This window comes from Pseudoalteromonas sp. S3785, from assembly GCF_005887365.1.
Classification (GTDB): Bacteria; Pseudomonadota; Gammaproteobacteria; order Enterobacterales; family Alteromonadaceae; genus Pseudoalteromonas.
Genome location: NZ_PNCT01000054.1, coordinates 1 through 46651 on the forward strand (window position 1 = coordinate 1; position 46651 = coordinate 46651).

Genomic DNA, 46651 nt, shown 5'->3' on the forward strand with positions numbered 1-46651 from the left:
AACTGAGCTATCGAGGCACTTATACAGTGCTGATTAAAAATAACAAAGTATTTTTAATGCAATTCCCACTCAACGTTATCGGCTGAGCCATTTGGGCGTGCGGCGTATTAAACGAGTTTTGCCCTTACAAGTCAACTTTTTTTTTACTCTTTATAACTGTTTGAACGGTTTTCACACAACAATGCAAGTTTTTATATACTAATGTTTATTTATCCAGCAAAAAATTACGAAAAACCTTAATTTAATCAATTAAACCAGACTAAAAACGTAGTGAATTATTTTACGTAAATGATACGATTACTTTGGAAATACGGTAAGGGCTTATCGTAATAACAAATACCAATGGGAACAATCAATGCAGAGTAAATTCTCTTCGCCTGTGAAAGGCTTACTGCCGCTTTTTTTAATAATTAATATTGCAGTAACAGCGCTTGCTATTGTTGCCTTCGCGTTTTATTCGCAAAACACACAACCTGCACCAGCAGCCAAACAAAAAGTAAGTATTACGAAACTTGCACAGCAACTTGATTTACCAATGGTAGATGCACTTACTATGTATGGGCAAGGTAAGGTTCGTCAGCTACTTGAACTTACCTCAATATTAGATGATGAGTTTGAATATACGCTTTATCGCTTTAATGCCACCTCAGAAACCCAACTTGTATATAGCAGCACTAAACCCGCTATCGAGTCTAAAAAAGTAAATGAGCATTTAACTGAGCAAGGCGTATTACACCATATATTACTATTAAACGACCAACCCATTGGTGAACTAATAATAAAACAGCAGTTACCAGCAGTGCCTTTAACGCAGCAAGACTCGCAAGTAATAGCCTATATTATTGCAATTGTGAGCGTGTTTGCCTTATTTGCATTAGCCTTACTATTTAATACCTATATAAATACCCGCTTGCGTAAAAGCAGCCATTTATTAAATGAAGAACTGCAAGCAATTACTGAAAATGGCAATTACGAAAGTAAAGTAAGTGAAAAACTAGACTTAGGCTTATCTGGCGTTGCTAAAAACATTAATTTACTGCTTGGTAAAGTTAACTCAGTAATGTCTGAAAAAGAGGCTGCGCAAAAGGAGCTACAAAAATTACAAACTGGCCTTGAGAGTGAAGTACAGCAAAGAACGATTGCATTAGAGCAAGCTACATTAAAGGCACAGCGCGCTAGCGAAACCAAAACCACCTTTTTAGCCACTATGAGCCATGAAATCCGCACGCCTATGAACGGCGTAATTGGCACTATTGATTTATTAAGACAAACAGAGCTTGATGGTGCGCAGCATCGCTTAAGTACCATTATCCGTGAGTCAGCGTTTTCATTACTGAGTATTTTGGATGACATTTTAGACTTTTCAAAAATTGAAGCGGGTAAACTAAATATCGACCCTACGCCTTTTTCTGTTACCGATACAATTGAAGAGGTAGCTCGGGTACTTTCATCTGTTGCTAAAAAACGTCAATTAGATTTAGAGCTTTCTATTGCACCAGATATTCCTACCAATCTAACTGGCGATACAATCCGAGTTCGCCAAGTGCTGTATAACCTATGCAGTAATGCAATTAAGTTCACCAGCACCGATGACAAACGCCAAGGTCATGTAAAAATATCGGTAGAGGTCGCTCATAATACAGCGGATCATTTTACGCTGCGTTTTTGTGTAACCGATAACGGCAAGGGCATGACCCAGGCGCAGCTGCGAGAAATATTTAATCCGTTTGTACAAGCAGAAAACTCAATTACCCGCGAATACGGTGGGACAGGTTTAGGGCTTTCGATTTGTAAAAGTTTAACAGAGCTTATGCTCGGTACTATTAATGTAACGAGCCATGCTGGTATTGGTAGCGAGTTTACCGTTGAACTGCCATTTGGTACCTCTGGAAAAATTAAATACGCACATAAAAATGCACTCAATGGTAAACACGTTGTGGTTGTAAGTAACCATTTAGAACGTGAAAAAGCGATGTACCGCTATTTATCGTTTATGGGCGCTAAAATTACTTACGTGCACGATCAACAAGAAATAGAAGCACAACAAGAGCACCGCGATATTATATGGGTTGTTGATGGCATAGACGATATGGAAAGGGTTAACTCTTTATTACGTCGTCTTATATACTCGCTTGAAGATAACAACCAGCAAGTTGTGGTGTTAAGTAAGCTTGATGAAGCTGCTATAAACCATAAAAATGTATTTTATATAAATGCTTCCCCGCTTTGTAAGTCTAACTTTATGATGTCGATTTTGGTGGCAGCTGGTTTGCATCAGCCTAAGCAAGTCAAAAAAACAAAAACACTCAACAATTATTTAAATGTTGAACAAGCACGCGATGCAAATAAACTCATTTTACTAGTAGAAGACAACCTACTAAACCAGCAAGTGTTAACTGATCAACTGCACATTTTAGGCTATGGCGTGGAAGTAGCTAACAATGGTGAAGAAGGCTTAGATATGTGGCGTCAAAACAATTACTCGCTCATATTAACCGACTTACACATGCCAAAAATGTCGGGATACGACATGGTTGAAAAAATTCGTGATGAAGCAGAGTTATTAGAGTCTATAGACTCACAGCCTTATATTATTGCCGTTACCGCCAATGCGCTTAAAGGTGAAAAAGAACGTTGCCTTGCTGTTGGTATTAATGATTTTATTACTAAGCCTATAGAGCTTAATGCCCTAGAAGATACCTTAAAGCGTTGGTATGACAAACATAACAAAGACCAAACTGTTGTCATTCATCAAAAACCTGCTATGCCCATTAATATGGATGCGGTATCCACTTATGTAAATGGCGACGAAGCCAAGCAAATACGCTTTTTCAAAATGTTTTTGGAGCAAAGCCAAAGCTTAATTAAAAGCATTAATTCGGGTGTTATGGTTAATGACAGAGATGAGATCAGTGATGCCTGTCATCAACTTAAGTCTATTTCTAAAACAATTGGTGCTGAGGCTGTAGCACAATGTGCACAAGAGTTTGAAGAAAAGTGTAAAAATGCAGAGCTTGATACTGATGAGCTAATCGCACAAAGAGACACCCTTGAGATTGAATACTCTAAAGCTGCACAGTTTTTAAAAGAACAAGTACGCTCAGCAAGCACTGATGAGGAAACGCTCTAGAATATAGCTATAAAAAAAGGGCTAATTAGCCCTTTTTTTGTATCTGTACTTTTATTTTTCTGGCGGTCGATAACCTTCAATTTCTACGTCTTTGTCTTCAAACAAAAAACCAACCATTTGCTCTTCTAAAAACGTACGGTGCTCTGGGTCCATCATATTTAAATGCTTTTCGTTAATTAGCATCGTTTGCTTGTGCTGCCACTGGCCCCATGCTTCTTTAGAGATATTATTAAAAATTTTCTCGCCTAGTTCACCAGGGTATAACTGAAATCCAAGCCCTTCGGCTTCTTTTTGTAACTTTTGACAAAATACTGTACGTGCCATAATTGACTCTCTTAAGCGCTAAATGTAAATAGTTTAACCTATTGAGCTCATTTGTTTAACCAACTTTTTAGTTGGTGCGGCTAAACCCACCTCTATTGATTGATCGAGTGGGTACCACACGAGCTGTTTATCATTTACTACATCCGGTACGCTATCAATATTAAGAACATACGGGTTTATTGTTAGCTCAAAATGCGAAAACACATGAGTAAAAGGCACCCACTCTTCCAGCTCGGTTTTTAAACCTTGCTGATTTAAAAATAACACCATTTCGCTGTATTCATTAAACTCAAAAAAGCCAAATAAACCGCCCCAAATACCGCTACTTGGGCGTTTTTCCATTAAAACTTTCTCGTCATGTTGAATAATTAATTGATGACAACTTTTTTTAGGAACCACTTTTTTAGGTTTAGAATGAGGGAACTCTTTAACTTTTCCTGCGTTAAACGCACCGCAATCGCTATTTAGTGGGCATGCTTGGCAGTCAAAGCGACTGCGCGAGCAAAGACTGGCGCCCAAGTCCATCATGGCTTGGTTAAACTCAGTCACATTGTTTTTAGGGGTTAACTGGGTAGATAAATGCCAAAGTTGGTTTTCTACTTTTTTTACCCCATACCACCCTTCAATCATAAAGTATCGGGCAAGCACTCGCTTAACATTGCCATCTAAAATAGGGTGGTGCTGTCCAAGCGACAGCGATAATACGGCACCTGCCGTAGAGCGCCCTATTCCGGGTAAATCCATGACTTCGTCTAGTGTAGTTGGAAATTTACCTTGGTATTTATCTCGCACTATTTTGGCCGTTTTATGTAAGTTACGTGCCCGTGCGTAGTAACCTAAGCCAGTCCAATGATGCAGCACTAAGTCTTCGTCTGCATTTGCTAAAGCAACGATATCTGGGAAGCTTGCCATAAACTTTTCAAAATATGGAATAACCGTAACAACTTGCGTTTGCTGTAACATTACTTCCGACACCCACACTTTATAAGGCGTTTTAGCTAACTGCCAAGGCAGTGTTTTACGCCCATGAAGGTGATACCAATCAACCACTCGGTTAGCAAACTTGTCTGACTGCTGTTTATTTAAATCCAACATATACTACTTTTACTCATGCTCAATAGCGGCTCAGTCTATTGCAGTTAATAAAAAGATCAAGCGATGAAGGCGCTATAACACGCTAATACTTGTGATTAGCTGCGTGGTCAGGGATAATACGCAACCATTTTTAAACACATTGTTTTTGTCAGGCCAATAATATGAGTGAATCAAGTAACAACAACCTTGAGCAAGCTAAGCAAGAAGGTAAGTATATCCGCACAATTCGCAGTTTTGTAAAACGCGAAGGCCGCTTAACTAAAGGCCAAGCTGCCGCAATTGAAAAGTGCTGGCCAACTATGGGGCTTGAGCATAAAAACGGCCTACTCGACTTAGCCCAAGTATTTGGCAATAACAATGATGTAGTATTAGAAATTGGTTTTGGTATGGGCAAGTCATTAGTTGAAATGGCAAAAAATGCACCACACCTAAACTTTATTGGTATTGAAGTACATCGCCCAGGCGTTGGCGCATGTTTAATGGACGCTGATGAAGCCGGAGTTACTAATTTACGTGTATTTGAACACGATGCAGTAGAAGTACTCGCGGACTGCCTTGCAGATGAAAGCTTAACAACGCTGCAATTATTCTTCCCAGATCCATGGCATAAAAAGCGTCATCATAAACGCCGTATAGTGCAAACAGAATTTGCTGAAAAACTGCGTAGCAAATTAAAAATTGGTGGTGTTTTTCATATGGCTACTGACTGGGAAAACTACGCTGAGCACATGCTAGAAGTTATGCAAGCAGCGCCTGGCTATAAAAATCAGTCATCTACCAACGACTACGTACCGCGCCCAGATTCGCGCCCACTAACTAAGTTTGAACAGCGCGGCCACCGTTTAGGCCATGGCGTGTGGGACTTAATGTTTGAGCGCACAAAGTAATCCACACCTTTTACTAATCAATAATTTGTAAGGCAAAGCCATTTATGAGCGTATTAACCAACCCAAGTTTACTGTTACTTCGTAATAGCGAGGAACTAGTGGGAAAATCTATCTTGGTGGTCAACTTTGTTCAAGATGGCTTTTTAGCAGAGCTAAAACAACTAAATCCTCAAAGTACCATCACCGCATTTAGTTATAACCATGCTAATGGGGAATTTGCTAAAAGAGTAGATGGCGTAAACGTGTGTGTTCATCATGAAATAGATGCCAACGATTATGATTTAGTCATTCTTTATTACCCAAAATCAAAGCCTGAAGTATTAATGGCCCTTGATAATATTCGCGCCGTTATTAACGAAGAAGCACAGCTACTTGTTGTAGGCGAAAATAAAAGTGGCGTTAAATCGATAGAAAAACAGCTCGCGGGCAAAGCAGGTTATAGTAATAAAATCGACTCTGCCAAGCATTGCATTTTATTCTCATTTGAGCAACTAGAGACAACCACTGCGTTTGACATCAGCCGCTACCATAAAACGTTTACCGTAAATGTAGCTGGTGTAGAGTTTGATGCGATCAGTGTTCCAGGGGTTTTTAACCACGGCGCTTTAGATGCTGGTACAAAAATGTTATTAGAAAATGCCCCTACCACTAAACAAGGTAATGTACTGGATTTTGGTTGTGGTGCAGGCTTGATTGCTACTTTTTTAGGTATTAAAAATCCAGCACTTACTTTTACCTGCAGCGATGTAAGCGCACTTGCAACTTATGCAACTGAACAAACATTAAAGCTTAATAATATTAAAGGCAGCACCATTTTAAGTGATGGCTTAAAAAATATTAGCGGCAAGTTTGATTTAATAGTAAGTAACCCACCGTTTCACACTGGTATCGCGACTGACTACACAATTGCTGAAGCATTTTTATCAAATGCTAAACAGCATTTAACCAAAGCTGGTAAGCTATCCATAGTGGCTAATAGCTTTTTAAAATACCCACCTATCTTAGAAGCGCAATTTGGTAGCTTCCATACTGTGTACAAAAATAATAAATTTGCCGTTTACAGTAGCTAACTAATTACACTTATTAGGCTAAGTGTAATTAACACTTAGCCTAACTTTCGAATAAATATCAGAATTAATTTCACGATTTCCCTTCACTTTCTTCGGTTTTTGCTAAACTAAAGTTCTAAATGTAAATATCCTTGCTTAGGCGATGCAGCAATAATGCCAAAAAAAGTACACCAAAAAAGTATTAGAAAAGCGCTGATCAACACCATCATGCTTATCACTGCTATTTGTTTAACATTATCGGTTTCGATTTCTACTTACATGGGTGTAAAAGAACAAAAGGAACTGATCATAAACAAGCTTGTGATCCTCTCTGATATTGTTGCGTTTGATGCATCGGGTTCACTAGTAAATGACGATAGAAAAACAGAAGAAAAACGCTTAAAGTCATTTGAAAAAATCCCCCTTGTAAAAAACATCCACATTTACGCCATAGAAAAAACATCGAGCAAGCCTATGTTTTTTATTAGTTTTAATGCTAAAAAAACTCCGCCGGTGCCCTTGCGCGTAGACAGCATTGAAGAGTTAAAAGAGCCTAGAGTAACCAATAATTATATTGAGCTGATAACACCTGTACTTAACAATGAGCAAGTAGTTGGCTACGTTTATATGCGTGGCAGCCTAGAAAGCCTAGATGAATTTATAAAACAAAAAATAATCATAGATGTTTTCCTCACCCTATTCATATTATTTTTTGTGTACTTTATTGCCATAAACACCCAAAAAAGTATTGCAAACCCTATTGAGCATTTGAGTGGATTACTACAAGACGTTTCAAAAAACCACAACTACGATGTACGCGCCCCTGCGACTAAAGTAAAAGAGGTTACAGCCTTATCAAATAGCTTAAATATCATGCTTACACGTACGCGTAAGCAAATAGAGCGCCATGAAAAAGACAAACTAGAAATAAAGCAACTCAACCAAAGCTTAGAAGAAAAGGTAAATCAAAGAACAATAGCCCTGCGTGAGGCAAACCAAGAATTACTTTCAACCCTTGAGCGAATGCATCAATACCAAGAGCAAATAGTAGAAAACGAAAAAATGGCTTCGTTAGGACAAATGGTAGCTGGGGTGGCGCATGAGGTTAACACCCCTATAGGTTTAGGTATCACGGGTTCAACCTTATTGCGCGACAAACTTGCCGATGTTCAGCTTAGCTTTGATAATAAATCCCTTACTTCTAACCAATTAAAACGCTTTATAGACGAAGGTATTGAAAATCTTGATTTAATTTATCGAAACTTAAATCGAGCAGCCGACCTTATTTCTAACTTTAAAAAGGTAGCTGTAATTCAAGATGACGGGGTTAAAACCCATGTAAATATCCATAAATTAATATCTGACGTGTTGATGTCGATTCAATCAGAGTTGATAAAGTCCAAACCTAACGTTGTGATCAATTGCCCAAGTGACCTAACCATTGAAAGTAAATCAGAACCTCTACAACAAATATTTCAACAGCTTATTTTAAACTCAGCTATTCATGGGTTTGTGGGTAGTGAAAATAACGAAATCCAGTTTGATATAGAAATTACAGGTCCTCAAATAAAAATAATCTACACAGATAACGGTAAAGGCGTTGATAAAAATGTCAAAAATAGGATATTTGACCCATTTGTAACCTCTAAGCGCGGCCAAGGAGCCAGTGGATTAGGTATGCATTTGGTCTACAACCTTGTAACCCAAGCGCTAGGCGGGCATATACAGTATGACCTAGATGCAAAACCCGGCGTACGCTTTGTTATTACAATTCCATAAAAAGTGTTTAAAAAAAGAGTATTTATTTACGCTTTTTACTTGAATTACTATTTAATGACCTTATAGAGAGAGCATGTGATATTTCATGTTTAATTATTTAACTTGATCTAATAATTGGACGATACAATTTATGAACTTTATTGCTTTTGCAGTATCACATACATTGATGAAAGGTTATAAAATGATATAATTCCGTTTTGAATTTGCGCGATTATTTTTAGTACCTTTAAGTGATTGGTGGATGTATCAATTATTAAAGGAAATGGCTTCGTTTTCATAATTCAAAAAGCTGCATCCGTTATATATCATTAAACAGTAGTTTTTGCACAATGCCTTTTGGTTAGTTTGGAACACCCCTACTGTTTTATTTTTATCCAACTTGTTTTTTCTTGTTAACATTTGGGTATAATCCTATAATCTCTAGTAATCGAATTATTTAGTTAAAATTCGATTTTTTGTAAATAAAATATTCCAAAAAGGTTAATTAATAATGCAAACGCCAGTCATTCTAATCGTAGAGGATGAAGACGTAACTCGACTAAACCTCGTGAGTTTATTTGAAGCTGAAGGTTACAAAGTTATTGAAGCCATTGATGGCGATGATATGCATGACAAGCTTACAAATAATGATGACGTCAATCTTGTAGTTATGGACATCAACCTACCGGGTAAAAACGGGCTAATTTTAGCACGTGAATTACGCCAAAAACGCAAAGTCGGTTTAATCTTCTTAACCGGCCGTGATAACGACGTAGACCGTATTTTAGGTTTAGAAATTGGTGCTGATGATTACATCACTAAACCTTTTAACCCTCGTGAATTGACTATACGCGCTCGCAACTTAATTACTCGTACTGCGCTAGGCGGCGAAGAGTCAGTGCTTGAAACTAACGGTGTAATTACATTTAACGGTTGGGAGCTTGACGAAAATAGCCGTTGTTTAACATCACCAAATGGTGATGCTAAGCGTTTACCTAAAGGTGAATACCGCGCTCTTCGTTTAATGCTTGACTCTCCTGGGCGTATTTTTAGCCGTGAGCAACTTATTAAACATATGACTGGCCGCGAGCTTCGCGCTAATGACCGTACGGTAGATGTAACAATTCGTCGTATTCGTAAGCACTTCGAAAGTGATAATTCTACTTCTGAGCTAATCAGCACCATCCATGGTGAAGGTTACCGCTTTATTGGTAAAATCGACGCTTAATTAGAGTAAACCGCTTACTCTAATAATTGTAAAAAAGAATGAAGGGCACTTTGTCCTTCATTTATTTTATCTGCAAGTATATCTAACCACTCTTTTAATACTTCATTTGATTCATCAAGCGCACCGTGTTCCATCTTTTTAGCATGTAACTGTACATCGTTTAATCCTACCGAGCCCGCAGCACCTTTAAGCTTATGCGCCACCGATTTATACTCTTCCCTATCACTTTGGTTTAACGCGCTTTGTAGCTCTTGCTGATATTGCGGGTTTAGTTTTTCAAACAAACCACTGCTGCGCTTAAATACTTCAAGCCCCATAGAGTTTACAAAGTCTTCAATGGTTTCAACATCAAGCACACCTGCATTAATGCCCTCAAGCGCTTCTTTACTCACGGTTAGCAGTGGCTTGCCTGATTCACTTTGTTGAATATCGAACAAATCAGCGAGCATCTTATCAAGCTTTATTGTATTAATTGGTTTAGCAAGCGCCCCTTGCACCGATATACCTTCTAGGTCTTCTTCGGCACTACGTACATTCGCGGTCAGCGCAACAATAGGTAATTTATCAAAGTGGCTATCGGCACGTATTTGTCTTGCCACTTCATCACCATTTATATCGGGCAGTTGCATATCAAGTAGTACTAAATCAAGCTCGTCTTCGGTTTCTACAAACGAAAGTGCATCTTCACCCGTTTCGGCCCAAATCACCTCATGGCCGCGCTGCTCTAACAAGTTAGTCGCAATTTCGGCATTTAATGGCACATCCTCTACAAGTAATATGTATAAACTTCTACCTTCATAGCTTTGCTCGGTAGGCGCTACACATAAGCTAAGCGGTATATTTACGGTAAAGCAGCTACCCTCACCTTCTTTACTCGTTACCGAAATAGTCCCCTTCATTGCACTCACTAACGCTTTGGTTACAGCTAAACCTATACCTGAACCAATCGCATTTTTACCGCTGAGGTCAGGCGCTTTGTAGTACATATCAAATATGCGCGAGAGTTGATCGTCTGGGATCCCTTGTCCTGTGTCTGATATTTTAAGTTCAAGCCATGGGCCATCACTTCGCTCTTCTCGGCTACATGTGAGCTTTACCTCGCCATGCTGGGTAAATTTAACGGCATTATTAATTAAGTTCCACACTACTTGGCGAAGACGCGTTGGGTCTAGGAGTGCATAAACATCTAATGTGCCATTTCGCTCAATTGAAAATTCAAGCTCCTTTTGCTCCGCAATTAACCCGGCAAAGTTCACTACATCGTTTATAAAGTCTGAAACGTTGATTGAGTCGGTTGCTATATCTAACTGCTCTCGGTCTATTTTATCTAAATCTATAATATCGTTAAAAATATTACCTAACGTTTCAGCGCTCGAAAACACTGTATTACACCAACTACGTTGCTGTTTATTAAGCTCTGTATCAAGTAGCATTCGGGTTAAGCCTACAATGCCATTTAATGGTGTGCGCAGCTCATGGCTAAGCGTTGCTATAAACTTACCTTTATCCTTATAGGCTGTTTCAAGCGCTTGTGCGGCTTCTTTACGGCTAGTTATATCACGCCCGAACGCCAATAAACCTATGTAGTCCCCTTGATCGTTTATAAAGGGTAACTTACGCAGCTCAAACCAGCGGTTTTCGCCATTAACCATGTATTCAACGTCAATTGTAAGGGCTTGATGCGTTTGCTCTACTTGTTTATCGGTTCTGAGTACTTCTGCTAAAAAGTAGCTTGGAAAAATTTGCTCTACGGTTTTACCAATTAATTCGGCGCTGGTTTTGCCCATAACCTCTTCAAACATTTTATTACAGCCGGCAAACACACCATTGTTATCTCGGTAATAAAATAAATCGGGGGAAGAGTCGACAATAGAGCGAAGAAGCATGCCTTGTTGAGCAAGTTCTTGTTGAGTTTTTTTACGTTCCGCGATTTCACGGCGTAGCTCTTCAATAGCGCGATGCTTGGCATGAAACGCCATTTTTCGCTCATCTATCTCAATATTAAGGCGGTTAATATTATCTTTTAATGTTTGGTTTAATAGTTTTTCTTGTTTTGTGGCGCTGTCTAAATAAGCGTATGAGGCTTCTAACTGCCTAATCGAATTGAGTAAAATACTGATCATAAAAGGAGATACAACCGCGGTAAAAAATACCACAGCTAAAATATCTACTAAATTAACCTCACCCAGTGCCACATAATAAAACATACTCGACAATATAAGCGACACGCCTAATAAAAGCGCATAGCACATTGCCGCGGTTTTTAACTCACCAAAGCGGGTTATTAAACTAGAAAGTACTCGAGCCCAAGGGCTCAAAGAAGAATCGGTCATAGGTCAGTGTATCTCGTTACTAGGCATAAATAAAAAGTGCCTCTTAATAGTCAAACGCATAGTGCAGCAAATATTAGCATTTTTCTATTAGCTATATTCATGTTGTGCGACAAAAACAGAAAATTTTCATGTTTACTTTTGCCTACTTGTTAAACTCATCATTTCAGCAATAAATTATTTAGTGTAAAATGCTGCGCTTTATTATGATCAATAACGAGTAGCGCACATGCAAACCAACATGCCCGATATAGCAGATACGGCTCCCGCCTTACAAACAGGTAAGTTAGACTGGGTTGGTATGGGCGAAATAGAACTGCCATTTATTTTTGAGTCGAAAGATTTAGCACCCGTTACCGTTAATGCAAAAGCGCGTGCCTTTGTTAATTTGCATAAAGAAGACGCTAAAGGCATTCATATGTCGCGTTTATTTTTAGCGCTTGATTTACTCTCAACAGAGCAACAGGTTAACCCACAAACCTTAGCACAAGCACTCGATACCTTTATTACCAGCCATAAAGGGTTAAGTGACAAAGCCCAAATAGAGTTTAAATTTGAGCTACCGCTGCGACGTAAATCGTTACTAAGTGGAAAAGCGGGTTGGAAAAGCTACCCAATTACCCTAACCAGTACCATTGAAAATAGCGTAATTAATTTTGAGCTAAGCGTTGATGTTACTTACTCATCGACTTGCCCGTGCTCTGCAGCACTTGCTCGCCAGCTAATTCAAAATGCATTTAGCGAAAAATTCAGCCAAGAAACATTGAATCAAAAAGATGTATTAGACTGGTTAGGCACTACGCAAGGCATTGTAGCCACACCGCATTCACAACGCTCAATAGCAAACGTAAAAGTAAAGCTAGATAGCACCACTAGTGAGTTTGACGTAGTCAATTTAATTGATACTTTAGAATCAGAGCTAAAAACGCCTGTACAAGCGGCAGTAAAACGCGAAGATGAGCAAGAGTTTGCCCGCCTTAACGGTCAAAATTTAATGTTTTGTGAAGACGCTGCTCGCAAAATTAAAGCGGTACTTGAGCATAATAATTATAGTGATTACTGGCTGCAAATTAATCACTATGAATCACTTCATGCACATGATGCGGTTGCTATTGCCGTCAAAGGTATTGAGGGCGGCTACAAAGCCTAATATCAGCGCTGCATTAATACTAAATACATACGGTAATTAACGCATAACACCAAATTTTTAGGCACGTAAATTGCTTTGTTTGAGCAGTGTCAATTTGTTGTTATGGAGTTACCGTATGGAATTCGCTTTATTATCAATTTTAGTATTAGTGGTTGGGGCCTCTGTGGTTGCGTCAAAATTTAATGATGATGGCGGAAACCCGTATCCTTTTACCCGCAAACAAACCGTGTTTACACAGGTTGAGGGTGCATTTTTAAATCTTTTAGAGCGTGCGGTAGGCGATCAATATAAAATTGTAAGCCGCGTCAAACTTATCGATGTCATCGACTGTAAGCAAGGGCTATCTGCTAAATCAAAACGTGCAGCTTTAGCTAAAGCTAAAAATAAACAACTCGATTTTGTGCTAGTCGATAAAGAAAAAATGACGATAGTGGCTGCAGTCGATTTAGTTAATAATGCCAACAAAGATGGCCACAAAGCTCAGCGCGACTGGTTTGTAAACGGTGCTCTAGAGTCAGCAGGCATTCCACATATTCGTATGAAAGTAAAATCAGGCTACCGTCCTTCTGAGGTGCGCGATGCAATTATGTTTAAAATAGGCAAACCTGCCGTGCAATCGGCTCGCCCAACTCGTAATCGCGTCAGCAAACCTGCGGTATTGTCACCTTCTCAGGCTAAAGCGCAAACAACTGCCTTAGCCGAAATTTAAAATAGAATTAAATACTCTCCTAAAAGTATTTAAAGCGAGCCGTAAAACAGCTCGCTTTTTTGTTTTTTATTGCTAACTTCACGTATAATCTACGTATTCAAACTCAGGAATCAAACACTATGAATGTTGGTATTATTGGCGCAATGGAGCCAGAAGTTAAAATTTTACGTGAAGCAATGCAAAACCCACAAGTGCTAACTAAAGCAGGGTTTACTTTTTACACAGGCGAATTGGCTGGTAACACAGTAACGCTTGTGCAATCGGGTATTGGTAAAGTGGCATCAACTATTGCAACCACGTTATTAATTGATAACTTTAATCCTAATTGTGTTATTAACACAGGCTCTGCCGGTGGCTTTGATCCCTCATTAAGTGTTGGCGATGTTGTTATTTCTTCAGAAGTACGTCATCACGATGTAGATGTAACTGCTTTTGGCTACGAAATTGGCCAAGTTCCACAAATGCCTGCAGGCTTTGCCGCACACCCAAAACTTGTTGAAGCTGCCGAGCAGACCATTGCCCAAATCAGCGAAGTAAAAACCTTAGTAGGCTTAATTTGTACCGGTGATTCATTTATGTGTGACCCTGTGCGTATTGATAAAGCTCGTAGCGACTTTCCAACAATGCTAGCTGTAGAAATGGAAGGTGCATCTATTGCACAAACATGTTTTGCGCTTAATACTCCATTTGTTGTTATTCGTTCTATGTCTGACATTGCTGGAAAAGAGTCGCCGCAATCGTTTGAAGAATACCTAGAGACTGCATCAATCAATTCATCAAAAATGGTTGTTGCACTATTGGAAAAACTAACAAAAGTTACGCTGTAAATGCTAAGCAATATTGTTCAAAACCATTTGGACTTTATTGCCTTTTTTGTAGCGCTCCTTGCTGAGCGCTTTTTCCCGTTAAAAAGCTGGTATCACCCTAATACAGTATTAACCGCTGTATTTAGTGCTATAGGAAAACGGGTTTATAAACCACATGAGCCTAAAAACTACCTTTATTTAGCCTCCACTCTTGCCTGTACGCTAGTTTTAAGCGTTATTCTTATTATTATTGTGTTACTGCTTGAATTTGCCTTTTATCCTGAGCTGCTAGCGGGCCTCATTTTATATTTGTGCCTTGAAAGCAAAGCGATTGAAAAAAAAGCCCTGCGTGTTGCCAAGCTCGTAAAACAAAACCAAAAATCTACCGCGCGAGAACTTGTAAAGCCACTGCTTGCCCGAGAGGTTAATAAGCTCTCAGCGCCAGGTATCATGAAAGCCTTAATTGAAAGCTTAATTTTACGCACAGCTCGCAATTACTTTACCGTTATATTTATATTTTTATTGCTTGGGCCAATTAACGCTTTAGCGTATCGGCTCCTCACTTTAATACAACACACGTGGCGCGCCGATATATCACCTAACAGCCATTTTTTAAAACCGCTTAAAATACTTTTGTTTGTAATCGAATTTATCCCCGTACGCATACTTGCATTAACCATTGCCGCAAGCAAAGCCAGTAAACAAAGTATGCATTACATAAAGCACTATGGCAGACATTTTTATCAAACAAATACAGGGTGGATTTTAAGTGTGTGCTCCGCCTCTATGGGCGTACAGCTAGGCGGCCCTGCAGTTTATTTTGGTAAGCGCTTTAATAAAATGCGAATTGGTACTGATAGACTGCCATCACCCGATGATGTGCCCGTAATAATTAATAGGTTAAATCAAGCACGTGTATTTTGGCTGTTAGTCATTATCAGCATTGAAATTGTAAAGCTTATTTAGTTTTTTAACGCGCACAAAAAAACCAGCCTAAGCTGGTTTTTTAGTTTTAACTGCGCTTACGCAACAGTAATATTCGCAAACTTACGTTTACCTACTTGGTAAATAGCGGTTGTGCCTTTTGCTACCTCAAGCTTAGTATCAGTGATTCTATCTACACCGTTAAGTTTTACTGCGCCCTGCTTAATCATGCGCATTGCTTCAGATGTACTGGCTACTAAATTAGCTTCTTTAAGTAAGTTAGCAATTAAAATACCCTCATCTGCAATGGTGATAGTCAGCTCAGGGATTTCATCTGGTAGCGCTTTTTTCTGAAAACGTTTGATAAAGTCATCGTGTGCAGCTTGTGCTGCTTCTTCACTGTGGAAACGGGCAATTAATTCTTTCGCCAATTCAATCTTAATATCACGCGGGTTAGTGCCCTGCTCTACGCGTTGTTTTTGCGCTGCAATTTCTTCGATTGATAAGCTGCTTAGTAAATCGTAATAACGCCACATAAGTACGTCACTAATCGACATTACTTTACCAAACATATCGTTTGGCGCATCCGTAATACCAATGTAATTACCTAGCGACTTAGACATTTTTTGAACGCCGTCTGTGCCTTCAAGCAACGGCATCATTAATACTGTTTGCGGCTTTTGACCTTCTACTTTTTGAAGCTCGCGCCCCATTAAAAGGTTAAAACGCTGATCGGTACCACCAAGCTCTACGTCTGACTCAAGTGCAACCGAATCCCAACCTTGTACAAGTGGGTATAAAAATTCATGAATAGCAATGGGTTGACCGCTGCCATAACGCTTTTTAAAATCATCACGCTCTAGCATGCGCGCTACAGTTTGATTGGCAGCAAGTTTAATCATACCCGCAGCGCCTAGGTTTTCCATCCACTGAGAGTTAAAGGCAACCGTTGTTTTTGCAGGATCTAAAATCTTAAACACTTGCTCTTTATAAGTCTCTGCATTGGCAAGTACATCTTCACGAGTCAGTGGTTTACGTGTTACATTTTTGCCTGTCGGATCGCCAATCATGCCTGTAAAGTCACCAATTAAGAAAATAACCTCATGACCTAAATCTTGAAAGGTTTTCATTTTATTAATTAGTACAGTGTGACCTAAATGTAAATCTGGCGCGGTAGGATCGAAACCCGCTTTAATTTTTAACTTTTTGCCCGACTTTAGTTTTTCAACTAATTCGTCTTCAATTAATATCTCTTCTGCACCGCGTTTTATCTCTGCTAGAGCGGTTTGTAAATCCACTGTGTATTACTCCAAAATTCTGCCAACGAAGGGGCAACTAGATGACTTGCTACATAAGGGTTTAAAACAGATTTAAACCAAAAGCACTTATGTTGCTAACATAACAAATTTCTACCTAATTAAAACAATTTTTTATGCGAATAATGCAACTAAACTTAATAAACTTAGTCTTACTGTGCTAGGCAATTAGAAATGGTGTTTAAGTACTAATTTTAACGCACTTTAGAATCAGTTTAAATCGATAAACTTAAACAATCATAAATTGCTAATTTACTAACAATTGCGGGGCTTTTAGCTATATTTACTAGTATTCGTACCTTATTACGTATATCCTGCATTAATATCCATTTTATTTTCACGACAGCAGAAAAGGCACGTTATGGTTCACGTGGTTAACACGCTTCCCAAAAAACACAAATTGCTTATTCTAGGTTTGGTTTCTGCTATTGTTGGCTTAGCCTTTCTTCCTTCAGAAAAAGCGACTGCATCCAAAGACAATAGTGCAAATGCACTAGAAATTGGTAAGCGTTACGAGTTACAAGTTAAAGTTGAAGACAACGAAAAATTAACTGAATTAAATTCGCCAGAAGCAGCAGAAAAGCTGCCAGAATACGACTTAGTCGATCACCAAGTTAAAAACGGCGATAATTTAGCAATTATCTTCAAGCGTGCTGGTTTTTCAGCGCAAACCCTTCATAAACTAATTAACACCAATGCTGAAACACGCAAACTGACTAAAATCCATCCAGGTGAAATACTGAGTTTTGCAACAGCAGAAAACGGCGATTTAGCGCAGCTTCGTTATGTTATTTCAAAAACAGATACTTTGTTTGTTACCTTAAATGACGAAGGTAATTACGACACATCAATAGATAGCAAAGAAATAGAAACACTGAGCAAAACAGCCGGTGGCGAAATTTCTAGCAGCTTTTGGACCTCAGCAATTGCGGCAGGCTTAAGCGAGCGCCAAATAATGAACTTTGCTGATATATTTGGTTGGGATGTGGATTTTGCCAACGATATTCGTAAGGGCGATCAGTTTGGGCTAATTTACGAGTCGCATTATGTTGATGGCGAGTTTATTGGCACTGGTAAAATCATTGCTGCAGAATTTATAAACCAAGGCCAGCGTTATGCGGCTATTCGCCATACCGATGGAAACTTTTATACGCCTGAAGGCCGCAGCATGAAAAAAGCATTTTTACGTGCGCCGGTAAACTTTAAGTATATTAGCTCGAGCTTTAACCCACGTCGTTTACACCCAGTAACTGGGCAAGTAAGAGCGCACCGTGGTATTGATTACGCAGCACGTACAGGTACACCGGTTGTAGCCTCAGGTAACGGTAAAGTAATTAAAGCAGGCTACAGTAAGTACAATGGTAACTACGTATTTATAAGCCACGGCACGCAGTATGTAACTAAGTACTTACACCTTAACAAAAAGCTTGTTAAAACAGGGCAAAAGGTTAAACAAGGTGACAAAATTGGTACTGTGGGTGCTACCGGCCGTGTAACCGGCGCGCACCTACACTACGAATTTTTAGTCAATGGTGTACACCGTAACCCTAAAACCGTTAAGTTACCTAAGTCTGAGCCGTTACCACGCTCTGAACTTGCTAAGTTTAAGCCTATTGCAGAAAACTTTATTGCACAGCTTGAACGCAATCGCGAACTACAGCTAGCACTTAAGTAACGTATAAGTTATAGATAATAAAAAAGCCTTTGCAGGTTTACCCTGTAAAGGCTTTTTTGTATACGCTATAAATCATTAGTACATTAGTACACCAGTACATAAATGAGCTGTACGACTAAAGAAACCATCACTAGTGGCCAAATATATTTGCTGTATTTAGTTGCGCCATCCAACCCCATTTTACCTTGGTACTTTTCAAGCAAAGGTATCAGCACTGCAAGAGCGACAAACAAGCAAATTAAAATAACAAATATATTCATTTCTAAACCTTATTTATGGTAACTCATGGCCTTTGGCGCTTACATACAATGCATACCAATGTTCGCGACTTAACTGCACGTTTAGTGCATCGCATGAAGCAGCAATACGCTCAACGTTCGTTGTGCCAATAATAGGTTGTATCATTGCAGGGTGGCGTAATAACCAAGCTAAAACAATCGCCTCAGGCGTTGTATCGTAAAGTGCAGCAAGCTTATTTACGAGTATGCTGGTATTTATATCGGCTTGCGATGCATTCGATAAATCCCCACCGGTGTATAGCCCTTGGCATAAACTTCCCCAGCTTTGTATTTGAATATCAAAGTGGCGACAATACTCTACACTGCCCGGTGTAAAGTTAAGATCTTTTCCATCTGCATTACCGGCATACACGCCTTCATCAACAAATTGGTGTTTTTGTAAACTTGCTTCTATTTGGTTAGCCACAATAGGCATATCTAGGGCATGTTGTAAAAAGTTCATTTGATGCTGCTGCATGTTCGATACGGCAAAATTACGTACTTTGCCGCTTTCTTGTAGGCAGCTAAACACTTGAGCAATTTCTTCTACTTCCATTAGCGGATCAGGGCGATGAAGCATAAGCACATCGAGGTAATCGGTGTTTAAACGCTTAAGTGAGCCTTCAACTGATTCTTCAATCCACTTTGCCGAAAAGTCATAGCGCTTAGGGCCTTTATCATCTTCAAAGCGTATACCGCATTTAGATTGAATATACATATGCTCGCGCAGCTCTGGTCGTTCACCAAGTGCTTGGCCAAATACCTGCTCGGCTTTGCCAAAAGTATAAATATCGGCGTGATCAAAAAAATTAATACCGCCAGCTATGGCTGCATCAATACACTCGTGAGTTTGTTTTAAATGCTCTTTGGTTATGGCGTCTTTATTCCAACCGCCGCCTAGGCCCATACAGCCAAAAACGAGTCTACTAACATGAGGTAAATATTTTGCCAAAGGGGTGTTAAGCATGGTGACTATCCTTATTAGTGTGCATAGCCCTCACTGTAAACAAAAACACGGTTGCAAACAAACTTTAATATGCACTGTTTTATAGACATAAAAAAAGCGCAGTAAACTGCGCTAATCGGTTGGATTAAATCTTAAATACTAGCCAACAAGGGCCAGTAATATACCCGCGGCTACGGCACTTCCTAGTACCCCAGCTACGTTTGGCCCCATAGCATGCATAAGTAAAAAGTTATGTGGGTTATTCTCAAGCCCAACTTTGTTCACTACACGCGCCGCCATCGGTACTGCCGATACACCCGCAGCACCAATTAAAGGGTTAATAGGTGTTTTAGAGAGCTTGTTAAGGCCTTTTGCCATAAACACACCCGATGCTGTACCAATAGCAAAAGCAAGCGCACCCAGTACTAAAATACCAATGGTTTCTACTGTTAAAAAGTCATCTGCAGCAAGCTTAGAGCCAACCGCCAACCCTAAAAATATAGTCGTAATATTAATAATTTCGTTTTGGGCACTGTTACTCAGCCTATCTACAACACCCGACTCACGCATTAAATTGCCCAAACAAAACATACCTACTAGCGGTATTGCTGCTGGTAAAAACATTGCTGTTGCAGTAAGTACCATAAGTGGAAAAATAATTTTTTCCTTTTTAGACACTTTACGCAGCTCTGGCATTTTAATCTGGCGCTCTTCTGGCGTTGTCAGTGCACGCATAATTGGTGGCTGAATAATTGGCACAAGTGCCATATATGAATAGGCAGCTACTGCTATTGCACCTAGCAAATCAGGAGCAAGCTTTGATGCTAAAAATATCGCCGTTGGACCATCAGCACCACCAATAATCGCAATAGCCGATGCATCTTGAAGTGTAAACTCAAAACCCGGAATAAAGTTAAGTAAAATTGCGCCAAATAAGGTCGCAAAAATACCAAACTGAGCTGCAGCTCCCAGTAATAACATACGAGGATTTGCTATTAGCGCACTAAAGTCAGTTAGTGCACCAACCCCCATAAATATTAATAGCGGAAAAATACCGGTATCAATACCCACATAGTAAACTGAGTACAAAAGCCCACCAGGCTCTGATAGCCCTGCAACAGGAATATTAGTTAATATCGCGCCAAAGCCAATTGGCAATAAAAGCAGTGGCTCAAAGTTTTTAGCTATTGCTAAAAACAATAATAAACAGCCTACTGCAATCATTATCAAGCCAGGAAACGTAAAGTTAGCAATGCCGGTAGCGTGCCAAAGGTTTAAAAGGCCTTCCATTAGAGCTACTCCTACGCCATCGCTATAATTGCATCGCCCGTTGTCACAGCATCACCTTCAGATACTAAGACCTCAGCCACAGTACCTGAGTGCATTGCACGAACTTCGGTTTCCATTTTCATTGCTTCCATAATAACAACCACATCGCCTTCGTTTACGGCTTGGCCTGCTTTTACTTTTACTTTAAAAATATTACCTGCTAATGGGGCATTCAGTGTTTCACCTGATGCAACCGATGCAGATTGTGGTAAATGCTCTGAGTCTTTAAGCGTTACCTCTTTAAGCTCGCCACCTTGCGCAACCACGACATCATACACTTTACCGTCAACTTTAACGCTGTATTGCTCAGCGCTAACACCTTTGTTACTTGCAGGTTTTGCAGCAGGCTTAGCGTTAGTGTCATCGGCGCTTGGCGCGGCTTCAAAGGCATCTGGGTTGTTACGGTTTTGAATAAACTTAAGGCCAACCTGTGGGAATAATGCATAGGTAAGCACATCATCTATTTGCTCATCAGCAAGTGTTAAACCTTGCTCTTGCGCTTCTTTTTGTAGCTCGGCTTCAAGCGATGCAAGTTCAGGGGCAATATTATCAGCAGGGCGACACGTAATTACATCCTGACCATCAAGCACTCGCTCTTGCAACTCTTTGTTCATAGGTGCGGGTGTTAAACCATATTCGCCTTTTAAAACACCGGCGGTTTCTTTGGTAATTGTTTTATAACGCTCACCCGTAAGCACATTAAGTACTGCTTGTGTGCCTACAATTTGCGATGTTGGAGTAACTAACGGGATAAAACCTAAATCTTCACGCACGCGTGGGATCTCAAGCAATACTTCATTTAGCTTATTTGCTGCGCCTTGTTCTTTAAGTTGGTTTTCCATGTTGGTTAACATGCCACCAGGTACCTGCGCGAGTAAAATACGGCCATCAACACCTTTAAGGCTCCCCTCAAAGGCAGCGTACTTTTTGCGTACATCTCTAAAGTAAGCGGCTATTTCTTCTAGCTGGTTTAAATCTAATTCAGTATCGCGTGCGGTTCCCTCAACAATTGCCACTATGGTTTCTGTCGCTGAATGACCATAAGTCATACTCATTGAAGAAATAGCGGTATCAAGCATATCAATGCCTGCATCGATGGCTTTTTGATACGTCGCTGTACTTAAACCGGTGGTTGCATGGCACTGCATAGCAATAGGGATTGAGACCGTTTCTTTAAGACCTTTAATAAGTTGCTCAGCATCGTAAGGCTTTAATAAGCCCGCCATATCTTTAATACAAATAGAGTGACAACCTAAATCTTCTAGCTGTTTTGCAAGGGTTAACCACATATCAAGTGTGTGCACTGGGCTTACAGTATAAGAAATTGTACCTTGCGCGTGAGCACCTACTTTTACAGCCGCTTTAATTGCAGTTTCTAAGTTACGTACATCGTTCATGGCGTCAAAAATACGAAATACATCTACACCATTTTTGTGAGCTCGCTCTACAAACTTTTCTACCACGTCATCGGCGTAGTGGCGGTAACCTAATAAATTTTGACCGCGTAATAGCATTTGCTGTTTAGTATTAGGCATTGCTTTTTTAAGGGCACGAATACGCTCCCACGGATCTTCACCTAAATAACGAATACACGAGTCAAATGTAGCGCCGCCCCACGACTCAATAGACCAATAACCGGCATCATCAAGCTTGCTAGCAATAGGTAGCATGTCATCTAAGCGCATACGAGTTGCAAGTAAAGACTGATGAGCATCGCGTAAAACAAGCTCTGTTAATTTTAATTTAGCCATGTGTGCCTCTTATTTATTATTTGATTTGTACTGAGCAATGGCAGCACTAATAGCAGCGATGTGCTCGCTTGGCACACCTTGAGATTTTAAAGATGGTGATTTAACCGGTATTGCAACTTCAGCCACATCAAAACGAGCAACCAAGTTAGACATAAGTGTTACAGCACCAATCAATATTGAAAGAAATATAAACACACCCACCATGCCGGTAAGCATCAAGCTACCTGCGGTTGTGAGAACAGCTCCTATATCCATTTTTCTCCCCCTGCACTATATAACGATATAAAAAATCGCTTTATTTAAATAATTATTCACCGAATGATAACAAAACTTTTAACTTTGTCCACCACCTGTCAATTGGTAAAACCAATTAAAATTAAACTAACATACAGCCACAATAGTTAACATAGCTAATAAAGGGTAAAATTAGCTTAGATATAGATGATATAAATAACCGTTATAGGCAAAGATTATATGGTTAAATCCAAAACAACTTAAAAGTCATAAAAAATAGTAAGTTAAACGGCAGCGAAAAACCTATCATGGTTAAAAATGTAAATTGGTCTTACCAAGAAAGTAAAAGGCAGCATATAAAAAATATTAATTTTTTTACTCTATTTACAATAGTGTGAATAAGTTACATCGTTAAACGTAAAACTTACCTTCTATAGATTTAAACGCCGCACTTAAAAATTCATAAACTACTGATAATTAAGACAAATACATTCTGGCATGCAACTAGCATTATTACTTTCGAACGAATTTGATAACCAAGGAGAAAACAATGTTACGCTGGACAATTACATTTTTAGTTATTGCTTTAATCGCTGCAGTGTTAGGTTTTGGTGGTATCGCAGGTGCCGCAGCTGGTATAGCAAAAATTATATTTTTTATCTTTTTAGTACTTTTAGTGATTTCTTTAGTATCAGGTGCACTGCGCGGTAAATCGCCCAGGTAGCCACTAACACTTAAAACACTAATTAATTAACACATACAAGGAATTACATTATGAACTCTACAACTTTAAAAGCAGCACTAATCGCGGTATTTGCAGGTTTCTTTATGATGGGCTGTGAAGACAACCACGCAGAAGAAGCAGGTGAGCGTATTGATGAAGCAGTAACTGACGTGCAAAACTCTGTTGAAGATGCTTGTGAAAATGTAAAAGAAGGCGTTAACGCAGAAGAAACTAACTGTTAATCTGCTTGGTAACGTAAAAAAACGGCTTTTAATAAGCCGTTTTTTTATGCGTAAACAAAAAGCTGCTTCTACCTCTTTAAGTACATAGCCAATATTAACGGGTGTGATTTTTACACTAGCTTGCTAAAATAGCGAAAACTATTATTTATTAGCAATTATGGCACTGACCACCACTTACACACTCGATAAACCTTACTACTACGAATGCTTTGACGAGTCCCACTCTTATAGTAAAGCTGCCAAGCCAAAGTATTTTTTGCTGGCATTGCTGGTGTGCTTAGGTTTAATTAGTATTTACGTTATGGACGATCATTACCTAGGGTCATTTTTAATAATGCTGGGTGTTTTAGAATGCATTGCCTTTTATTACCGCAGGCCTTGGTGGGTTACGCGCCAAATGCTTAGCCGTGCTTCGGGATCGACTGTTACCCTCACGTTTACCGATGACGCTATTAGAACCGAGAACCACTATAAAAGCCATACATTTAAGTGGGCAGAAATAACCCGCATTATTAAAACCAACCACGGTTACTTAGTACAGCATAATAAAGGTATGCAATATATTTCTAGCAGTGTATTAACTGATGAAATGCGCGACTTTATAGACAAAAAAGCCACTCAGTGAGTGGCTTTTTGTATAGCTAAGTGCATTACTCAGCTAAGTATACGTGTTGATTAAGCATTGCCCGGATTAGGATTAGACTTTTCAGCTTGTATACGCATGTAAATTTCTTCACGATGCACTGAAACGTCTTTAGGTGCGTTAACACCAATTCGAACTTGATTTCCTTTAACACCTAATACAGTAACAGTTACTTCGTCACCAATCATTAGGGTTTCACCTACTCTACGAGTTAGTATTAGCATTCTCTTGCTCCCATGTTCCAATAAATTATAAGATTCCGCTTGACCATTTTAATGAAAAATTGATTGAAAAGTAAGTAAAAACTCCCAAACTATCCATTTTCTGTTAAAAATTCTGAGTGTAACGCTCTTACTGCTAGCTCTAAGTACTTCTCATCAATTAAAACCGATACCTTGGTTTCAGATGTCGATATTAAAGCTATGTGTATGCTTTCTTGCGCCAATGCATCAAAAAATTGATGCGCTACACCACTGTGAGACTTCATTCCTATGCCAACAGCCGACACCTTTGCAACTGTTGTATCACTAGAAATGCTATCAGCCTGCAGATTTACCTGTTGTTGAGAAAGTAAATCGTGTGCTTGCAAATAGTCATTTGAATGCACAGTAAAAGCATAGTCTATTTTTTCAAAGTTATGATTAACTTGACTAATCATATCTATTTCGATGCCATTTTCTGCAAAAAGTTTCAAAATTTTTGTAAGAGAATGAACACAGTATGGTACGCCATGTACCTTTATCAAGCATTCGTCACGATTAAATGCAATCCCCGACACAACCTTAGTTGGCATATCGCTCTCCTCAAAACTTATTAGCGTTCCTTCATCGGGCTCAAAACTCGAAAGCACCCTTAGCGGCATTTTATGATTACCAGCCGACTCAACAGCACGAATATGCAATACTTTTGCGCCTAAGCTTGCCAGCTCTAGCATTTCGGCAAACGTTACATGGCGCATTCGCTGCGCGTTTGGTTCTACACGAGGATCTGTAGTATATACGCCATCAACGTCGGTATAGATCTGACATTCATCGGCTTTTATTGCCGCGGCTATTTCTACCGCAGAGGTATCGGTGCCGCCGCGTCCAAGGGTTGTAATATTCCCCTCTACATCGCGCCCCTGAAAACCGGCAATAATTGCAATTCGATTATGCTCAAGCTCATGCTTTAAACGCGTCGCAGCCACCTCTTCAATACGGGCTTTACCAAACATGTTATCGGTTTGAATATTAACCTGGTCGGCTAGTAGGCTTACAGCAGAATGGCCACGCTTTATAATAGCCATAGCAAGGAGCGAAACAGAAACCTGCTCCCCGGTGCTTATTAGTACGTCTAGTTCTCGGCTACTCGGGCGAGTATCTATTTGCTTGGCGAGATTAATTAAGCGGTTGGTTTCTCCCGACATGGCCGACAGAACCACAACCACTTGATGCCCTTGCTGCTTCGTTTTAACAACAAGGTCGGCGACCGCTTCTATTCGCTCAATAGAGCCAACCGAAGTGCCGCCAAACTTTTGGACAATAAGTGCCACGTAAGCTTAAACTTTCTCGCTTACCCAGGCCGTCACGCTCTCAAGCGCAGCGTTTAAGTTTTCAGGCTGAGAGCCACCCGCTTGTGCCATATCTGGGCGACCGCCGCCTTTACCGCCAACTTGAGAAGCCATGTGGTTAACAAGCTCACCGGCTTTAACTTTACCGGTTAAATCTTTTGTTACACCGGCAATTAGGCTCACTTTTTCACCGCTGGCAACACCTAGAGCAATAACACCTGAACCAATCTTGTTTTTAAGGTCATCAACCATGCCACGAAGCGCTTTAGATTCAGTCCCTTCAACATTTGCCACAAGTAGCTTAACGCCATTAATTTCAACAATCGAATCAAGTAAAGACGCGCCTGCTGCACTGGCTAACTTATCGTTAAGCTGTGCAATTTGCTTTTCAAGGCCTTTAGACTTTTCAAGAAGCGCAGTTACTTTTTCAAGTACCGATGCGCTATCACCTTTTACTAGCGCCGCTACATCGTTAAGCTGTTTTTCTTGCTCGCTCACATAGGCTACTGCATCTGCGCCTGTTACTGCTTCAATACGGCGTACGCCCGCAGCAATACCGCTTTCAGATACAATTTTAAATAAGCCAATATCACCAGCGCGCTCTACGTGCGTACCGCCACACAGTTCAATTGAGTAATCGCCAATGGTGACTACGCGTACTTCATCGTCGTACTTTTCACCAAACAGCGCCATTGCTCCTTTTGCTTTAGCGTCATCAATCGCCATAAGCTCAGTGTTCAGGGCAAAGTTACGGCGAATTTCATCGTTAACTACACGCTCAATTTCACGTAGTTCTTCTTTAGTTACCGCTTCAAAGTGCGAGAAGTCAAAGCGTAAACGATCAGGCTCAACCAGCGAGCCTTTTTGGCTTACGTGCTCACCTAATAATTGGCGCAGTGCTTCGTGTAAAATATGCGTAGCTGTATGGTTTTTCTTAATGCGTTCACGGCGTGCATCATCAATAGTGGCATCTACTTTATCGTTAACCGCGATACGCCCTTGTACGCTACCGTGGTGTGCAAATGCATTACCCAGTTTAGTAGTGTTAGTCACGCTAAACTCGCCACCAGCAACAGTAATTGTACCGGTATCGCCTGTTTGGCCACCCGATTCTGCATAAAATGGCGTGTGGTTAAGTACAACAATGCCTTGTTGGCCGTCTTCTAAAATAGAAACCGATTCACCATTTGCAAACACTTCTACTACTGTAGCGCTGTGATGTGTGCTGTCGTAACCTTTAAACTCAGTGTGTTTTTCTGATTTTAATTGCTCGTTGTAATCGGCACCAAATTTACCCGCTTGCTGCGCTGTTTTACGTTGTACAGCCATGCACTCTTCAAAGCCTGCATGGTCTATTGTCATTTGACGCTCACGGGCTACATCGGCTGTTAAGTCAGCCGGAAACCCATAGGTGTCGTATAGTTTAAATACTAAGTCACCAGGAATAACATCGCCTTTAAGCTCGCTTAGGCTTTCTTCTAAAATAGCTAAGCCACGCTCAAGGGTTTTACCAAATTGTTCTTCTTCAATGCGCAGTACTTTTTCGATAATTTCTTGCTGCTTTGCAAGCTCTGGATAGGCTTGGCCCATTTGCTCAATAAGCGCAGCTACTAATTTGTAGAAAAACGCGCCTTGTGCACCAAGCTTGTTACCATGGCGTACTGCACGACGAATAATACGACGCAATACATAACCACGGCCTTCGTTTGATGGCATAACCCCATCAGAAATTAAAAACGCACACGAACGAATATGATCCGCCACTACACGTAATGACTTGTCGTTTAAGTCTTGTGCGTTAGTCACACTTGCCGCAGCTGCAATTAAGCCTTGGAATAAGTCGATTTCGTAGTTTGAGTGCACACCCTGTAAAATGGCAGCAATACGCTCAAGGCCCATACCTGTATCAACAGATTGTTTAGGCAGCGGCTCCATAGTCCCGTCGCTTTGACGGTTGTACTGCATAAATACCAGGTTCCAAATCTCGATAAAGCGGTCGCCATCTTCTTCAGGCGAGCCTGGAGGACCGCCCCAAATGTGCTCACCGTGATCGTAAAATATTTCAGAACACGGACCACACGGGCCTGTATCGCCCATTGACCAAAAGTTATCTGAGGTAGCAATACGAATAATACGATCTTCGCTTAGGCCAATATCGTTGTGCCAAAAGCCAAATGCATCTTCATCGTCGTGGTAAATAGTAACGAGTAGTTTTTCTTGTGGTAATTTAACAACCTCTGTTAAAAACTCCCACGCAAACTTAATAGCGTCTTGTTTAAAGTAATCGCCAAAACTAAAGTTACCTAGCATTTCAAAAAATGTATGGTGACGCGCTGTGTAACCTACGTTTTCTAAATCGTTATGTTTACCACCTGCACGCACACAACGCTGTGCACTTGTAGCACGCGTGTAAGGGCGAGTTTCGGCGCCTAAAAACACATCTTTAAAAGGAACCATGCCGGCATTGTTAAATAACAACGTGGCATCGTTACCCGGAATAAGTGAAGCCGATTGGACAATTTGGTGCTGTTTGCTGGCAAAAAAGTCTAAAAACTGTTGCCTAAGTTGTGCCGTAGTCATGTGCTGCATGTGAAAATCTCACCTGTATTTACTGTGCTTGCATTGCAAAATCAATTTCATCGTAGCTAAATCCTCGGTACATTAAGTAGCGCACGCGCTTGGCCTTATCTTTATACTCGAGGTTTGCCGGTGTAGTGGAATACTTTTTGTTGTACGCTTCCTGCGCAAGCTCAAACCAGTCTATTTCAAGCTCTTCAACCACCCTTTCAAGTAGTGAACGGTCAATCCCTTTGCCTATGGCTTCGCTTTGAATGCGCTTTAAGCCATGGCCTTTAAAAATGTGTTTTCTAACAAACCCTTCGCAGTAGCGTTGCTCGTTAATAAAATTGTGCTCTTCACACCAATTAAGCAGGGTTTCTATAAACTCGTCGCTGGCTTCTTTTTGTTGAAGCTTAAAGGTTAACTCGCGGCGCGAATACTCTTGGCGCCCAAGTAACCACAGTACATAGTTTTTAAGCTTTTGTTTTAACTTATCATCCATTAAGCGTCAAAGCGCCCGCTTTGTTCACTGCTAAGTGGCTTAATGTTACTGTCGTCACTTGGCGGTACAACTGGCATAAAAATAGCCTGATAAGATACAAAAAAGCTAATGTAGCAAATTGGCATTAAAATCAACAGCGGTAAGAACGATAAGAACATAGAAAGCGCCATAAATAGTATACAAATAATGCCAAACACACTTAGCGCAAATAAGTTATGGTAAAAAACTAATAATGAATTTTTGAGCGCCGTTAAAATACGTTTTTCTTTACTAAAATAAATAAGCGGTACCGCGTAAGCAAACGCCATTAAATACACCGCCATTGCCACTAAAAATAGCACCACGCTTGCACCCGAAATACTATTTAAGGTTTGCTCAAGCGCAACGTTAGGATCAAGCCCTTCTTGGCTCATAATAGCCACGGCATCAGCAAATAAGCCATTGGCTAACAAGGCCATTAAAATACCCGCTCCCATTTGGTAAAGCGCTAAACGTAGTAGCCCTAAACGGTTTCCTTTTGCGCTAAAAGGTTTAAGTATGTCGGCCAGCATAATTTTACCGCCTTGCTGCTTGCTAAGTACCGCTTGGTAAAAACCGGCGGTTAAAAAAGGCGTAGCAAGAGCTGCTACAACTTGCAATAAAGGTAAAAATAACGACAGTAAGCCAACTATGCCTATTAATAAGTGCATAACTACAAAAGTAAATGGCTGGGTTTTAAAAATATGCCAACCGGCTTTAAACCACTTTAGCCCGGCATCGGCTTTAAAAATTCGTAATTCGTTAGACATACTGGCTCTTAGATTAAACAAAACACGCCAAGTATAACTTGGCGTGTGGGGGGATTAACAGACACTACATGATTAAATAGTTAAGGTTTTTTAATTTTTTTAATATCTAACATATGCGCGCCGTGTTTAATTTTGGTTTCTAGGTACGCTTTGTTACCTGTAAGCCCTACTTTAATGTGCGCATGGGTGCCAATAACCGTGTCTACTTCAATGCCAGCATCTTTTAATGCATTAAGCTTTTTAGGGTTATTGGTCATTAATTTAACGTGGTTTAAATTAAGTGCGTTAAGCATTAATACCGCATCCGAAAAATCACGCAAGTCATCGGCAAAGCCTAAGTGATTGTTAGCCTCGTAGGTGTTCATACCTTGTGATTGCAGTACGTAAGCGTCAATTTTATTATATAAACCAATGCCACGGCCTTCTTGGCGCAAATACAATAACACGCCGCCTTGTTCGTGCATCATTTCAATACACTCATTTAGCTGCTCGCCGCAATCGCAACGCGATGAATGAAACACATCACCGGTTAAACATTCAGAGTGCATGCGAATAAGCGGCACAGACTGCTGTGAGTCGGCATTGTTAAACACAAATGCAACGTGTTCTTGGCCGTCTTTTAAGCCACTAAAAGACACTATTTCTGCGGGAATATCACTATTTTTGCCAACATTTAGCTGGGCTCTTGCTCTTACTTGCGCCACGACAAATCCAAATAATTAAATAACTACGACACCATGAGGTGATAATATCACAAACGTTTAAATTTAGATCGTAGTACAACATAGTTTATGGCAAATATATGGCGACGGCAGCCAGTGTTTTCAATATTTACTCGTAATAAAAGTACAGCCTTGAACAGCGACTGCACTTACCTAAAAAGGTGACAATCAAACTCTGCTTTGCTATTTTAAATTTACTTCACAATTGTGTTTTGAGCTTATTAATGTAAAAGCAAAGCGCGTAGACAATAATGACTACTATTCTCATTTGTGGTATTTTGTTTCTAGATTGAACACTAATAGGGATTATTATGAAAGCACAACACCTCGCCTTAGTTATTGGATTAACCTTTACTGCTTTTACAGCACAGACCATTGCAAGCCAAGTTAGCGATGATAAAGCCGCCTTTTCTGATGCATACCAAAGTTATTTAACGGCTGTTAAAAAAGATGAAAATATAGAACAAGCTGCCAAATTAGCCTACACGACAGGGCTTACGTTTTATGGTGACAAAAGCGATAACACCGCAAGCCTTGCTATTAATTATGCCAAAGCAATCACAGCGCCACGCACAATAAGCAGCAAAAAAAACGTAACCGAAATGCGTTACGAGCTGTACTCGCAAGCCTATTCAATACTGGCAAGTAACCACGGTGAAAATGCAATAGAAACAATTGATGCGCTAATTGGCAAAGCAGAAAACACTGACTCAGCCTATCAAGCCGATAACGATTACGACCGTGTAATTAAAATAGCTAAAACACAAAACAACCCTAAATTTGTTGCCGACATGCAATTTGAAGCAGCCTCATTGCTAGCCAAAAAATTTGCCCATAAAAAATACCATAAAGCTAAAACACTGCTTAACCAAGCCGATGACTACTACCGTAACAACTTAGACGACAACACCGTAGAGCGCATTAAAGCCGACTTTTTAATGGCATCATTTGCTCAAGGTAAGAAAAAATACAATGAAGCCATTGAACGACTAAACCATGTTGTATCGGTATTTGATAACAACTTAAGCTTTGATCACAGCGCTGAGCTTACTGCGCACTCAAAGCTAGTTAACCTTTACGAAAAAACAGGCCAAAGCGAACAAGCCACTAAGCATTGTTTAGCAATTGCTAAAATGGTGCCGTGGAAAGAAACACAAGAGCAAACGCCTATATACCGTGAAAACCCAACATACCCACAAAACAAAGCGCGCCAAATGCGAGACGGCATAGTGGTTGTTGAATTTGACGTAGATACCGCAGGCTTTGTTAAAAACCCAGAGGTAGTCAGCTCACAAGGGGGTAAAGAGTTTGAAAGGTCGGCACTTAGCGCACTTAAAAAGTGGCGTTATGCACCAAAGTTTGAAGACGGCCAACCCGTTGTTGCAAGCACGCAAGTACAGCTCGACTTTAAAATAGCCAGATAACACGCAAGGTATTAAATCGCGTCTTTTTTGTTCAGGTAGTTTTATTCAAAGCTTTGCGAGTATTTTATCGCTGGCGGCTTCTATTAAATCAAGCACATTTTCAAAGCCGTCATCGCCGCCGTAGTATGGGTCGGGTATGGCGCTTTGGCTTTGCTCGCCGTATTCTAAAAACAATGCCAGCTTGTAATGTAAATGGGTGGGGCACTGCGCTTTTAAGTCAGCTAAATTTTGTGTGTCGGCCGCTAAAATTAAATCAAACTCAGTAAAATCACTAGTACGTACTGGGCGCGAAAAAATTCCTTTAAAGCTATAACCGCGTTTTTCACCCGCAGCCATTGAGCGGCTATCTGGCGTTTTACCTTCGTGGTAGCCAATAGTCCCTGCCGAGTCTACTTTTACCTCTACACCTAATTTTTTAGCACGCGCTTTTAACACCGCCTCTGCTGTTGGCGAGCGGCAAATATTACCTAAACACACTATCAGTACTTTTTTCATTAGAGCTCCTTTCGCTAATTTAATAACCTAGGCTTTAAAACTGTTTTAATATACTCTCGTTATAGTCATCGGCATTTAAAGTCAGGTTATACTTGGCCGCCACACTATCAAGCTCCGCTTGTTTTATCGCTAACTCGTCCATGGTAATGGTGTTATCGTCAAGCTGCCATAAAAGCCGCGAGCCCGCATAACTATAATGAATCGCTAACAGTGCATCGGCATCGCCCTCGCGCCCTGCCGCTTTTAGTTTTGGCATTTTACGGGTTATTTTATTAAGCGCTTGTTTTAACTCCCACACGTACACTACTTCGGTCATAAAACTATGGGTACGGTATTTATTTAACAGCCAGCCAATGGCCAAACTTGTTATAACAACACCGGTTAAATTCCAATGAAAATGGCTCCCGCTTTCATCAGGAAATAGCGCAATTAATGTTTGCGATATAGCCAAGCTGCCAACAGCTAAACCCGCTGCACAACCTGCAATTACCCGATTTAAATGCTTACGGTAACGTGCTTTATCTATTTGTATGAGTTGCATAACAGCCTAAAAGTTTATAAGTAAAAGAATACAAAACGCTATTGTAACTAAACCCCGCAATTTTTATAAAATTATTTAACCCCTTTTTGATTTGCCCTCCGTTATAGCTTTTAAATAACCCAAATAAGTTTACTCGGAGCGGCTTATGCACACACTTGAAGTACCTAATAACTCAGCATTTATTAAAACATCAACCGCCGTAATTGGCGGTGCAGTAATGACCTTTGCGGCTTTTGCGTTTATGCAATATTTAATATCTGGCGAGCAGCGCGCACCGATTAAACCCGGCGGCGATATTATTGTAGAGATTTTTCAGGCACCAGAGGATTCACAAGTAAGGCATATACAAAAAATACAGCCGCCACCGCCGGTGCCAAAAACACCGCCTAAGGCACCACCCATAGATACCGCAAACGACCCTGTAATTGCTATAAACGACGTAATGCCGGTCACTATTGACGATTTTGGTGATGATATAAATAGCACCATTAACCGCCCTACGGGAGATGCAACGCCAATAGTGCGTATAAACCCTAAATACCCAACGTCTGCTGCTCGCGATGGCATTGAAGGCTGGGTACAACTTAGCTTTAGTATTTCGCCCACCGGCGAAGTAATAAATCCAGTTGTAATAAACGCAGAGCCAAAACGCACTTTTAACCGCGAAGCAATAAGAGCTATTAAACGCTGGAAATATCGCCCCAAAGTAATAGAAGGTGTGGCACAATTACAAACAGATCAAACTGTACAGCTCGATTTTAAATTAGATAACTCTATTTAACGGACTAAACGCCTATGCTACTAAGTATTAAGTCATGGTTATTTGAAACGCCAAGCAAGGATTGCATGGCAAGTTACGCAAAAAGTGGCGACAATCGCCACTTAGAGCAGCTTGTTGCCTTATACAGTAACGATTTATATCACTACCTAGTAACGCAATCTAATACGCATTTAGCATACGATGTAAGCCAACAAACATGGCTAAAGGTAATTGAAAAACGCCACCTTTACCAAGCGCAAACCACGCCAAAAGCCTGGTTATTTAAGCTCGCACGCAACACACTCATAGACGAATACCGCAAACAGCAGCGCTTTGTAAAACTTGACGAAAACACCCACCTATCCGCGCAGCAGAATGAGCAAAGTAGTAGCATTAGCGATATAAGTTACCAGGCATTCGATAGTGCACTTAAACAGCTAAGCTTTGTACAACGCGAAGCCATTACCTTACAGCAAGAAGGCTTTAGCCTTACCGACATAGCGCTTATAACCCAAAGCAACCATGAAAGCGTAAAAACGCGGTTGCGCTATGCCAAACAAAACCTTAAACGTTTATTAGGAGCAAACAATGAACAAGCCTGATGAGCAGTTTGACCAAAAGCTCACACAACACTATAAAGAGCGAAAAACACGCACTACGCTCACTGCTTCACAGCAAAAAACGTTACTTAATAAAGCCACGCGGACAAAGCCTAAAAAGTTCGGCTTTACACTACAGCTTGCAAGCCTTGCCTGTGCACTAGGCGTGTTTGCATTTATTGTGTTTGATAGCAGTAACGGCATTGATCACGCGCCGAAAACAGCGCTTAACAGCTCATTTAAGACTATAGACATTCACGACTACCCAATTATAAAAACCCACGAAATAAACCCATCAGGCAGTTATACAAGCGCCATCACCGAACAAAAACATGCACTCGATACTCAACATGCCAATAACTTACGCCTACACCAACAACGCCACATAGAATACGGCACGCTCGTAAAGGTCGATAACGACTGGTACATAGCCAGCTGTAATGACGAAGTGCTGGTACAAATTAAGCAGTCATTATTAAGTGATTTAAAGGGAAGGCACGCGGTAGAAAGTAATATAAATACCGGTGATATGCTCGCTATGGCACATAATGGCAAAGGGCAGATTATTGCACTTAAGCATGCGGGTGCTGGGGTTAGGCAATGTGGGGTTTAGGTAAACAATGATAATTAAGAAAAATTACCATTGTAATAATTTTTAGTATCACTATTTAATTTTTTACTGAAAGCATGCTTTTGTCATCTATAAAGTCCTCAATATTATTGACGATTCCAATAGAATTAAACAGTTTGTATATCAGCTTAATCGAAAACTCAATTGAGGCTTTAGGAAAACCATCCTCTTCAACAATATCACTACCACTATAGAAAGGGCTACTGTGCTTTATCATTGTTCTCTCGGATGGTTCAACAGGAAAAGATATATCTTTGTCAGTATTTAATGGTATGGAAAGCTTTTTTATTCTTTCAATAAATTTTAATGAATCGATATAAGGTGAAGTGTAAAAAATATTCTTTAGATTAAATGAAGAGTAAAAATCCCTTTTATCTCCACGTAACTTTAATATATGTAAATAAACGTTAACTAGGCTAAAAAGAGCTGTACTGAATATTGAGTAATCAATTACTTTCAAATCTTTATAACCAGTGCCTATAGCAATATTATAAAACTTTGAAGCATGTTCATTTTTAGTACTACTCACCAACTCTTCCAAGCTATAACCATTTAAAGGGATATCAAACCTAACAGAACCATCATGCCACCAACGTATACTTAAAGATGCTAAACTTGGATCATTATTATGTATCTGTCTAGCTATAAAGCCATCAACTGTAGAAGATACAGATTGCATAGGTGCATACATACACTTAATACTTTTATCAATATTAGTAGTAAACTTGGAAAACTCATCAAAAGATAATAACTTTGAGGGAGGTAATTGACTTTCCGAAGGCTTAATAAATATGTGCGCCCACTGTGATTCTGACTGAGAGGCGGGAAGTTCAGGAAGTTTATTTAAAAACTCAAGTACCGATCTTTTTTTTGCTTCACCTCTTTTCCACAGTTCATCAAGAATATATCTATCACTTTCCTCTTTTGGCTTAGACTGATCTGCTAACCGCCTATAGACTCTTCCTGATGAGTGTATATGTGGCGTATTATGGCTCATCGGAATACCGACAATTACAATAGCTTTGTCCTCATCTAGTCCAATTTCAGGTGATGGACCATAAAACACTTTTTCTTCATATAAAACTTCTGGATTAATATGAGCTGAAATAGCCTCTCTGAGTTCGGTAGATATTTTTTCTACCTCATCTAAAGAAACGCCTAAGAACTTCTCAGCAGTCCTTTTACCATTAGAACTTTCATCAATGCCAATAATTAACCAACCTCCATATTGATTTGCAAAACCTGAAATATGCTTGGCATAGTCAATTATTTTTAATCCTTGGCGTTTATAATCAATGTACCAGCCTTCGGCAACCTGCTCTAGCCTCTTTAAATCAGTATAATTTAAATTATCTAACTTATTCTTAAATGGGTAATATGAGTAATTTAGCAATTTGTCTTCCTTAACTTTTTTATATGTATATCATAAATTTTCTCATACTGAATTAATACTTATAGGCAATAACAAAGTCGAGATATTTTTATCGTTAATTTATTATTTATGGTTTTATGATGGGTTAACAAACATTTATAAAGTCTATTATAAATATTAAATTGCGGGCTAACGCCCGACGCGCCAGCAAGCTGTACGCCTACAATAAACACTACACTTACTTAGCTTTGAGTGTGCTCATTGCATTGGAGAACTGTTGGGTTTCGTGTCACTCAACCCAACCTACGTCCGCTATAAATGTGCTGTCACCATTTAATAAATCATTGTTAATGATTACTGCTTTAAAAGTCGCTTTTCTGGATTACTCAAATACTTTAAGCCAATGGTCACTATACGTGTATGTACCATGGTTATAACGCGCAGTTGAACATTACCAATAACAACCACTGAGCCTTTAGTCACCTCTTCACCGAGTTTTTGGTTGATTACCTCTTCTAGGCTTATGTCCTCTGGGGCATCTATGTGCATGTGGTAAGAGTAAAATATGTCTCCTACCAAGGTGACCCCTTTCACTTTAAGTTCGTTATGCGCTAGGTGGCTATCTTGATGGTTTGTTTTATCGGTTGCTGTAAAAACTAAGTCTACAAACGGCCTGTTATTTGGTTTTAAAACAACAAATAAATGATCGTTTGGTTTTAATTTAGTTGAGCCGCGTGGCGGTATGATTGAAGGCCCTCGTGTGATCATGGCTACAACTACACTTTCTGGCAGTGCAGCATGTGACAAACTGCGCCCAGAAACGCGAGAAACCTCACTTAGCGTGTACTCTACAATTTCTATATCAATATCGTTTAGTGCGGTAATTTCGAGCGTTGCAGCTGCTAAATCAGGTGGTGGCTCGACTAAATTTAGTTTTTTAGCCATCCAAGGCATTGTTGAGCCCTGTAATGTGGCTGATATTAACACCACGAAAAAAACAACATTAAAAATAAGCTCAGCCCCTGAGAGGCCAAACAACAGCGGGAATATAGCTAATATAATAGGTACTGAGCCTCTAAGGCCCACCCAAGATACAAACAAGGTTTCGCGATTATTAAAGCCAAACAGTTTTAAAATAGGCGCAACAGCTAATGGGCGAGCAACAAAAATAAGGGCCAGTGCAATTAACAACCCTTCTAACCATACGTTGACCAATGACGATGGGTTAATAAGCAAGCCCAATACAACAAACATGGTTATTTGCCCAAGCCAGGCTAAGCCATCATGAAACAGGAAAATACCACGTTTATATACAAATTTACTGTTACCTAAAATAACACCCGTTATAAATACAGCTAAAAACCCGCTGCCACCAAGCGTTGCGGAAAGGCCAAAAGAAAGCAGACCAAATGCCGTTACCATCACTAAATACAAACCCGATGCATTTAGTTTAATTCGATTAATAAACCACACCGATACTTTACCAATTAAAAACCCACACACAGCGCCTACACCCATTTGCTGCGCAAATAACTGCAGTAAACCCAGCCCTATTGGCATGTCGTTCACTAGCATTTCGAGCAAACCAACCGTTAAAAAAATAGCCATTGGGTCGTTCGAGGCACTTTCTATTTCAAGGGTTGATTTAAGCTTTTTATTTAAGTGAATACCGGCGCTACGTAAAAGTGCAAATACGGCTGCGGCATCTGTAGAGCCCACAATAGCGCCCAGCAAAACGCCTTGTAATACGGGTAAGTCTAAAATATAAGTAGCGACAAGGCCGGTAATTACAGCCGTTAAAAGCACCCCGACCGTTGCTAAAGCCGAAGCAGGTTTCCACACTTGTTTAATAGAGCTGGTTGGCGTTTGTAGCCCACCATCAAATAGAATAATAGCCAGTGCTAACGTGCCCAGAGCATGCGCAGCCTCTGCGTTATCGAATGATATACCGGCAATACCGTCTTCACCTGCAAGCATGCCCACCAGTAAAAATAGCACCAGCACGGGTAAGCCAACGCGCGCAGATAGCTTGCTCGAGATAACCCCTAGTAAAATTAAAATGGCACTAACAAGAATGATATTATCTATTACAAACATAGTGTGGGTTTACAGCCTTGTATAAGTTAAAAAGTAAGAATTTATAGCTATTAAAAAAGCTTAAGGCTCATGCTATACAATAACCTAAAAAATATAAATACGGGTACTTACCTGCATATTTAAAACAAAAAAGCCTGCGTTATAGCAGGCTTTTTTTTATTTAGTTGAGTCCTCACCTTAAGTATTTAAACCTGTCTTTTCAGCCTTAACTCTATGAGAATCCGTTTTCAATATCCCGAAAAGTCCATTGCCCATTTGGATCTGCTATATCAATTAGCTCACAAGCTTTTTTATTCCAAGCCGCTAAACACGTAATGTAGTTAGTTAATTGATGATAGGCTCTATCCGGCGCATCAGGACGTATTCTTGACATAGTGAAACCTGAATAAGTAGCGCCACTACCTACCCAACTAACAATAGAGGATACTGCTCCACCTCCAGGAACAACAAAACCAACTGTAGTTGTGACCAGTCCTAATATAGTAGCTGTTTTTTCTACTGCGTTACCTGTTTTCATAATATCACTACTTATTACAGGGTGTAATAAAGCTAACAAATTAACTGCTTGTGGTTGATTAGAAGCAACGGCAACATCATTGGATGTTTTGGAAGTATTAGTTGGTGCGGCTCTCCCACCACGCATTGCAGGTAGTAAGCTATTAAAAGATTTTTGGCTATTATTACTTGTGGAAAAAGTTACTGACTGTGTACTCAAGCCTCCGGCTTTAACTCTTTTTTCATCTCGTGGCGTTACAGTTGATTTGTAAGTGCGCTGTAACCTCCTATAAACAGCTGCACTGCATTGAGTCATTTGTATAGCTAATGCTGCTTGCTCTTTGAAGTCTCGACCGATTGCTCGCTCTGATAACTGAGTTAGCTGATTTTTCTTTTTAAGAGCTTGCTGACCAATCATAATATCCATAAAAATGTCCTTATTTATTATTTAATTGGTGAAATCATATCATTTAAAGTTACGTAGAGAAATCCAGACAAGTTACTATTACAATGATTTAAGGTACATAAAAAGCTGCTTCAGAGTATTCGATTTATGCTTCTTTAACAGAGGAGTATCTTAAGTATGAACCATGACTATATGTAAAACATAAGCCCTTTACTAAATTTACTTAGTGAATTATTTGAGGCTTAATATTACTAAAATCACTGTGGATTGTAATCTCTACATTATCAGGTTTTATAGCAACATCGCTTAAACCCGTATTAGTGAAATACTCTTCGAAGCCCTGCTGATATTCAGGAAGAACCTGCTTATATGCAGTAATAAATAAACTCAGCTTTTTAGCTATAGTTGGATACTTAGCTGCAAGGTCTCGTAGCTTTTCAGGCTCAGAAAAAGCAAATTCGGCGAAAATATTAAAGTCGTTCTCAATATTAGTTTTACCGTAGGTAGACAAAAATCCATTTTCATAATCAGGCCCTATACTTCTATCTTGCGTTAAAGCCTCATAATTCGAGGAAGCAGGACTCCAACTTTCAGGCAACAGACCTTGCCATGCAAGATTAACAAAAGGGGAGCGTAAATAAATTAAAGAACTAAGCTCGTGATGAACTCCCCGTAACGAATTTTCATAATTGAAGTTAGTACCGTTCTTATCTGAGATATTTGATAATATTATAGAATTTCTTGAATATGTTCCCCCCGCTTCAGCCCCCTCAATAAGCATAGGCCCTGAAATATAAATAGCATTAATAAATTTGGAAACAAAACCTTCAGGATAAACCTCCAACGCGGTTTCAATGCCATCAAGTGACTCTGAAGAATCCTCCAAAGAAGTGCTTTGCATTTCAAGTGTAGGCGGCTTGCCTTCAATTCCTAAAAATTGTTCAGGGAAAAATAAACGAGTATCGCCAGCTCGGATATCTAATTGGTATGTTTTACTTAAGCGCTTAGCTTGTTCTGATGCACTTTCTAAATAAGTACATCCACTGAGAAAAAATAAAAAAACAATTGAAAATATTCTCACTAAATAAACCTCTTTTAATGGGCGTGTCTAAGTGTTGCGACTGGGACTATAGAAGTGCTAAACCTAACAACTGCGGGTAATACAGCGGGAATAACTACTGCTCTAGCAGAACCCCATAATACAACTCCCCTCGCGGTCATCCCTGCAGCTGCAGCAAAACTAGCGGGATCATCAGCGACTCCTGCACCTAATGTGACGTAATCTTCTACTAAAGTACCAATAACAATTAATGTAGCTCCAGCAAATAGTCCTATAGCTAAAGGCTTATCCCATACACTACTGTCAGGGTTATGTTCTCTAGCACTTTTACCATCTGAGCCCGTAAATGTTACTTCTAAAACAAACGACACTTTTTCAGCTATATAGTTAAATTGATTAATTTTTCCTTTCAATTGAGGGAGCTGCACTTCATATTTTAATTTTGGTATTGGTGAATTTGATGTGACTTCAATTCCCAGTGATGTAGTTGGGCTGTTTGGAGTAGTACTCTTAGAGACAATGTTAGTTCCAAGCGTTAGCTTTTTAGTTTTTTCGTCGAAAGCTAATTTTGTTTCACTAATTAATGCTCCAAAAGCTTTATTAGCTTGAGATGTAACCGTCGCCTCTAATTTTTTATCGTTAACTACGTAATTAACAGGATATTTATCTACACTAGATAAAACAATATTACCTGACATTTTAATTTCCACTATAGCATTAGGGAGTACAATTGGAGGTTGTCTTATATCATCTAACTTATAGCTTAATGAAATTGGCGAAGTGATTTTAGGGAGTTGTTTTTGTGAAGACTCATTAACTGTATTAAATGCTCTGGCATTTTGCTTAATTTTAATTTGAGAAATATCTAAAGAAGGTATGAGTATTTTTTGCCCTGGATAAATTAGGTCGGGATTAGTTATAGGCTTATTAGTAATAGCCACAACTTCTTTTCGGTTATTAAACTTCCATAACCTAGGCCATTCCATTGGAGACCCTAAGTGCTTAGAAGATATATCCCATAATGTATCACCTTTTTTTACAATGTATTCCTTTACCATTTTTATTCCTAATATATTTAAATTCCATTATGGGCATAAATATACGAGGACAAACCCACCATGTCAATTTAGCTTAACTCTATTGGATGATATTCATCTATAATATTAATTAAACTGATATTCATCTATAATTTCAGTTTAATTAAGCATTGTATAATATTAAAAAGCCTGCAATTAAGCAGGCTTTTGAGTGTTTGGAATTGTCGTATTCTAAAATGCGTTTATAACACAATTATGCTTGTTACTAAGTACGCTATAAACGTCAATGCGCCGCCAAATAGCGCGTACGGTAGCTGTGTTTTAACGTGGGTGAGCAAATCACACCCCGAGGCGAGTGCCGATACGGCGCTGGTGTCGGATATAGGCGAGCAGTGATCGCCAAATATACCACCACCCAAAATAGCGCCTACTACAAGTGAAGGCGGTAGGCCAAGCTCTTGAATAAGTGGTACGCCAATAGGGATGAGTATGGCAAATGTGCCCCACGATGTACCCGTAGTAAACGACATAACCGCGCCGGTGACAAACAGCACAGGTACAATTAAGTAAATAGGTAAGTAGTCGCCAACTAATGACGCAACAAATACGCCGGTGCCTAGCTCTTTTAAGCTTGCGCCCAGTGTAAGTGAAAGCAATACAATGCTCACCAATGGTAATAACTCGCCCATGCCTTTGAAGCCGGTGTCGACGAGTTGATGGTGAGTAAATTGGCGCGAGCTGATCATTAAAACGTAGGCAACAATAATAGCAAGCACCGTTGCGTATAATACCGATTTAGAGCCGCTACCTTCTGCTAATACACCGTTACCAGTGTAAAACATAAAGCCTACCATGCTTACAATTAAGGTAAGCAGTGGCACTAGCATAAAGCGCGCTTTAGAGCCTTTTACTTCTTCTTTTAGGTCGGTTTTTTGCAGCTCTAGCTTTTGCTCGGCGTCTTTCATTGGGCCGTGCACTTTATCGAACGCGATGGTGTAAAACACAATAACTAGCGTGATAATGGCGTAAAAGTTATACCCTACGCTACCCCATAAAATAGACACAGCCGATTCGCTTAGCTCGTAATTGCCAAGTAAGCCCAGCACAAATGCGCCCCAGCCGTTAAGCAATATTAAAATACATACCGGCGCACTGGTACTGTCAATAATGTAGGCAAGGCGCGCTCGGCTCATTTTAAATTTGTCGAACAAGCCGCGCGATACAATACCTGAGGTTAATACACTTAGGTTTGATTCTATAAACACCGCGATGCCGGTAAACATGGTTAAAAAGCCAACTTGGCGCTTACTTTTTGCTATGCCTTTGTTCATTAGCATATTAACGGTGGCTGCTACGCCACCTGATTCGCGAATGTAGGCCAGTAAGGCACCAATCATAATACTAAATATTAAAATGCGGGTGTTACCTGGCGAGCTGGCTACCGATATTATGCGCTCAATGGTATTTAAAAATGTAGCAAATAAGGTATTACCCTCGCCTTGCATAGCGAGTAAAAGTTCTGATGAAGCCACAGCCACCAAAAGTGCCATTATTACTTCTTTGCGCCAAAACACGATGGCGATAGCAATGAGCGGCGGTAATATAGAATACCAAGACATAAATTAACCTTTATTAATAGCGAAGTGCGTTCGCTTATTCACGTTGAAACGCTTATTTTGCAGGCCGTTTTAAAAATATGGCCTGAATTTGTAAACCGCTTAGCTTAATGGATTGGCTTAGTTAAGTCACCTGCAAATAAATCACTTAAGGCACTGCACTTAGGCCGTTTTAACCTAAACGATAATTTATTGATTTAGTAGTGCTTCGTAAATGAGCGATACTACCGAGCCATATTGCGCGGTCTCGTATTGTTTGCCCAAAAACTGGTAGTGTTTTTGGGTGCCTTTTATTGGTGTATGGCGCGCATTGGTCAATAAAATAATGGCTAAATCGTAGGTTGGATCAATAACCGTAACTGTGCCCGTCCAACCAGTGTGGCCATACGCTTGTGGGCTTGCGTAAGGGCCAAAGTGCCAACGCCTTGCTTGGTTGTTACCTGCGAGCCTAAAGCCTAGGCCGTAGGTTTCGTTGTTTAATTGTGGCGTTAAAAACTGCGCTAAGGTTGATGCGCTAAATAACTGGGTATTACCAAAACCACCTTGGTTTAATAGCACTTGGCAAAGCACCGCTAAATCGGGTGCATTACTAAATAAACCCGCATGCCCTGCTACGCCATCAAACGAATAAAATGCCCGCTCGTCGTGCACTTCGCCTTGCAAAACATTAGTGCGAATATTATCAAAGGCAATACGTCCATCACGGGTGTTACCGCGAAGCTCGGTGGCTGCAAATTCAGCACGTTTAAAGCCCTTTTTAAGTGGGTTAAACACCGTATTGGTTAGCTTTAGTGGGGCGTAAACGTGTTGCTCTAGGTAGTCATCAAGTGGTTGCTCGGTTATACGCTCAACTAGTACGCCTAAAATCATGTAATCAATATCGGAGTAAACGGCTTGTGCGGGGTATCTATTGCTCAGCGGTACTTGCGTCAGTAACAGCTGCTTTGTGGTTTGGCTATTTTGTGAAAAATACGCCTCGCCATTTTTAGTACTTTTTCGATGAAAATCAAACACCGGCGGGTAACCCGCGGTATGTGTGAGTAAGTCTTTTACTGTACGCAGCTCGCGGCCATCGCCTTTATATTCGGGTAAATAACTTTGCACGGGCTTGTTTATATTTAAAAGCCCTTCGCTTACTAGTTTCATTAGGGCAAAGTTAGTGGCAAATATTTTGGTGTTAGATGCTAAATCAAACAAAGTGTGTGTTTGCATTGGCTCTGGGCGCAGTAGCATTAAGTCACTTTGCTGGTACTGCTTGGCATCGCCATAGGCGCTAAGCTTTATGAGTTCGCCACTTTTAACAACGGCTAATACCGCCCCCGGAAAACCAGCTTGTATGTCTTTTTCAATAAGGGCATCTACTTGGCTAAAGTCTATATTACTTTGCGCGGCGGTATTTAATGTAGGAAACTCAAAGCGTAAGGTAAGGCTTGCGCCTTCAGGCTTAATATTTTCAACCTTAAAGGTATTAACCCCATTATGAGTGCGCCTTGCGAGCGAATACTCATATAAAGTATTCTCGGCGAGTTGGTTGGTAATATTAAGCTTTTGGTTGTTTATAAAAATATCGGCGCTTATCGCGTTATTATTTTGAATTAATAACTGCCCTCGCCCTTTGTACGCTTTAAATGTGCCACGGTTATTTACGTATTCACGGCTGCTTGGGTTAGCCTCAGGAAAAGTGGCAATAACTTGGGCGTTTGGAAGCGTTACTAATTTACTTTGTTTAAGCTCACTTTCTTTAAAATTATTAGCCTTGTTACTACTACACGCTGCAAGTAAAAGACCCGTAACTGCTAATAAGGTGGCTTTAAAATAGGTGCTTGTTGTTGTGTTTATTACTAACGCCATTTATAACCCTTAGTTGTACAGTAAATATGGCGCGCGTTGCTTTTTAAATGCTGCAAGCCCTTGCTGCCAACTTTGCTTTATTTGTGCCTCTGATTGCCCTGCTTCAATAGCTAAACGTAGTTTATTAGTGCCAGCCAGTTTATCCATAAAATCAGCGCGTTCAAAAAAGGTAATATTATTTTTAGATAATTGATTATAAGCCGTAATCAAGTAACTTAAATCAAGCCCGCGCGTGTCTGCTGTGCGTAAATCGAGCCCTTTTACCGTGATATTTTTAAATTTAGGGTTTGCAGCTGCACCTTTAATAGAGCGTGGAGTAAAACTAAAATCCCCAAGCGCAACGGGCGAATAGCCCATTACCTGAAACGCAAAGTCGGTGCCTCTGCCAATACTTATAGGCGTTGCTTCAAAAAAGCACAGCGACGGGTAAAGCGCAATTGATTGATCGTTCGGTAAGTTAGGGCTGGGTTTTACAGGTAAACTATAGGATGTTGAGCGCGTGTAATGATCAACCGGGATCACAGTAAGCTTTAAATCATCCGTTTTATTGATCCAGCTTTCGCCTTTGATCATTTTAGCAAGCTCACCTACCGTCATACCGTGCAACACGGGGATTGGGTGCATGCCTACAAACGATTTAAATTCGCGCTCAAGTATGGGCCCATCAACGTAGGCAATATTGGGGTTTGGCCTATCAAGCACAATAAATTCAATACCTTGCTCCGCTGCGGCCTCCATCATGTAATGCATAGAACTTATGTAGGTATAAAAGCGTACGCCCACATCTTGAATATCAAAAATAATAACATCTACATTGCTAAGGGCCTCGGCGCTTGGCTTTTTGTTTTTGCCATAAATAGAAATAAGCGGGATACCGGTTTTGCTATCAACTGCATTTTTAACATGGGCACCGGCATCGTGATCGCCCCTAAAGCCATGCTCAGGTGCAAAAATTTTAGTTAGGTTTATATTTTTAGTGAGTAAAGCATCGACTAAATGCGTGTTAGCAACAAGTGATGTTTGGTTTACCACAAGCCCAACACGTTTATTTTGTAGCTGCGGCAAATAATGTTTGTATTGAGCAGCGCCAACAACGGGTAAATTTTGCGGTTCGCTTTGCTTAGCGCTTACATTAAATAAGCTGCTAAATAATAATACAAAGGTGATAAATACGGCTTTAAACATACAGCAAGATCCTTTTAAACTAGTTGTTTAAAATACCACAGCTTAAGCTAAAGAGCAGTGAATGGTTTTAGGCTTCTCATTTATTCCTCTTTTACTTCTCTTTGTGCTGTTATTTTTTAAGACTAATGATTCACAAAGAGGTTAAGAGGCGCTGCGCTTCTAACGTGAGCAAGCTTTACGTCTACGCTGAAATTTTTAGCAGGGGTGTTTGCTTGGCTTAACTGATAGCTGAAAGCTTTCTCAAAATTCAGGCACAAAAAAACCGACTTAATGTCGGCTTATCTATGAAAGTGGTGGGCGCAGGAGGATTCGAACCTCCGACCGCCTGGTTCGTAGCCAGGTACTCTATCCAGCTGAGCTATGCGCCCACTTTCATTAGTTACTTGTTTATACTCTAAGTTAGAGTGTGTAAAAGTGGTGGGCGCAGGAGGATT

42 protein-coding genes and 1 tRNA gene are annotated in these 46651 nt (G+C 40.1%); 17 read left to right on the forward strand and 26 right to left on the reverse strand.

Annotated elements, in window-relative coordinates:
- The first annotated feature begins 355 nt into the window (after positions 1–355).
- A complete protein-coding gene (locus tag CWC17_RS13935; RefSeq protein WP_138613523.1) occupies positions 356–3130 on the forward strand; it encodes a hybrid sensor histidine kinase/response regulator in 2775 nt (924 codons plus the stop codon).
- Between the two features lie 51 nt (positions 3131–3181).
- Here the strand turns inward: CWC17_RS13935 and CWC17_RS13940 are convergent, their stop codons facing one another.
- Together CWC17_RS13940 and mutY are read right to left on the reverse strand one after the other, a co-directional pair.
- Positions 3182–3454: an oxidative damage protection protein gene (locus tag CWC17_RS13940; RefSeq protein WP_004587535.1), complete on the reverse strand. Its 273-nt coding sequence runs from the start codon at positions 3452–3454 to the stop codon at positions 3182–3184.
- 33 nt (positions 3455–3487) lie between these two features.
- Positions 3488–4549, reverse strand: a complete 1062-nt coding sequence (mutY, locus tag CWC17_RS13945) for an A/G-specific adenine glycosylase (protein WP_138613525.1) — start codon at positions 4547–4549, stop codon at positions 3488–3490.
- 161 nt (positions 4550–4710) lie between these two features.
- Here mutY and trmB point away from each other — a divergent pair, with 161 nt between their 5' ends.
- The 4 genes from trmB to arcA all read left to right on the forward strand — a co-directional run bounded on the left by trmB (position 4711) and on the right by arcA (position 9471).
- Positions 4711–5436, forward strand: coding sequence for a tRNA (guanosine(46)-N7)-methyltransferase TrmB (gene trmB / locus CWC17_RS13950; RefSeq protein ID WP_096042234.1), 726 nt, complete (start codon positions 4711–4713; stop codon positions 5434–5436).
- A gap of 44 nt (positions 5437–5480) precedes the next feature.
- Entirely contained in the window at positions 5481–6506 is a 1026-nt protein-coding gene (locus tag CWC17_RS13955; protein ID WP_138613527.1) for a methyltransferase, read from the forward strand.
- Positions 6507–6659: 153 nt separating this feature from the next.
- Positions 6660–8264, forward strand: a complete 1605-nt coding sequence (locus tag CWC17_RS13960) for a HAMP domain-containing sensor histidine kinase (protein ID WP_138613529.1) — start codon at positions 6660–6662, stop codon at positions 8262–8264.
- Between the two features lie 490 nt (positions 8265–8754).
- Positions 8755–9471, forward strand: a complete 717-nt coding sequence (gene arcA, locus CWC17_RS13965) for a two-component system response regulator ArcA (RefSeq protein ID WP_004587530.1) — start codon at positions 8755–8757, stop codon at positions 9469–9471.
- Between the two features lie 14 nt (positions 9472–9485).
- Here arcA and arcB read toward each other — a convergent pair whose 3' ends face one another.
- The gene (gene arcB, locus CWC17_RS13970) at positions 9486–11804 is read right to left on the reverse strand and encodes an aerobic respiration two-component sensor histidine kinase ArcB (RefSeq protein ID WP_138613531.1); all 2319 of its coding nucleotides are present in this window, start codon (positions 11802–11804) and stop codon (positions 9486–9488) included.
- Positions 11805–12030: 226 nt separating this feature from the next.
- Here arcB and folE2 point away from each other — a divergent pair, with 226 nt between their 5' ends.
- The 4 genes from folE2 to CWC17_RS13990 all read left to right on the forward strand — a co-directional run bounded on the left by folE2 (position 12031) and on the right by CWC17_RS13990 (position 15432).
- Positions 12031–12951, forward strand: a complete 921-nt coding sequence (gene folE2, locus CWC17_RS13975; protein WP_138542210.1) for a GTP cyclohydrolase FolE2 — start codon at positions 12031–12033, stop codon at positions 12949–12951.
- 115 nt (positions 12952–13066) lie between these two features.
- Positions 13067–13660, forward strand: a complete 594-nt coding sequence (locus CWC17_RS13980; protein ID WP_055016541.1) for a DUF2726 domain-containing protein — start codon at positions 13067–13069, stop codon at positions 13658–13660.
- Positions 13661–13779: 119 nt separating this feature from the next.
- The gene (gene mtnN, locus CWC17_RS13985) at positions 13780–14487 is read left to right on the forward strand and encodes a 5'-methylthioadenosine/S-adenosylhomocysteine nucleosidase (protein ID WP_138613533.1); all 708 of its coding nucleotides are present in this window, start codon (positions 13780–13782) and stop codon (positions 14485–14487) included.
- Positions 14488–15432, forward strand: coding sequence for a cobalamin biosynthesis protein CobD/CbiB (locus CWC17_RS13990; protein ID WP_138613535.1), 945 nt, complete (start codon positions 14488–14490; stop codon positions 15430–15432).
- Between the two features lie 56 nt (positions 15433–15488).
- On the opposite strand, the gene tyrS is transcribed toward CWC17_RS13990, so the two are convergent.
- On the reverse strand, positions 15489–16688 hold the full coding sequence (gene tyrS, locus CWC17_RS13995) for a tyrosine--tRNA ligase (RefSeq protein WP_138613537.1): 1200 nt from the start codon (positions 16686–16688) through the stop codon (positions 15489–15491).
- Positions 16689–17067: 379 nt separating this feature from the next.
- On the opposite strand from tyrS, the gene CWC17_RS14000 reads away from it, so the two are divergent.
- The gene (locus CWC17_RS14000) at positions 17068–18381 is read left to right on the forward strand and encodes a peptidoglycan DD-metalloendopeptidase family protein (protein ID WP_055016545.1); all 1314 of its coding nucleotides are present in this window, start codon (positions 17068–17070) and stop codon (positions 18379–18381) included.
- An 83-nt stretch (positions 18382–18464) separates the two neighbouring features.
- On the opposite strand, the gene CWC17_RS19385 is transcribed toward CWC17_RS14000, so the two are convergent.
- From CWC17_RS19385 to CWC17_RS14020, 5 genes are all read right to left on the reverse strand, one after another.
- Positions 18465–18641 carry a hypothetical protein gene (locus tag CWC17_RS19385; RefSeq protein WP_171042094.1) on the reverse strand — a complete coding sequence of 59 codons (177 nt, stop codon included), beginning with the start codon at positions 18639–18641 and terminating at the stop codon, positions 18465–18467.
- Between the two features lie 13 nt (positions 18642–18654).
- Entirely contained in the window at positions 18655–19626 is a 972-nt protein-coding gene (locus CWC17_RS14005) for an aldo/keto reductase (protein WP_138542214.1), read from the reverse strand.
- A 138-nt stretch (positions 19627–19764) separates the two neighbouring features.
- Complete coding sequence (locus CWC17_RS14010; RefSeq protein WP_138613539.1) at positions 19765–20895, reverse strand: sodium ion-translocating decarboxylase subunit beta; 1131 nt, start codon at positions 20893–20895, stop codon at positions 19765–19767.
- Between the two features lie 11 nt (positions 20896–20906).
- Entirely contained in the window at positions 20907–22685 is a 1779-nt protein-coding gene (gene oadA / locus CWC17_RS14015) for a sodium-extruding oxaloacetate decarboxylase subunit alpha (protein ID WP_138613541.1), read from the reverse strand.
- Between the two features lie 9 nt (positions 22686–22694).
- Entirely contained in the window at positions 22695–22940 is a 246-nt protein-coding gene (locus CWC17_RS14020; RefSeq protein ID WP_055018682.1) for an OadG family protein, read from the reverse strand.
- Positions 22941–23469: 529 nt separating this feature from the next.
- On the opposite strand from CWC17_RS14020, the gene CWC17_RS14025 reads away from it, so the two are divergent.
- The 3 genes from CWC17_RS14025 (at position 23470) to CWC17_RS14035 (ending at position 24510) form a co-directional block, all read left to right on the forward strand.
- Positions 23470–23643 carry a DUF1328 domain-containing protein gene (locus tag CWC17_RS14025; protein WP_002961939.1) on the forward strand — a complete coding sequence of 58 codons (174 nt, stop codon included), beginning with the start codon at positions 23470–23472 and terminating at the stop codon, positions 23641–23643.
- A gap of 50 nt (positions 23644–23693) precedes the next feature.
- The gene (locus tag CWC17_RS14030; protein WP_004587517.1) at positions 23694–23885 is read left to right on the forward strand and encodes a hypothetical protein; all 192 of its coding nucleotides are present in this window, start codon (positions 23694–23696) and stop codon (positions 23883–23885) included.
- A 157-nt stretch (positions 23886–24042) separates the two neighbouring features.
- Positions 24043–24510, forward strand: coding sequence for a YcxB family protein (locus tag CWC17_RS14035; protein ID WP_138613543.1), 468 nt, complete (start codon positions 24043–24045; stop codon positions 24508–24510).
- A gap of 50 nt (positions 24511–24560) precedes the next feature.
- On the opposite strand, the gene csrA is transcribed toward CWC17_RS14035, so the two are convergent.
- The 6 genes from csrA to CWC17_RS14065 form a co-directional block, all read right to left on the reverse strand.
- Positions 24561–24752, reverse strand: a complete 192-nt coding sequence (csrA, locus tag CWC17_RS14040; RefSeq protein WP_004587515.1) for a carbon storage regulator CsrA — start codon at positions 24750–24752, stop codon at positions 24561–24563.
- An 89-nt stretch (positions 24753–24841) separates the two neighbouring features.
- A complete protein-coding gene (locus CWC17_RS14045; protein WP_138613545.1) occupies positions 24842–26059 on the reverse strand; it encodes an aspartate kinase in 1218 nt (405 codons plus the stop codon).
- Between the two features lie 6 nt (positions 26060–26065).
- The gene (gene alaS, locus CWC17_RS14050; protein ID WP_138613547.1) at positions 26066–28666 is read right to left on the reverse strand and encodes an alanine--tRNA ligase; all 2601 of its coding nucleotides are present in this window, start codon (positions 28664–28666) and stop codon (positions 26066–26068) included.
- Positions 28667–28685: 19 nt separating this feature from the next.
- Positions 28686–29138 (reverse strand): regulatory protein RecX, encoded by a 453-nt coding sequence (locus CWC17_RS14055; RefSeq protein ID WP_055016553.1) that lies wholly within the window; start codon positions 29136–29138, stop codon positions 28686–28688.
- Positions 29138–29926: a BPSS1780 family membrane protein gene (locus CWC17_RS14060; protein WP_055020335.1), complete on the reverse strand. Its 789-nt coding sequence runs from the start codon at positions 29924–29926 to the stop codon at positions 29138–29140. Before CWC17_RS14060 ends, CWC17_RS14055 begins: the two co-directional genes overlap by 1 nt.
- 80 nt (positions 29927–30006) lie before the next feature.
- A complete protein-coding gene (locus CWC17_RS14065) occupies positions 30007–30630 on the reverse strand; it encodes a GTP cyclohydrolase II (protein ID WP_138613549.1) in 624 nt (207 codons plus the stop codon).
- Positions 30631–30959: 329 nt separating this feature from the next.
- Between CWC17_RS14065 and CWC17_RS14070 the strand changes: the two genes are divergently transcribed.
- Positions 30960–32072, forward strand: a complete 1113-nt coding sequence (locus CWC17_RS14070; protein WP_138613551.1) for an energy transducer TonB — start codon at positions 30960–30962, stop codon at positions 32070–32072.
- A 45-nt stretch (positions 32073–32117) separates the two neighbouring features.
- On the opposite strand, the gene CWC17_RS14075 is transcribed toward CWC17_RS14070, so the two are convergent.
- Together CWC17_RS14075 and CWC17_RS14080 are read right to left on the reverse strand one after the other, a co-directional pair.
- On the reverse strand, positions 32118–32567 hold the full coding sequence (locus CWC17_RS14075; protein WP_138542220.1) for a low molecular weight protein-tyrosine-phosphatase: 450 nt from the start codon (positions 32565–32567) through the stop codon (positions 32118–32120).
- Between the two features lie 34 nt (positions 32568–32601).
- A complete protein-coding gene (locus CWC17_RS14080; protein WP_138613553.1) occupies positions 32602–33108 on the reverse strand; it encodes a DUF3087 domain-containing protein in 507 nt (168 codons plus the stop codon).
- 145 nt (positions 33109–33253) lie between these two features.
- Here CWC17_RS14080 and CWC17_RS14085 point away from each other — a divergent pair, with 145 nt between their 5' ends.
- From CWC17_RS14085 to CWC17_RS14095, 3 genes are read left to right on the forward strand one after another with little or no spacing between them, the layout of a single operon-like run.
- Positions 33254–33889: an energy transducer TonB gene (locus CWC17_RS14085; RefSeq protein WP_138613555.1), complete on the forward strand. Its 636-nt coding sequence runs from the start codon at positions 33254–33256 to the stop codon at positions 33887–33889.
- 14 nt (positions 33890–33903) lie between these two features.
- Positions 33904–34470: a sigma-70 family RNA polymerase sigma factor gene (locus CWC17_RS14090; RefSeq protein ID WP_138613557.1), complete on the forward strand. Its 567-nt coding sequence runs from the start codon at positions 33904–33906 to the stop codon at positions 34468–34470.
- Positions 34457–35080: a hypothetical protein gene (locus CWC17_RS14095; RefSeq protein ID WP_138613559.1), complete on the forward strand. Its 624-nt coding sequence runs from the start codon at positions 34457–34459 to the stop codon at positions 35078–35080. Before CWC17_RS14090 ends, CWC17_RS14095 begins: the two co-directional genes overlap by 14 nt.
- A gap of 55 nt (positions 35081–35135) precedes the next feature.
- On the opposite strand, the gene CWC17_RS14100 is transcribed toward CWC17_RS14095, so the two are convergent.
- From CWC17_RS14100 to CWC17_RS14140, 9 genes are all read right to left on the reverse strand, one after another.
- Entirely contained in the window at positions 35136–36491 is a 1356-nt protein-coding gene (locus CWC17_RS14100) for an AlbA family DNA-binding domain-containing protein (RefSeq protein ID WP_138613561.1), read from the reverse strand.
- A 333-nt stretch (positions 36492–36824) separates the two neighbouring features.
- Entirely contained in the window at positions 36825–38567 is a 1743-nt protein-coding gene (locus tag CWC17_RS14105) for a potassium/proton antiporter (RefSeq protein WP_138613563.1), read from the reverse strand.
- A gap of 211 nt (positions 38568–38778) precedes the next feature.
- Positions 38779–39489 carry a hypothetical protein gene (locus CWC17_RS14110; RefSeq protein WP_104643284.1) on the reverse strand — a complete coding sequence of 237 codons (711 nt, stop codon included), beginning with the start codon at positions 39487–39489 and terminating at the stop codon, positions 38779–38781.
- A 202-nt stretch (positions 39490–39691) separates the two neighbouring features.
- Complete coding sequence (locus CWC17_RS14115; protein ID WP_138613565.1) at positions 39692–40549, reverse strand: hypothetical protein; 858 nt, start codon at positions 40547–40549, stop codon at positions 39692–39694.
- Between the two features lie 14 nt (positions 40550–40563).
- On the reverse strand, positions 40564–41586 hold the full coding sequence (locus CWC17_RS14120) for a LysM peptidoglycan-binding domain-containing protein (RefSeq protein WP_138613567.1): 1023 nt from the start codon (positions 41584–41586) through the stop codon (positions 40564–40566).
- Between the two features lie 221 nt (positions 41587–41807).
- Positions 41808–43184: a Na+/H+ antiporter NhaC family protein gene (locus tag CWC17_RS14125; RefSeq protein ID WP_138613569.1), complete on the reverse strand. Its 1377-nt coding sequence runs from the start codon at positions 43182–43184 to the stop codon at positions 41808–41810.
- Positions 43185–43370: 186 nt separating this feature from the next.
- Complete coding sequence (gene pbp4b / locus CWC17_RS14130; protein WP_138613571.1) at positions 43371–45032, reverse strand: penicillin binding protein PBP4B; 1662 nt, start codon at positions 45030–45032, stop codon at positions 43371–43373.
- Positions 45033–45041: 9 nt separating this feature from the next.
- Positions 45042–46217: an exo-beta-N-acetylmuramidase NamZ family protein gene (locus CWC17_RS14135; RefSeq protein ID WP_138613573.1), complete on the reverse strand. Its 1176-nt coding sequence runs from the start codon at positions 46215–46217 to the stop codon at positions 45042–45044.
- A gap of 291 nt (positions 46218–46508) precedes the next feature.
- Positions 46509–46585: transfer RNA gene (locus CWC17_RS14140), tRNA-Arg, on the reverse strand.
- Between the last annotated feature and the right edge of the window lie 66 nt (positions 46586–46651).

Bases quoted from the DNA above. Each gene is read 5' to 3' on its own strand.
- CWC17_RS13935 (WP_138613523.1), top strand. From the start codon at position 356: ATGCAGAGTAAATTCTCTTCGCCTGTGAAAGGCTTACTGCCGCTTTTT.
- CWC17_RS14020 (WP_055018682.1), bottom strand. From the start codon at position 22,940: ATGGATATAGGAGCTGTTCTCACAACCGCAGGTAGCTTGATGCTTACC.
- CWC17_RS14110 (WP_104643284.1), bottom strand. From the start codon at position 39,489: ATGGATATTATGATTGGTCAGCAAGCTCTTAAAAAGAAAAATCAGCTA.
- CWC17_RS13980 (WP_055016541.1), top strand. From the start codon at position 13,067: ATGGAATTCGCTTTATTATCAATTTTAGTATTAGTGGTTGGGGCCTCT.
- arcB (WP_138613531.1), bottom strand. From the start codon at position 11,804: ATGACCGATTCTTCTTTGAGCCCTTGGGCTCGAGTACTTTCTAGTTTA.
- CWC17_RS13940 (WP_004587535.1), bottom strand. From the start codon at position 3,454: ATGGCACGTACAGTATTTTGTCAAAAGTTACAAAAAGAAGCCGAAGGG.
- alaS (WP_138613547.1), bottom strand. From the start codon at position 28,666: ATGCAGCACATGACTACGGCACAACTTAGGCAACAGTTTTTAGACTTT.
- CWC17_RS14125 (WP_138613569.1), bottom strand. From the start codon at position 43,184: ATGTCTTGGTATTCTATATTACCGCCGCTCATTGCTATCGCCATCGTG.
- pbp4b (WP_138613571.1), bottom strand. From the start codon at position 45,032: ATGGCGTTAGTAATAAACACAACAACAAGCACCTATTTTAAAGCCACC.
- arcA (WP_004587530.1), top strand. From the start codon at position 8,755: ATGCAAACGCCAGTCATTCTAATCGTAGAGGATGAAGACGTAACTCGA.
- CWC17_RS14090 (WP_138613557.1), top strand. From the start codon at position 33,904: ATGCTACTAAGTATTAAGTCATGGTTATTTGAAACGCCAAGCAAGGAT.
- CWC17_RS14085 (WP_138613555.1), top strand. From the start codon at position 33,254: ATGCACACACTTGAAGTACCTAATAACTCAGCATTTATTAAAACATCA.
- mtnN (WP_138613533.1), top strand. From the start codon at position 13,780: ATGAATGTTGGTATTATTGGCGCAATGGAGCCAGAAGTTAAAATTTTA.
- CWC17_RS14080 (WP_138613553.1), bottom strand. From the start codon at position 33,108: ATGCAACTCATACAAATAGATAAAGCACGTTACCGTAAGCATTTAAAT.
- trmB (WP_096042234.1), top strand. From the start codon at position 4,711: ATGAGTGAATCAAGTAACAACAACCTTGAGCAAGCTAAGCAAGAAGGT.
- CWC17_RS19385 (WP_171042094.1), bottom strand. From the start codon at position 18,641: ATGAATATATTTGTTATTTTAATTTGCTTGTTTGTCGCTCTTGCAGTG.
- CWC17_RS14060 (WP_055020335.1), bottom strand. From the start codon at position 29,926: ATGTCTAACGAATTACGAATTTTTAAAGCCGATGCCGGGCTAAAGTGG.
- CWC17_RS14025 (WP_002961939.1), top strand. From the start codon at position 23,470: ATGTTACGCTGGACAATTACATTTTTAGTTATTGCTTTAATCGCTGCA.
- CWC17_RS13955 (WP_138613527.1), top strand. From the start codon at position 5,481: ATGAGCGTATTAACCAACCCAAGTTTACTGTTACTTCGTAATAGCGAG.
- CWC17_RS14030 (WP_004587517.1), top strand. From the start codon at position 23,694: ATGAACTCTACAACTTTAAAAGCAGCACTAATCGCGGTATTTGCAGGT.
- CWC17_RS14055 (WP_055016553.1), bottom strand. From the start codon at position 29,138: ATGGATGATAAGTTAAAACAAAAGCTTAAAAACTATGTACTGTGGTTA.
- CWC17_RS13960 (WP_138613529.1), top strand. From the start codon at position 6,660: ATGCCAAAAAAAGTACACCAAAAAAGTATTAGAAAAGCGCTGATCAAC.
- CWC17_RS14005 (WP_138542214.1), bottom strand. From the start codon at position 19,626: ATGCTTAACACCCCTTTGGCAAAATATTTACCTCATGTTAGTAGACTC.
- CWC17_RS14120 (WP_138613567.1), bottom strand. From the start codon at position 41,586: ATGGTAAAGGAATACATTGTAAAAAAAGGTGATACATTATGGGATATA.
- oadA (WP_138613541.1), bottom strand. From the start codon at position 22,685: ATGGCTAAATTAAAATTAACAGAGCTTGTTTTACGCGATGCTCATCAG.
- CWC17_RS14105 (WP_138613563.1), bottom strand. From the start codon at position 38,567: ATGTTTGTAATAGATAATATCATTCTTGTTAGTGCCATTTTAATTTTA.
- CWC17_RS14135 (WP_138613573.1), bottom strand. From the start codon at position 46,217: ATGTTTAAAGCCGTATTTATCACCTTTGTATTATTATTTAGCAGCTTA.
- CWC17_RS14095 (WP_138613559.1), top strand. From the start codon at position 34,457: ATGAACAAGCCTGATGAGCAGTTTGACCAAAAGCTCACACAACACTAT.
- CWC17_RS14010 (WP_138613539.1), bottom strand. From the start codon at position 20,895: ATGGAAGGCCTTTTAAACCTTTGGCACGCTACCGGCATTGCTAACTTT.
- CWC17_RS14035 (WP_138613543.1), top strand. From the start codon at position 24,043: ATGGCACTGACCACCACTTACACACTCGATAAACCTTACTACTACGAA.
- folE2 (WP_138542210.1), top strand. From the start codon at position 12,031: ATGCAAACCAACATGCCCGATATAGCAGATACGGCTCCCGCCTTACAA.
- csrA (WP_004587515.1), bottom strand. From the start codon at position 24,752: ATGCTAATACTAACTCGTAGAGTAGGTGAAACCCTAATGATTGGTGAC.
- CWC17_RS14000 (WP_055016545.1), top strand. From the start codon at position 17,068: ATGGTTCACGTGGTTAACACGCTTCCCAAAAAACACAAATTGCTTATT.
- CWC17_RS14070 (WP_138613551.1), top strand. From the start codon at position 30,960: ATGAAAGCACAACACCTCGCCTTAGTTATTGGATTAACCTTTACTGCT.
- CWC17_RS13990 (WP_138613535.1), top strand. From the start codon at position 14,488: ATGCTAAGCAATATTGTTCAAAACCATTTGGACTTTATTGCCTTTTTT.
- CWC17_RS14075 (WP_138542220.1), bottom strand. From the start codon at position 32,567: ATGAAAAAAGTACTGATAGTGTGTTTAGGTAATATTTGCCGCTCGCCA.
- mutY (WP_138613525.1), bottom strand. From the start codon at position 4,549: ATGTTGGATTTAAATAAACAGCAGTCAGACAAGTTTGCTAACCGAGTG.